Below are 50,374 nucleotides of genomic sequence, written 5' to 3'. Positions count from 1 at the left end.
GCCCCCTCCTTCGGGAAGGAGGGGGCCGGGGCCCGTCCGCGTGCGGCGGCGGCTCAGCCTCGCGGCGTCAGCGCCACCGCGAAGTACTCCAGCTCGGCGGCCAGCTCGGCCGGCACCTTGGCGTGCAGCAGGGTGCCCTCACCGGTGTGCTCGGCGGAGATCAGCTCGCCCTCGGCGTGCACCCGGGACACCAGGGCGCCCTGGGTGTACGGGACCAGCGCCTGCACCTCGACGGCCGGGCGCGGCAGCTCGTCGTCGATGAGCCTGAGCAGCTCCTCGATCCCCGCGCCGGTGCGGGCCGACACCACGATGGCGTGCGGCTCGCGGCGCAGCAGGCGCTGCAGCACGAGCGGGTCGGCGGCGTCGGCCTTGTTGATCACCACGATCTCCGGCACGTTCTGCGCGTCGACCGAGACGACCACCTCGCGGACGGCCGCCAGCTGCGTCTCCGGCTCGGGGTGCGAGCCGTCCACCACGTGCAGGATGAGGTCCGCGTCGGCGACCTCCTCCATGGTGGAGCGGAACGCCTCGACCAGGTGGTGCGGCAGGTGCCGGACGAATCCGACGGTGTCGGCCAGGGTGTACACCCGGCCGCTCGGGGTCTGCGCCCGGCGCACGGTCGGGTCGAGGGTGGCGAACAGCGCGTTCTCCACCAGCACGCCCGCGCCGGTGAGCCGGTTGAGCAGGGACGACTTGCCGGCGTTGGTGTAGCCGGCGATGGCCACCGACGGCACCTGGTGGCGCCTGCGCTCCTGGCGCTTGGTGTCGCGGCCCTTCTTCATGTCGGCGATCTCCTTGCGGAGCTTCGCCATCTTCTCGCGGATCCGGCGCCGGTCGGTCTCGATCTTGGTCTCACCCGGACCACGGGTGGCCATGCCGCCGCCGGACGAGCCGGAGCCGCCACCACCCATCTGCCGGGAGAGCGACTGACCCCAGCCGCGCAGGCGCGGCAGCATGTACTGCATCTGCGCGAGCGAGACCTGCGCCTTGCCCTCGCGGGACTTGGCGTGCTGGGCGAAGATGTCCAGGATCAGGGCCGTCCGGTCGACGACCTTGACCTTGACCACGTCCTCCAGGTGGATCAGCTGGCCCGGGGTGAGCTCACCGTCGCAGACCACGGTGTCGGCACCGCTGGAGGCGACGATGTCGCGCAGTTCCTGGGCCTTGCCGGAGCCGATGTAGGTGGCCGCGTCGGGCTTGTCGCGGCGCTGGATGACGCCGTCCAGCACCTCGGAGCCGGCCGTCTCGGCCAGCGCGGCGAGCTCGGCCATCGAGTTCTCCGCCTCCTCCAGCGTCCCGTCGGTCCAGACACCGACGAGCACCACGCGCTCCAGGCGGAGCTGGCGGTACTCGACCTCGGTGACGTCCTCAAGTTCGGTGGAGAGGCCGGCGATGCGGCGGAGCGCGGCACGCTCACTGCGGTCGTACTGGTCGCCGTCGTAGTGGTGGCCGAGGTCCTCGTCGATGGCCGCGAGGTCCTCGTCCATGAGGGCTTCCGCCCGCAGACCGTCGAGGCGGCGCGGGGCGTCGGCGTGGTCGCGGGTGTCGAACGTGGAGGTCATTCTGTCCTTTGGCTGCTGGATCGGGTGGCCTGTGCGCGACCGTGCGGACGGTCGTGCCGGGAGTCTGCCCAGCTGCCGCCCCGTCTACCACTCGGGCGAGGTGTGAGCTACCCCTCGGGGCCGCGGGACGGGCTGGGACTCCTCTGCCCGCTCAACGCCGCGGTCCGGCCGTGAATTCCCCACGATGTTCGCACGCCGGGTGCGCGCGGGTCATCCCCATTTCCCTCCGGCGGCGCCGTGGCCTCGGCCGACGCCCCCGCCGCCGGAGCCGGGGCGCGGCCCGGACCGCCGCCCGCCGGGGCGTGCGGCCGCTCCACGTCGTACACCCCGGAGACCCGCAGCATCGCCCGGAGCACGGCGGCCAGCGCGGCCGGGTCGGGCAGTTCGACGGTGTAGGTGTGCCGCACCCGCAGCTCCTGCGGCGGCTCGACGTCGGCCGCGACGATCCCGACGCCCTCCCCCGAGATCGCGGCGGTGAGGTCGGCGAGCAGCCGGGGCCGGTTCAGCGCCTCGGCCCGCAGGGTGGCCCGGTAGCCGGCCTGCGGGGCGCCGCCGGGCCGCCAGCTGACCTCCAGGGCGCCGCGCCCGTCGGCCAGCATCCGCTCCCCCGCCGGACAGCCGGCCCGGTGCACGGTGACCGCGCCGGCCCGGACCGGGTAGCCCGCGATCGCGTCCGGCGGCACGGGGGTGCAGCAGCGGGCCAGCCGCACCGGCGCCCCGGGCCTTCCGTCCACCGAGACCGGGGCCTCCGGGCGGTCGGCGGCGACGGGGCGGTCGGGCGGCGCGGGCTGGCCGGCGGACGGGCCGGTGCGGACCACCGGACGGCGCGGCGGGTGGTCCGCCAGCCAGCGCTCGATGGCGAGCCGGGCGGCCGGGGTGCGGGCGTGCGCCAGCCAGCCGGGGTCGGGTCCGGCGGCCTCCCCGGTGAGGACGGCCACCCGGTCGCCGTCGTGCAGGACGGTGGAGAGCACCACGAGCCGGCCGTTCACCCGGGCGCCGATGCACCGGTGCCCGGTCTCCTCGCCGAGCCGGTAGGCGGCGTCCACACAGGTGGCCCCGGCCCGGAGCTGAAGCGTTTCACCACGTTCGGTGACCACGGTGATCTCGCGGTCCCCGGCCAGGTCGGCGGTGAGCGCGGACCAGAAGGCGTCCGGGTCCGGGGTCTCCTGCTGCCACTCCAGCAGCCGGGAGAGCCAGCCCGGCCGGGCCGGGTCGGTGCGGTCCAGCTCGTCGCGGCCCTGGTCGCCGCCGCCCGTCCCGGGCTGTCCGGGGTCCCCCAGCGCGACCACCCCGGTCTCGGCGACCTCGTGCATCCGGCGGGTGCGCACCAGCACCTCGACCACCTCGCCGCCGGCCAGCGCCACCGCGGTGTGGAGCGACTGGTAGAGGTTGAACTTGGGCGCGGCCACGAAGTCCTTGAACTCGCCGGGCAGCGGCGTCCAGCAGGTGTGCAGTTCGCCGAGCACCGCGTAGCAGTCGGCGTTCTCCTCCACCACCACCAGCAGCCGCCCGAAGTCGGCCGGCTGCGGCTCCTGCGGCCTGCCGTCCGGCCCGGGGGCGGCGGCCCGCTTGAGCAGCACCCGGTGCAGCGAGACGCAGTGCCGGGGGCGGACGGTGACCTCGGCGGCGATCCCGGCCTCGGCCAGCTGGCGGCCGAGGTCCCGGGCGAACGGCATCAGCAGGGTGTCCGGTCCGGCCTCGTGCCGGCCGAGCAGCGCGCGGGTGCGGGTGTGCTCCTCGGGGTGCAGGGTGGCGAAGACGATGTCCTCCAGCTCCGCCTTGAGCACCTGGATGCCGAGCCGCTCGGCCAGCGGGATCAGCACGTCCCGGGTGACCTTGGCGATCCGCACCTGACTGGCCGGCTTCATGTGCCGGATGGTGCGCATGTTGTGCAGCCGGTCGGCCAGCTTGATGACCATCACCCGGACGTCGTCGCCGGTGGCGACCAGCATCTTGCGGAAGGTCTCCGCCTCGGCCGCGGCGCCGAAGTCGACCTTCTCCAGTTTGGTCACCCCGTCGACCAGGTAGGCGACTTCGGGCCCGAAGCCCTCGGCCACCTGGTCAAGCGTCAACTCGGTGTCCTCGACGGTGTCGTGGAGCAGCGAGGCGACCAGGGTGGTCGTCCCGGCGCCGAGTTGGGCCAGGATCACGGTGACGGCCAGCGGGTGGGTGATGTACGGCTCGCCGCTCTTGCGCTTCTGGCCGCGGTGGCTCTCCTCGGCCAGCCGGTAGGCGCGGCCGAGCAGTCCGAGGTCCGCCTGCGGATGGTGCCGGCGGTGCGCCTGGACCAGTGGTTCGAGGGCGTCGGGCACCGGCGGACGGCCGGTGGCCAGCAGCGCGGCACGGCCGGCCCGGCCGAGCGCGGCCCGGCCCAGCCCGCCGAGCGGGCGTCTGGGCCCGGCTTGCCGTGCGGACGTCGGCTGCCCCGCCAGGGGCTGCCCGGCTTCGATGGTCATCGGCACCTCCGGCAGCGGTACCGGGGGCGTGGGCCGACCCGGTGGTCCATGCTACCGAGCAGAGCACGTTCCGCGGTGCCCCGCTTCCCGTCCGTCATGGGTATCACCCGAACGGGGGGATTCGATCCCGTACGAATTGGGGAAACGCGGACCGGCCGCGCCCGGCCCGCGAAGGCCCCGGCGCGATGCCGGGGCCGGGGCCGGCGCCGGGTCAGGCCCCGCGGATCAGCTCCGACCAGGCCGGATCCAGCTCGCCACGGGCGACGACGACCGCCGGGCCGGTCTTCTCCACCCGGCCGTCCGGGTGCTCGGTGATCGTCAGCCGGCCGCCCAGCACGTCCACGGTGTACGTCACGGACTCGCCGGTGACCGCCGGGTCCACGCCGTCCCGGCGGGCCGCGGCCACCGCGACGGCGCAGGCGCCGGTGCCGCAGGACCGGGTCTCGCCCGAGCCCCGCTCGTGCACCCGCATCGCCACGTGCCGCGGCCCCCGGTCCACCACGAACTCGACGTTGACGCCCTCCGGGTAGACGCCGTCGGGGCCGACCTGCGGCGCGGTCAGCAGCTCACCGGCGTGGTCCAGGCTCTCCACGAAGGCGACCGCGTGCGGGTTGCCCATGTTGACGTTCAGGGCCGGCCAGCTGCGCCCGCCCACCGTCACCCCGATCCCGTCGGGGCCGGGCAGCAGGGCGCGCCCCATGTCGACGGTGATCTCGCCGGGCGTGCCGTCGGCGGCGTCCTCGGCGACCCGCACGGTCCGCAGGCCGGCCCGGGTGGCCACCGGCAGCGTGCCCGGCTTCGCCAGCCCGGCCTCGACCAGGTAGCGGGCGAAGACCCGGACGCCGTTGCCGCACATCTCGCCGATCGAGCCGTCGGAGTTGCGGTAGTCCATGAACCACTCGGCGCGGTCGGCCTGGTCGGCGGCCACCGGATCGGCGGCGGCCCGCACCACGCGCAGCAGTCCGTCGCCGCCGATACCGGCGCGGCGGTCGCAGAGCGCGGCGACGGCCTCGGGGCCGATGGTCAGCCGGCCGTCCGGGTCGGGGACGATGACGAAGTCGTTCTGGGTGCCGTGCCCCTTGAGGAAGGGGAGGCCGACGGGCTGCGCGGAGGTTGCGGTCACCCTCCCGATGGTACCGAGGAGGTCCGGACCCCGGCGCTCCGGTTCGGCGGCCGGACGGGCGGGCGGGCGGGCAAGCGGGTGGATGGGCAGGCAGAAAGGCGGGACGAGCCGGGACCTAGCGGCCGGAGAGCCGGACGACCCGCCAGAGCGCCAGCGCGCAGGCGGCCAGCACGATCAGGGTGTAGACGACGATCGCCTTCCACCCGGCCCGCTCGCCGGTGCCGCGGCGCGGCAGCCCGGGCCACTTGTACCCGGCGTGCCGGGCCGCCATCGCGCCCCAGCCGAGCGAGGCCGCGGTGAGCAGCAGGCCGAGCATCCCGACCATCGCCGAACCGGCCCCGGCCGAGCCGAAGGCCAGCGGGAAGGCGAACATCAGCGACCCGGTGGTCGCCAGCAGCGCGATCGGCAGGATCTGCCACCAGCGGAGCCGGCGGCGCGGGCGGATCTCCCGCTCCTGCACCGCGCCGACGGGGGCGCGGGTGTCGAGGGCGGGCAGCGCGACCGGGTACGAGGTGGGCGCGTCGAGACCGGGCAGCACCGGAAGGTCGGGCAGCGTCGAGGCGTCGAGGCCGCCGGCCTGCGCCGTGGCGCCACCCCGGCCGGAGCCGCCGTTCACGGACCTGCCGCTCTGGCCGGTTTCGGGGCCGGTACCCGTGGACACGCGGCCTCCCCTGACAGTTCGACACGAGTGCGGAACTCGCGGCCGGGCACGGTCGGCCCGCCTGGCCGACCCTTATGGCATCGATGATGGCATGTCCAGAGTGGCGTTCCGGGCCGCACCGGGGCCGACGGGTGATCCGTGGCCATCACGTGATCCGGTCGTGACCGCCAAGCCGTCCTGCACGCCCGTCTGCGCGCGCAACTGCACCGCCGGATGGCCGGAAACCGCTCATCGAACGGCGGGTTCCTGACGGTCGATCAGTTCGAGGGAACGGTCGAGCAGCTCCACCGGATCGGTGCCGGCGGGCCGGGCGAGCCAGTGGATCCGGTCGTCCCGGCGGAACCAGGACTCCTGCCGGCGGGCGAACCTCTTGGTGGCCCGGACCGTCTCGGCCCGTGCCTCGTCCTCGCCGCACAGCCCGGAGAAGTGGTCGAGCACCTGCTGGTAGCCGAGCGCCCGGGACGCCGTCCGCCCCTCCCGCAGCCCGAGTCCCTCCAGCGCCCGCACCTCGTCGAGCAGCCCGTCCCGCCACATCCGGTCCACCCGCAGGGTGATCCGCTCGTCCAGCTCGGGGCGCGGCACCGCGACGCCGATCTGCACCGCGTCGTACACGGCGGTGTTGGTCGGCAGGTTCGCGGTGAACGGCCGCCCGGTGATCTCGATGACCTCCAGGGCCCGGACGATCCGCCGGCCGTTGGAGGTCAGGATCGCCTCGGCCGCGGCCGGGTCCAGCCCCGCCAGCCGCCCGTGCAGCGCGTACGGGCCGACCCGCTCCAGCTCCTCCTCCAGCCGGGCGCGGACCGCCGGGTCGGTGCCCGGGAACTCCATCTCGTCGATCGCCGCCCGGACGTACAGCCCGGAGCCGCCGACCAGGACGGGGGTGCGGCCGGCCGCCAGCAGGCGGTCGATCTCCGCGCGGGCCAGGCGCTGGTACTCGGCGACGCTGGCGGCCTCGGTGACGTCCCAGACGTCCAGCAGGTGGTGCGGGATCCCGCCGCGCTCCCCGGTCGTGAGCTTGGCCGTGCCGATGTCCATGCCGCGGTAGAGCTGCATCGAGTCGGTGTTGACGACCTCGCCGCCGAGGGCGCGGGCCAGGGCGACGGCGAGGTCGGACTTGCCGGCGGCGGTCGCGCCGACGACCGAGACGACGCGGGGGCGGGCGGACTGGACGATGGTGGGGCTGCTCACCGGTCAAGTCTGCCAGGCGCCGGCGGTCCCCCGGAGGGCCGGACCGGTTGCGCCCGGTTCCGGCCACCTCGTGCCGTTGCGAACGGTTCGCCCCTGACGCACGTTGTGAGGAGGGAGAGCCGACGAAAGGTGGAACGTCATGGGTCTGATGGACAACCTCAAGGGCAAGGCCGGAGAGCTCAAGGAGAAGGCCAGCGAGTTCGCCGGCAAGCACAGCGACCAGATCGGCAGCGCGGTGGACAAGGCCGGCGGGGCGATCGACAAGGCCACCAAGGGCAAGTACACGGAGAAGATCGACCACGGCACCAGCAAGGCCCGCAACGCCGTGGACGACTTCGCGCACAAGCCCGGCGAGCCCGGGACCCCTGGTGGCCCCGGCGGCCCCGGCACTCCCGGGGGTCCGGGCCCGACCGGCTGACCGGCCGAACGGCCGGCCCGGCCGGACGGGTCAGCTCCAGGCGGCGACCAGGTACCCGACGCCGTAGGGCGCGTCCTGGTAGCCCAGCCGCGCGGTGAGGCCGGCGCCCTCCGCGGCGCCGGCCAGCACCTGCCAGGGCGCCCGGCCCTCGGCCTTCAGCTCGGCGGCCAGCCCCGCGTCCAGCGCGGCCAGCGCCGCGGTGTCCGCCGAACCCAGCGCCCGCGCGAGCTCCGCGTCGAAGCCCTCGGCGCGCTCGTCCAGGTAGCCGGGCGCCTTCAGCGAACGGCAGGCGCTGCCGTCGCCCATCACCAGCAGCCCGACCCGGTCGGCCAGCCCGGCCAGGCCCTGGCCCAGCCCGAGCATCCGGTCGGCGGGCGCGTCGGCGGGCACCGCGCAGGCGTGCGTCGGCAGGTTCGTCCCGGCCCGGCCGAGCAGCCAGGCTCCGACGGTCAGCGAGGGCGCCAGTTCCGGCCCCTCGGCCCGGCCGCCCGGCAGCGCGGCCACCAGCGGCACGCCGTACCGGTGGAACGAGCCGGCCCCGCCCTCGGTCCACACCTCGGCCCCCGGCCCGGTGCCGACCACCACGAGGAGCTCCGGTCCGGCCGCGAGCACCGCCCCGAGGGCCTCGTCGCAGGCCGCGCGCAGCGGCTCCAGCTCGGCCGCCGCCCCGGCGGCGACCTCGGGGACGAGCAGCGGCGGACAGGGGCAGACGGCGGCAGCGACCAGCATGTGGATCACTCTAACCAAGAACGCGGAACGGCCTGGCGGGACCGGAGGGTCCCGCCAGGCCGTTCCGGCGGCGGTCAGTCCCCGCAGCAGGCGCCGCCCGCCGGGGCCGCGAGCGGCAGCGCCGCCGGCGCGCCGATCGACGGCAGGCCCAGCATCACGCCGGCCGGCTTGGCCGCGGGCCGTGCCCGGCGCCTCTCCCAGGCGTCTCCGGCCGGGGTGCGCCGTACGGCGAGCGACGGGCCCTCGGCCAGCAGGTGGTGCGGGGCGGCGTAGGTGATCTCCACCGTGACCACGTCGCCCGGCCGGACCGTTTCGGCGGGGCGGGTGAAGTGCACCAGCCGGTTGTCCGGGGCGCGGCCGGAGAGCCGGTCGGTCCGGTCGTCCTTCTTGCCCTCGCCCTCGGCGACCAGGATCTCCAGGGTGCGGCCGACCTGCTTCTTGTTCTCCTCCCAGGAGATCTCCTCCTGGAGCGCGATCAGCCGGTCGTAGCGGGCCTGGACGACCGCCTTCGGGACCTGGCCCTCCATCTCGGCGGCCGGGGTGCCCGGGCGCTTGGAGTACTGGAAGGTGAAGGCGTTGGTGAAGCGCGCCTCGCGGACGGTCTTCATCGTCTCCTCGAAGTCCTCCTCGGTCTCGCCGGGGAAGCCCACGATGATGTCGGTGGAGATCGCCGCGTCCGGCATCGCCTCCCGCACCTTGCGGATGATGCCCAGGAAGCGCTCCTGCCGGTAGGAGCGGCGCATCGCCTTGAGCACGCGGTCCGAACCGGACTGCAGCGGCATGTGCAGCTGGTGCATCACGCTCGGGGTCTCGGCCATCGCGGCGATCACGTCGTCGGTGAAGTCGCGCGGGTGCGGCGAGGTGAAGCGGATCCGCTCCAGGCCCTCGATCCGCCCGGCGGCGCGCAGCAGCTTGGAGAAGGCCTCGCGGTCGCCCAGGTCGGACCCGTAGGCGTTGACGTTCTGGCCGAGCAGGGTGACCTCGATGACGCCCTCGTCGACCAGCGCCTCGATCTCGGCGAGGACGTCGCCGGGGCGGCGGTCCTCCTCCTTGCCGCGCAGCGCGGGGACGATGCAGAAGGTGCAGGTGTTGTTGCAGCCGACCGAGATCGCGACCCACGCGGCGTAGGCGGACTCCCGGCGGGTGGGCAGCGTCGAGGGGAAGGTCTCCAGCGACTCCAGGATCTCGACCTGGGCCCGGCGCTCGACCGCGGCCCGCTCCAGCAGGGCCGGCAGGTGGCCGATGTTGTGGGTGCCGAACACCACGTCGACCCAGGGGGCCCTGCGGACGATGGTGTCGCGGTCCTTCTGCGCCAGGCAGCCGCCGACGGCGATCTGCATGCCCTGGTGACGGCTCTTGACCGGGGCCAGCTGCCCGAGGTTGCCGTACAGCTTGTTGTCGGCGTTCTCCCGCACCGCGCAGGTGTTGAACACCACCAGGTCGGGGTCGCCGTCCCGGTCGGCCTTGACGTACCCCGCGTCCTCCAGCAGCCCGGAGAGCCGCTCGGAGTCGTGGACGTTCATCTGGCAGCCGTACGTGACGACCTTGTAGCTCTTCGATCCGCTGTCACCGCTCACCCGACCAGAGTACGGGCACCGGGGAAGGAGCTGTCCGCCCGCTCGCCTCCGGAGCGCTCCGGCCCGGCCCGGGCGCGGGGCTCCCGTTCGCCGCGCGGGCCTGGCACTATCCCTGCATGGCCCCCAGCATCCCCGACCGTCTGTGCGCCGCGGCCCGCCGGCCGCTGTGGCGGATCGTGCTGGTCCTGGTCCTGCTGGTGGCGGGGCTCGGCGGCTGGTGGCTGTCGGAGGCCCGCTCGCCCGGTGACCCGCGCGGCACGACCAGACTCGCCACCGGTGTCCGGGGCGGGGTGTACGACCGGTACGGACAACTGCTGGACACCCATCTCGCCGAGGCGATGCCGGGGGTGCGGCTGGAGCTGGACAATTCGGAGGGCTCGATCGACAACCTCGCCCGGGTCACCTCGGGGCGGGACGACTTCGCGATCGCCACCGCCGACGCGGTGGCCCAGTACACCGGCCCCGGCCGGGAGAAGCTGCGGGCGATCGCCCGGCTCTACGACGACTACCTGCAGCTGATCGTGCCCGCCGGCTCCCCGGTCGACCGGACCGCCGACCTCAGGGGCCTGCGGGTGGGCGTCGGCCAGCCGCTCTCCGGCGTCAACCTGGTCACCCGGCGGCTGCTGACCGCGGCCGGGCTGGACCCGGACCACGACATCACCCCGGTCCCGCTGGGCATCGGCGACGCGGCCGACGGGCTGCGGGCCGGCGAACTGGACGCGTTCTTCTGGTCCGGCGGCCTGCCGACCGGTGCGCTCACCGAGCTGTCCGAGCACGTCCGGATCCGGCTCGTGCCGCTGGCCGACCTCGCCGAGCGGCTGCACTCGGCCGAGGGCGGCGGGACGGACGCCTACCGGGCCGCCACCATGCCGAAGGGCACGTACCCGCGCGCCGACCCCAAGGACGCGGTGCCCACCGTCGCGGTGCCGAACCTGCTGATCACCCGGGCCGACGTCGACGAGGGCCTGGTGCAGGGCATGACCCGGGCGGTGATCGACAGCCGCGACCGGATCGGCGCCCAGGTGCACGCCGCCCAGCTGGTCGACCTGCGCACCGCCGTCTACACCGCCCCGCTCCCGCTGCACGAGGGCGCCGCCCGCTACTACCGCTCGGTCAAGCCCTGACCCGCTGAGCCCCGACCGCCCCCCGCCCGCTGGGCCCGCTTGCGCCCCGCCCGGGGCACCGCGAGGGTGACGGCGAGGCCGGACGGCGCCACCGGGCCGAAGGCCACCGAGCCCCCGGCCGCCTGGAGCAGGGTGCGGGCGATCGACAGCCCGAGACCCGAACCGTCCACGTTCTGGTGCCGCGGGCTGCGCCAGAAGCGGTCGCCGGCCCGGGCCAGCTCCTCCTCGGTGAGGCCGGGCCCCTGGTCCGAGACGGTCACCGCGACCTCCTCGCGCCGCACCGCGACCATCACCCGCACCCGGCTGCCGTCCGGCCCGAACTTCAGCGCGTTGTCCAGCACCGCGTCCAGCGCGCTGCCGAACCCGATCGGATCGGCCATCCCGAGCGCCAGCGCCGGGCCCTCCCAGGCCAGCTCGATCCCGCGCCGCCCGGCCAGCCGCCGCCAGGCGTCCACCCGCTCCAGGCTGAGCAGTGACAGGTCGGTGGGCTCCGGCTCGGGACGGGCGTGCTCGGCGGTGGCCAGCCCGAGCAGGTCGTCCAGCACCCGGGCCAGCCGGACGCCCTCCTCGCGGACCCCGCCGAGTTCCTCGTCGTGCCCCTCCGGCAGCTCCAGGCCCAGCACCTCGACCCGCAGCAGCAGGGCCGCCAGCGGGTTGCGCAGCTGGTGCGAGGCGTCCGCGACGAAGGCCTTCTGCTGGTCCAGGGCGAGCACCACGTGGTCGGCCATCTCGTTGAACGAGCGGGCCAGCCGCTGCAGCTCGGGCGGCCCGCCGCCGGGTGCCACCCGGGCGTTCATCCGGCCGGTGGCGATGTCGTGGGTGGCCCGGTCCAGGGTGCGGACCGGGCGCAGCACCCACTCGGTCAGCCGGGCCGCGAGCAGCACCGCGACCACCATCGCGGCGGCCTCGCCGGCCCCGATCACCAGCCAGCTGCGCAGCACCCGCGCCCGCAGCGCCCCGGTCGGGGACTCGCTGAGCACCACCGCGACCACGTCGCCGTCGCGGACCACCGGGGTCGCGACGGTGAGCGTGCGGTCCGGCGTCCACGGCCAGACCTGCGGCGGGTTGTGACTGCGCCGGCCGTCGAGCGCCTCCTGGAAGGCCTGGTCGGCCCAGCCGCCGGAGGGCGGCCGCCACTCGGGCGGGGCGACCGCGATCGGCAGGCCGTCGCGCTGGAAGATGCCGATCCGCACCCCGTAGAGCTCGTGGTAGCGCGCCACCTCGGCGTCCAGCGCGTGCCGGCGGCTGAGGTCGCCGGGGGCCCGCTGCGGATCGCCCTTGAGCGCCAGCTCCAGACCGGAGAAGCCCGAGGTCGGCAGGTCCTGGGCGAACCGGGCGGCGTCGTCCAGCCGGTCGACGACCACCCGGCTCTGCTCGGCGGCCGCGAACGCCGCGGCGAGCGGCATGCCGAGCGCGGCGAGCACGCAGAGCATCAGGGCGAGCAGGATCCCGAGCAGGCGGGTACGCACGTGCGGTCAGCGCTCCGCGCGGGCCGGGGGCGGGGTTTCGGCGGCGGGGGCCGGGCACTCGGGGATCAGCCGGTAGCCGACGCCCCGGACGGCCTCGACCAGGCCGGGCAGGGCGAGCTTGGTCCGCAGCGAGCCGATGTGCACCTCCAGGGTGCGGCCGTTGCCCTCCCAGCCGCTGCGCCAGACCTCGCTGAAGATCTGCTCCCGGCGGTAGACCACGCCGGGGCTCTGGGCGAGCAGCGCCAGCAGGTCGAACTCCTTGCGGGTGAGCGGCACGTCCCGGCCGTCGACGCTGACCCGGCGGCGTTCGCGGTCGATCACGATGCCGCGGGACTCCAACGGGCCGCGCTGCCGGGGGACGGCGTCCGGGGCGGGCACGGCGACGGCGGCGGGCGCCGTGCCGCGCCGCGAGACGGCGTGGATCCGGGCGAGCAGCTCGCCCATGTCGTACGGCTTGGTGACGTAGTCGTCGGCGCCGAGGTTGAGGCCGTGGATCCGGGAGCGTATGTCGGCGCGCGCGGTCACCATGATCACCGGCACGCCGCTGCCGGCGCGGATCCGGCTGCAGACCTCGAAACCGTCCCGGTCCGGCAGCCCGAGGTCGAGCAGGACCACCCGGTAGGGCTCGTTGCCGTCCGGCACCAGGGCGTCCAGCGCCTCGTGGCCGCTGCGGGCGTGCCGGACCTGGAAACCGTGCCGGCCCAGGACCGCGACCAGGGCGGCGGCCACGCGTTCGTCGTCCTCGACGAGCAGCAGTCGCATCTGTTTCCTCCTCTCCGGACGGCTCCCGGGGGTCGTTCCCGCAGCCGTCGCGCGATCGTCACGGCCCCCCTGCCGGGCAGGTCCCGGTTCTGCGCAGTATGGGCCAGGCAGGGCCCGGGCGCCAGGCTCGGCCGGCCGGGGCCCGCCCCTTCCCGGGCGCCGCCACCGCGCCGCCGGGGCCGTCGGACGCAGTCACTGTGCCCGCCCCGGGCCCACGTGAACAGGGCCCGCCCGGCGTGTGGCCGTTTCGTGATCCTCAAGTTCCGCTCAGATCGGCTGACGTGACACCGTCAGGGCTCCTAAGGTCGCCCCACCGAGGGCCGCGGCTCCGCCGGCCGTGGCCCTCGGATTCCTACCGCCATTGCCGCCCAAGGGAGTTAGAGCCCGAGGGCCGACCCGAGGGAGCCGGCGCGATGACCCCGAGCCTCGACAAGGACTCCCGCGCCGACGGCGAGCCCCTGGTGGTCCTGCGGAACGTGAACAAGCACTTCGGCGCACTGCACGTGCTCCAGGACATCGACCTGGAGATCCGTCGCGGCGAGGTGGTCGTGGTGATCGGCCCGTCCGGCTCGGGGAAGTCCACGCTGTGCCGGACGATCAACCGGCTGGAGACCATCGACTCCGGCGAGATCACCATCGACGGCCACCCGCTGCCCGCCGAGGGCTGGGCGCTGGCGCGGCTGCGCGCCGAGGTCGGCATGGTGTTCCAGAACTTCAACCTGTTCGCGCACAAGACCGTGCTGGAGAACGTGGTCCTCGGCCAGGTGAAGGTGCGCGGTACCGCGCGCCCCGAGGCCGTGCGCACCGCCGAACTGCTGCTCGACCGGGTCGGCGTCGGCGCGCAGGCGGACAAGTACCCGGCCCAGCTGTCCGGCGGCCAGCAGCAGCGCGTCGCGATCGCCCGGGCGCTCGCGATGAACCCCAAGGTGATGCTCTTCGACGAGCCCACCTCGGCGCTCGACCCCGAGATGATCAACGAGGTGCTGGAGGTCATGCGCCAGCTGGCCGCCGACGGCATGACCATGGTCGTCGTCACCCACGAGATGGGCTTCGCCCGCTCCGCCGCCAACCGGGTCCTGTTCATGGCCGACGGCCGGATCGTCGAGCAGAACACCCCGGAGGCCTTCTTCACCACGCCGCGCTCCGACCGTGCCAAGGACTTCCTCTCCAAGATCCTGCACCACTGACCCCCCGGGCCGGTTCCCGGCCGCCGGCGGCGAGGGTGCCCACCGCGCGCCCGGCCGCCCCGGCGTCCCTTCGCCAGAGCCCGGTTGACCCGTGACCCCAGACCGAGGAGAGCTACCCCCATGAGGACTCGTCGCACCTTCGCCGTCGCGCTCTGTGCCGTCGCGCTCACCGCCACCGCCGCCTGCGGCAAGGACGGCTCCCCCGGCGCCGCCACCACCGGGGCCGGCGGCAGCAGCGCCCCCGCGCTGCCCGCCTACACCGTGAAGACCGACGTGAAGGTGGACTCGCCGACGCTCGCCGCCGCCCGCCAGCGCGGCCAGCTGATCATCGGCGCCAAGGCCGACCAGCCGTTCCTCGGCTGGGAGGACCTCGCCACCGGCGACCGCAGCGGCTTCGACATCGAGATCGCCAAGATGGTCGCCGCCGACCTCGGCTTCGCCCCGCAGCAGATCAAGTGGCAGACCCTGGTCTCCTCGCAGCGCGAGCCGGCCATCTCCAAGGGCCAGATCGACCTCTACGTCGGCACCTACAGCATCAACGACGAGCGGAAGAAGTCCGTCTCGTTCGCCGGCCCCTACTACGTCGCCGGCCAGGACCTGCTGGTCAAGGCCGACAACGGCGCGATCACCGGCCCGGACTCGGTCAGCGGCAAGAACGTCTGCACCGCCACCGGCTCGACCTCGATCAAGAACATCGAGAAGTACTCGCCCAAGATCACCCAGTTCGACACCTACTCGGCCTGCGTCGAGAAGCTGTCCTCCGGCGAGGTCGACGCGGTCACCACGGACGACGCCATCCTCAAGGGCTACGCCTCCAAGTACGCGCCCAAACTCAAGGTCGTCGGCAAGCCCTTCACCAAGGAGAACTACGGCGTCGGCCTGAACAAGGACGACAAGGCGCTGCGCGACGCGATCAGCGACGCCCTCAAGGCCCACCAGGACAACGGCGACTGGAAGAAGGCCTACGACGCCACCCTCGGCCTCTCCGGCTCCGCCGCTCCGCAGCCGCCGGCCCTGGACCGCTACTGATCCCCCCGCTCCCCGAGTCTACGAACCCTGAGAGGAGGGCCGCCGGATGGGCTTCCTGTTCGAGGACGGCAACTTCGCGCTGTTCCGCGACGGCTTCCTGCAGACGATCGAGCTGAGCGCGCTCAGCGCACTGCTCGCCCTGCTGCTGGGCACCCTGCTGGCGGCCTTCCGGGTCTCCCCGGTCCCGGTGCTGCGGGCCTTCGGCACCGCCTGGGTCACGCTCTTCCGCAACACCCCGCTGACCCTGCTGTTCTTCGCCGTGACCTTCGGCCTCCCGCCGCTCGGCGTGCACTTCGGCCACCTCGCCTTCGCGGTGCTGGCACTCGGCGCCTACACCGCGTCGTTCGTCTGCGAGGTGCTGCGCTCCGGCATCAACACGGTGCCGCTCGGTCAGGCCGAGGCGGCCCGCAGCCTCGGCATGACCTTCGGCCAGACGCTCACCCAGATCGTCCTGCCGCAGGCCGCCCGCACCGTGCTGGCCCCGATGAGCAGCGTCTTCATCGCCCTGCCCAGGAACTCCGCGATCGCCGGCGCGTTCAGCGTCAGCGAGCTCTACAGCACCCAGCAGACGTTCTCCGAGCGCGGCTACTCGATCTTCGCGATCTTCTTCTGGGTGGCCTGCGCCTACCTGGTGATCAGCGCCGCCGTCGCCCTGCTGTTCCGCTACCTCGAAGACCGACTGGCGGTGGCCCGATGAGCACCCTGTTCGACCGCTCCGCCGCGCCGGGCGTCCTCTACGACGCCCCCGGCCCGCGGGCCCGCGCCCGCAACCGGGTCCTCGGGGTGCTGTCCCTGCTCGGCGTCGCCGGCCTGCTCTGGTACGTCTTCGCCGCGCTGGACCGGAACGGCCAGTTCGACCCCCGGCTGTGGGACGCCTTCCAGTACACGACCATCCAGCAGCGGATCGTCGACGGCCTGGTCTCCACCCTGAAGGCCTTCGGGCTGGCGGCGGTGTTCTCGCTCGTCCTGGGCGCGCTGCTCGGCGCCGGGCGGCTCTCCGACCACACGCCGATCCGTTGGGTGGCCACCGCCGTCGTCCAGTTCTTCCGGGCGATGCCGCTGCTGATCCTGATCGTCGCCCTCTACTACGCCTTCTTCGCCAAGCAGCCGATGTGGGCGCTGGTGCTGGGCCTCACCCTGTACAACGGCGCGGTGCAGGCGGAGATCATCCGCACCGGCGTGCGCGCCGTGCCGCGCGGCCAGGGCGAGGCCGCCTACGCGCTCGGCATGCTCAAGTACCAGGTGATGCTGACCGTCCTCGTCCCGCAGGCGGTCCGCTCGATGCTGCCCTCGATGATCGGCCAGCTGGTGGTGACCCTCAAGGACACCTCGCTGGGCTTCATCATCACCTACCACGAGCTGCTGTTCGTCGGTAAGGCCATCGCCAGCCAGCCGCTGAACGCCGCCGGCTTCCCGTACATCCCGGTCGTCCTGGTGATCGGGCCCGTCTACATCACGATGTGCCTGTTGCTCACCGCGCTCGCCCGGTGGATCGAGGCACGCGGCCGGGGCGGCGCGAACCGGCGCACTTCGGCTGCTGCTTGACGGACACGCAGGTGAACTGTTGCATTGCTGTTCGTGACACCATCCGGGAGCATCCACGCGGCATATGACGGCAGCCTCACGGCCGACCCATGCTCCGGGTTCCGCGGCGTCCGCCCGGAGCCGGAGGGCCCGGCATGGACCCGGTGATCGTGGTCGGGGCCGGGCCGGTAGGCCTCGCCCTGGCCCTCGCGCTCGCCCGGCACGAGGTGCCGACCGTCGTCCTCGACGAGGGCTCCGGGCTCTCCCCCGAGAGCCCGCGCAGCGTCGTCCTCGGCGCCGACACCGCCGCCTTCCTGACCCGGATCGGATACGCCCGGGCGGTCTCCGACGCCGCCCGCTGGGAGGCCTTCGCCGTCTGGCGCCGCCGCCAGGAGGTGCTCCGGCTCGACCTCGCCGACACCCCCGTCCTGCACCTGCCCCAGCACCGCCTGCAGCGCGGCCTGCGGGACGCCCTCACCGGCACCCCGCTGGTCCGGACGGTCCCGTTCAGCCGGGTCGTCCGGCTCGAACAGGACCGCGACGGTGTCAGCGTCCTCACCCGCAACCCGAAGGACGGCACCGAGACCTGGTGGCGCGGCAGCCACCTGGTCGGCTGCGACGGCGCCCGCTCGGCCGTCCGCAAACTGCTGAAGGTCCGTTTCCCCGGCCGGCCCGCCGTCGACCGCAGCGCCATCGCCACCGTCCGGGTCGACCTGCCGTTCACCGAGCCCCGGCTGCACCGCGAGCCGCCGTGGCGCGGCGACCGCGAGGCCACCGCCCGCCCGCTGCCGGACGGCGTCTGGCGGCTCGACTGGCGGCTGCCCCCCGGCCGGCCGGCGCCCACCGAGCCGGTCGACCCGCACGCCACCTGGCCCGGCATCGTCACCGGCGACACCCTGCTCACCCGGGTCACCTCCACCCTCACCGGCTGGTGCGGCGAACTCCCGAAGTTCGACCTGCTCGCCGCCGCCGACCACACCAACCAGCAGCGGCTGGCCGCCCGGTTCCGGGTCGGCCGCTGCTTCCTGGCCGGCGACGCCGCCCACCTGCACGGCGCGCTCGGCATGCAGAACCTCGCCGACGGCCTGCGCGACGCCGACAACCTGGCCTGGCGGCTCGCCCTCGCCTGGCACCTCCACTCCGGCGGCCCGCAGCCCGGCGGCTCCCTGCTCGACGGCTACGAGGCCGAGCGGCGCGGCGCGGTCGGCGCCCGGCTGCGCGCCGTCGACCAGGCCATGCCGCTGCTGCGCCCGCTGCGCGGCTGGGCGCAGACCAGGCGCTCGCTGATCACCGGCTCGTTCCGCAAGCACGCGCCGATGCTCGCCGACGGCCACCTCGGCACCGGCCACTTCGGCGGCGCCCCCGCCTACCCGGCCGCCCCCTCCGGCGTGCCCGGGCGGGTCCCGGTGCAGCGCGGCACCCGCGGCACCACCTCGCTCAGCGAACTGCTGCCGGCCACCGCGCCCGGTGTGCTCGTCCCGGACCTGCCGGTGCTGGCCACCGACGGCACCCCGGACCGGCTGCACGCCCGGCTCGGCGCGGACTTCCTGCTGCTGCTGGTCGCGCCCGGCACCGCCGTCTGGTCGGCGGAGCACTGGCTGGGCGCCGGGCTGATGCCCCGGCTGGCCGAGGTCGCGGCCGCGCTGCCGGTCCCGGCCGAGGTCCTGGTGACCGAGGCCTATCCCGGCGCCGGCCCGCACACCGTGCTGCTGATCCGGCCCGACGGCCACCTCGTCGGGGTCACCCAGGGCGCGGCCGCCGAGGACCTCCAGGCGCTGGCCGACCGGGCCCGGGGCGGCCCGGCCTCGCTCGCGGGCGGCTCCGGGGCGGAGCAGGACGGGGAGCCGGCGCCGCCGGCCGCCCAGCCGGCCGGCGTCCCGGGCTCCGAGGGCGGCTGAGCCCGACGGCGGCGGGGCCGGCGGTCCAGCGGGCGGCGGGGACCGGAGGGCCCTACCGGGCGACCTCGGTGACCCGGCTCTCCCGGACCACCGTGACCCGGATCTGCCCCGGGTAGGTCAGCTCCTCGGCGACCTGCTTGGCGACCTCCCGGGCGATCACCTGCGCCCCGAGGTCGTCCACCTGCTCCGGCCGGACCATCACCCGGACCTCACGGCCGGCCTGCATCGCGTAGACGTTGGCCACCCCGTCGTGCGACCGGGCGATCTCCTCCAGGCGCTCCAGCCGCCGCACGTACGCCTCCAGCGACTCCTTGCGGGCCCCCGGCCGCCCGCCCGAGCAGGCGTCGGCGGCCTGGGTCAGCACCGCCTCCACCGTCTGCGGCTCCACCTCGCCGTGGTGCGCGGCGATCGCGTGCACGATGTCCGCCGACTCCCCGTGCCGCCGGGCGAAGTCCGCGCCGATCGCCGCGTGACTGCCCTCGACCTCGTGGGTCAGCGCCTTGCCGATGTCGTGCAGCAGCGCCGCCCGCCGCACCGGCTCCGGGTCCACCCCGAGCTCGGCGGCCATCATCCCGGCCAGGTGCGCCGACTCCACCAGGTGACCGAGCACGTTCTGCCCGTAGGAGGCCCGGTAGCGCAGGGTGCCGAGGGTGCGGACCAGTTCCGGGTGCACACCGCCGACCCGGACGGCGAGCAGCGCGTCCTCACCGGCCCGGACGCAGCGGCGCTCGACCTCCGCGCGGCTGCGCTCGTGGACGTGCTCGATCCGCAGCGGGTGGATCCGGCCGTCCTCGACCAGCTGCTCCAGGGTGAGCCGGGCGGTCTCCCGGCGGACCGGGTCGAAGCAGGAGAGCTGGACCACCGCCGGGGTCTCGTCGATGATCAGATTGACGCCGGTGACGGCCTCGAAGCTCCGGATGTTGCGGCCCTCGCGGCCGATCACCCGGCCCTTCATCTCCTCGTTGGGCAGCCGGAACACCGACACCGCGGTCTCGGCGGTCTGCTCGGCGGCCAGCCGCTGGATCGCCCCGGCCACGATGCCCCGGGCCCGCTGCTCGCCCTCCTCGCGGGCGGCCCGCTCGATCTCCCGGACCGTGACCGCCGCCTCCCGCCGGGCCTGCGACTCGGCCGCCCGGACCAGTTCGGCGCGGGCCTGTTCCGCGGAGAGCCCCGCGGTCCGCTCCAGTTCGGCCGCCCGGCGCCGGACCAGATCCTCCGCCTCGCCCCTGGCACGCGTCACCTCGGCCGTCCGCTCGGCCAGTTCGCCCTCGCGGCTGCGCAGCCGGTCGAGCTCCCCGGTCAACCACTCCTCGCGCCGGTCGAGTTCGGCGCGCAGCCGGTCGGCCTGCCGCTCGCCCTGCCGGCGGGCCCGCTCGGCCTCGGCGGCGGCCCGGCGCTGTGCGCTCCGGAACCGCCGGGCGGCCAGCCAGGCCGCCGCCAGGGCCGCCAACAGCACCACCGCCACCAGGGAGGCGGCCGATCCGGCGCTCACCGCGATCCTCATGCTGCCCACTCCCCGTCCCGCCGCGGCACCCCGCCCGGAACCGTCGTGCGGCCGGCCCGGAACCGCCCGGTCACGGGCATGCCGGGAGTGCGGCCGGGGGCGGCCGAGGGATGATCGACGTGCTCCCGCACTGAGTGCGAGGCTAAGCGCGGGTTACGAAACGGTCAAGACTGGCCAGGTAGTTGACCAACCTTCGGGTAACTGTTCGGCGCGGGAACGGCATGTCGGGCCGACCGCCCGGCCGGGGCCGCGACCGCGGACGGACGGCGGTCCGCGGCGGCCTCAGTCCTCGAAACCGTCGTCCCCGAACCCGGGGTCCCCGTCGTCGCCGGAGCACTCCTCCTCGTCGAGCGCCTCCCGCACCACCCGGAAGGCCAGCCCTTCGGAGTAGCCGCGGCGGGCGAGCATCCCGACCAGCCGGCGGGTCCGGGTCTGCCGTTCCAGGCCCCGGGTGGTCCGGAGCCTGCGCTCGACCAGGGCCCTGGCCGCCTCGGTCTCGTCGTCCGGGTCGAGCTGGGCGAGGGCCTGCTCGGCGAGCTCTCCGGTGACCCCCTTCGTCCGCAGCTCCTGGGCGAGCGCCCGCCGGGACAGGCCCCGCACGCTGTGCCGGGACTCCACCCAGGCCCGGGCGAAGGCGGCGTCGTCGATCAGCCCGACCTCCTCCAGCCGGGTCAGCACCTCCTCGGCGACCTCGTCCGGGATCTCCCGCTTGCGCAGGGCGTCGGCGAGCTGCTTGCGGGTCTTGGCCGCGCCGGTGAGCAGACGCAGGCAGATGTCCCGCGCCCGGGTCTCCGGGTCGCTCTGCTCCTCGGCCCCGGAGCGCCGGGACGCCCGGCCCGAGGCCTGCCCGGTGGCGTCCTCCGGCCCGTCGCCGTCGTGCTCCGCGCCCGCGGGGGCGCCTCCCCGCCGGGAGCGGCCGGACGGTCCGGTGCGACCGGACCGGCGCCGGGACCCCTCGCCCGGGAACGCCGGGGCGAGGGCGGCCGCACCCCCGTGACCGGCCGCCCCCGCCCCGGTGCCCGGTTCCTCCCCGCCGTCCGGCCGGGAGGGGTGACGCTCCTCGGCCAGCGCCGAGCGACGGCGCCGCCGCCCCGCGGGCAGCTCGGAGGCGGAGACGAGCCCCAGCTCGCCCACCTCGGCCGGCTCCACCGCTGACCGCCGCGTGCTCCGGGCGCGCGCCGACCCGGCGGCCCTCCCGGACCGGCGCGCCCGGCCGGGCCCCGGTTCCGAACCGGGATCCGGCTCCGGCTGCGGCTCGGCCACGGCCGCGAACCAGTCCGGCGGCCCGTACTCGTCGTCCTCCGGGCCGACCGGCCCGCTGTGCTGCGTCAACGGCTCAGGCCTTGGCGGCCGCCGCCGTCTTCTTCGCCGCGGCCGTCTTGGCGGCGGTCGCGGTGATCGGCTTGGCGGCACCCTCGGCGGCGCCGGCGGCACCGGCCGCCGCCGCGTCGACCGCGGCCGGCTCCTCCACCTTCGGGCCGATGCCCAGCTTGCTCTTGATCTTCCGCTCGATCTCGTCGGCCAGCTGCGGGTTGTCCCGCAGGAAGTTGCGGGCGTTCTCCTTGCCCTGGCCGAGCTGGTCGCCCTCGTAGGTGTACCAGGCACCCGACTTGCGGATGAAGCCGTGCTCCACGCCCATGTCGATCAGGCCGCCCTCGCGGCTGATGCCCACGCCGTAGAGGATGTCGAACTCGGCCTGCTTGAACGGAGCGGCGACCTTGTTCTTGACGACCTTCACGCGGGTGCGGTTGCCGACCGCCTCGGTGCCGTCCTTCAGGGTCTCGATCCGGCGGATGTCCAGCCGGACCGAGGCGTAGAACTTCAGCGCCCGGCCACCGGTGGTGGTCTCCGGCGAGCCGAACATCACGCCGATCTTCTCGCGGAGCTGGTTGATGAAGATCGCGGTGGTGTTCGACTGGTTCAGCGCACCGGCGATCTTCCGCAGCGCCTGGCTCATCAGACGGGCCTGCAGACCGACGTGCGAGTCGCCCATCTCGCCCTCGATCTCCGCGCGCGGGACCAGCGCCGCCACGGAGTCGATGATCACCAGGTCGATCGCGCCGGAGCGGATCAGCATGTCGGTGATCTCCAGGGCCTGCTCACCGGTGTCCGGCTGGCTGACCAGCAGGGCGTCGGTGTCCACGCCGAGCTTCTTGGCGTACTCCGGGTCGAGCGCGTGCTCCGCGTCGACGAAGGCGACCGTGCCGCCGGCCCGCTGGGCGTTGGCCGCCAGGTGCAGGGTCAGCGTGGTCTTGCCGGAGGACTCGGGGCCGTAGATCTCGATCACCCGGCCGCGCGGGATGCCGCCGACCCCGAGGGCGACGTCGAGCGCGGTGGACCCGGTGGAGATCACCTCGATCGGCTCGTTGGCCTTCTCGCCGAGGCGCATCACCGAGCCCTTGCCGAACTGCCGCTCGATCTGGGCGAGCGCCGTTTCCAGGGCCTTCTCGCGGTCCGTACCTGCCATGGCTTCCACCCTCGGGTTCTGTGCTGTGCGCTTCATCGTTCTCGACGCTAGCGCGTCCCACCGACAATCGGCCCCGACCGGGCTCTGCCTGGGGAAAACTCTGCGCCGGACAGTACAGAGAACAAGTGTTCGAATCAAGCCCGCCCGTTCGGCCTACTTGTCGTCCGGCCCCCCGCCGACCATCCGCCGCAGCCGCCGCGCCGCCTCCCTGCGCAGCGCCCGCCGCCGCCGGCGCTGCTCGCCGCGGTCCACCCGCGGGTCGGTGACCTCGTAGCGGCGCACGTAGGTGCCGACGAAGCCCTGCAGGGTGGCCGCCGCCGGGATCGCGATCAGCGCGCCGACCGCGCCGAGCAGCGCCGCGCCCGCGATCACCGAGCCGAACGCCACCGCCGGGTGCACGTCCACCGTCTTCGCGGTGATCCGCGGGTGCAGCAGGTAGTTCTCGATCTGCTGGTAGACCACCACGAACACCAGCACCCAGAGCGCGTCCACCGGCTCGGCGGTGGTGAGCGCCACCAGCACCGGCAGCGCACCCGCCAGATAGGTCCCGATGGTCGGCACGAACTGCGACATGACGCCGACCCAGACCGCCAGCGCGGCCGCGTAGGGGATGTCCAGCAGCGCGAACATCACCCAGTGCGCGAGCGAGGAGGCCACCGCGAGCAGCGCCCGGGAGTAGAGGTAGCCGCCGGTCTTGGCCAGCGCGATCTCCCAGGCCCGCAGCACCTCGGCCTGCTTGGCGGGCGGCAGCATCGAACAGACGGTCCGCCGCACCCGCGGCCCGTCGGCGGTGAAGTAGAAGGTGAAGAGGCCGACGGTGAACGCCTGGAACAGCCCGCCGATCAGGGTCGAGGAGACCCCCCACACGTTGTCCGCGGCCTGCTGGGCGTAGTTCTCGATCGCGCCGGAGTCCTTGAGCAGCTTCTTCTGCAGCTCGTCCAGCGAGAGGTCCTGGTGGAAGGTGCGGTTGATCCAGTCGATCAGGTTGTCGAGCAGGTGCGGGAGGTCGCCCGCGATCTTCCCCACCTGGTCGACCAGCAGGGTGCCGAGGGCCGTCAGGAACCCGCCGACCGCGATCGCCACCGCGACGAAGACCAGGAAGGTGCCGACGCCGCGGCGCAGCCCCCGGGCGGCCATCCGGTCCACCGCGGGCTCCAGCGCCAGCGACAGGAAGAAGGAGACGAGCAGCATCACGAAGAGGTCGATCAGCTGGTGGAAGGCCCAGTCGGCGAGCTGGAACAGCCCGACCATGACCAGCGCGAGCACCATCGCCCGGGGCAGCCAGCGCGGCATCCCGGAACCCCACAGGCCGTCACCCGCGGTGCGGGGCTGCGCGGGCCCCGAGGGCGGGGCGGGCGGGGAGGCGGGCTTAGGGCCCGCGGCCTCGTCGGCGACCTGCGCCGACCTGTCCGAATTCTGCTGTTCTGCACTGCTTGCCACCCGCACAGTCTTACCCATGCCCCACGCGCGTTCGAGCATCGGGCGGAGCCCGTCGGGCGGCGGCCGGGGCCGGGCCGGGCCCGGCGGCCGGCCGGTGGCGGGTCCCGCCGCGCGGCCGGCGCCACGGGTCAGCGGAGCAGCGCGGGGACGCCCTGGGTCTCGCAGACCACCCGCCAGACGTCCTTGGCCTCCCAGCCCGCGTCCAGCACCTGGCGGACCGTCCGTCCGCCCAGCTCGCTCATCACGTGGTCGCTCGCGAAGGACTCCGCGTACGCCTCGCCGAAGTGCTCGTACATCCGCCGCCAGAACTCCGTCAGCCTCATGCCCCCAGTATCCCGGACCGCCGGCCTACCGCGGCGGCCGCGGCCGGCCGGGGGCGGTCAGCGCGTACTCGACCTCACCGTGCTCGCTGCCCGGGATCGGCTCCGGCCAGTCCTCGTGGACGGTCCGCACGTACGACAGCCCGGCCTTCTCCATCACCCGCCGGGAGCCGTGGTTGACCGCCATCGTCCAGGCCACCACCCGCTCGACGCCGAGCCGGGTGAAGCCCCGGTGGATCAGCGCCCGGGCGCCCTCGGTGGCGTAGCCGCGCCCCCAGGCCGCGCGGCGCAGCCGGTAGCCCAGCTCGGCCTCGGCCCGGTCGCCGTCCGGGGGCCGGAACTCGAACCACCCGAGGAAGGCCCCGCCCGCCCGCTCCTCGGCGGCCCACCAGCCCAGCTCGCCGCCGTACCGGCGGTAGTGGTCGAAGTAGAGCGGCAGCAGGGTGTCCTCGACGACGGCGCGCGGGGTGGCGCGTCCGCCGGTGAGGTAGCGCGTCACCTCCGGGTCGGAGTCCAGCTCGACCAGCGCGTCCACGTCGTCGGGGGTGAAGCGGCGCAGCACCAGCCGCTCGGTGGTGAGGTGGACGTCCATCCCCCGATCCTCGCCCGGCCGCCCCGGCCCGTCACCCGGTTTTCCCGGCCGCCCCCGCCCGGGTGCGCGCGGCCCGCCCCCCGGGCCGCTCCCGTCCCGGACCGCCCTCGCCCGCCCGGTCAGCGCGGCAGGGCGAGCGCGCCCGCGCCGTAGTACTCGCGGTCCCCGCAGACGTGCGGACCGGGCCGGCACCCGGCGGACGCGGTGGTGGCCAGCAGCGCGGCGAGCCGGTCGGAGTCCCAGTCCGGGTGCAGCGCGGCGGCCACCGCGACCGCCCCGGTGACGTGCGCGGCGGCCATCGAGGTGCCGGCCAGCGCGGCGTACCGGCCGTCGGGCCAGTCGGAGACCACCGCCCCCTCGGCCCCGCCGTCCGGGTCCCCGCCGGGAGCGGCCAGCGAGACCCGGCCGCGCCCGTGGTTGGTGTAGGCGGACGGGCGGCCGTCGCGGTCGACGGCGGTCACCGTGACCACCCCGGGCAGCTCGCCGGGCAGCCGGAGGCACCCGGGGTCGAGGTGGCGGGACTGCGGCGGGCCGGCGGTGCGGTCGTTGGGGCTGCGTTCGTCGGGACGGGCCGCACCGAGGTCCTGCGCGTCGTTGCCCGCCGAGGCGACCACCACCGCACCGCGCCCGCGGGCGTACCCGACGGCCCGGCCGACGGCGGCGGCCAGCGCGGCCTGGTCGGGGTCGTCGGGGCAGTTGTACTTCCAGGGGTCGGCGAAGTAGCTGTTGTTGATCGCCCGGGCGCCGTGGTCGGCGGCCCAGAGCATGCCGCAGACGATGTTCTCGGCGTAGTACTGGCCGAGCGGGCCGAGCAGCCGTACGGCGGCGATCCGCACGCCGGGCGCGACCCCGCTGACGCCGCGGCCGTCCCGGGCGGCACCGACGATCCCGGCGACGTGGGTGCCGTGGCCGCTCTCGCCGACCCCGGCGTCGGGGCGCCAGGAGCCGGTGCGGGCGTCGGGGCGGCCGTCGGCGCAGGAGGCGGAGCTCTTCGGGTCGACGGCGGCCCGCAGGTCGGGGTGGGTGTCGTCGACCCCGGAGTCGAGGACGGCGACCAGCACCCGGTGCAGGGCGTCGGCGCCCGGGAGCGCCGGGCCCGCCCCGGTGGGACCGGCGTCGGCGGCGCCCCCGGAGCCGGCGACGGAACCGCCCCCGGAGCCGAGCAGGGCGAGGTTCCAGGCGTCGCGTTCACCGGGGTCGGGGACGGTGGCGTCGCTCGCGCCGTCCGCACCCGCGGCGCCGTCGCCGCCCGCCCGGTCCGCACCCCCCGGTGCGGCCCGGAAGTCGCCCGCGCCGTCCACCGCCCGGGGCGGGCCGGGCACCGGCGCGGTGCGGGTGGCACCGACCGCGGCCACCCCGGGGCGGCCGCGGACCTTCTCCGCGAAGCCTCCGGCGGCGTAGGCGAGCACCACCCCGATCTGCGGGTACTCCTGGACGACCTGCCCGCCGGCCGCCCGGGCCACGGCCGCCGCCAGGCCGGCCCCGTCGGCGTCGGCCCGGTCGGCGAGCACCAGGTAGCTGAGGTAGGCGCGCCCCGGCCCGGCGACGTACGGCACGGCGCCGCCGACGACCAGCGCGGTGAGCAGCATCGCGAGCAGCGCCCGGAACGGGCCCCGGCCACCGCGGCGCCGGGCCGGACCGGCCACCCGGACGGGGACCGGGGCGGGACCGCGGCCGGACGGGTCCGCCTGCGCCATGGCACGGTCTCCGCTCGTCGGTCCCGGCGGCCGCGCCGGGGCGGCCCGCCGCGGGAGGGCTGGTCCTCACAGAGGCATCACAATGTCCGAATCATCACCATATGATCCGCTTGTTCGGCCCGCCTTCCCGGTTGCCCCGAACGGCCGCCGACCCGCCCCGCGCCCGCCGCACCCGCCGTGTTGTCGGTGCCACCCGGCACCATGGGAGGCATGGCGACCGAGCACCCGACCCCGACCCCGGCCGACCCGCTGGCCGGCTTCGCCCCCGCCACCCGGGCCTGGTTCACGGGCGCCTTCTCCGCGCCCACCACCGCCCAGGCCGAGGCCTGGCGCGCCATCGCCCGGGACACCGACGTCCTCGTGGTCGCCCCCACCGGCTCCGGCAAGACCCTCGCGGCCTTCCTGTCCGCCCTGGACCGGCTCAGCAGCACCCCGCCCCCCGCCGAACCCGGGCGCCGCTGCCGGGTGCTCTACATCTCCCCGCTCAAGGCCCTCGCGGTCGACGTCGAACGCAACCTCCGCGCCCCGCTGGCCGGCCTGCGGCAGGCCTCCGTCCGGCTCGGCCTGCCCGAGCCGGACGTCCGGGTCGGCATCCGCTCCGGCGACACCCCGGCCGCCGACCGCCGCCGCTTCGCCACCCACCCGCCGGACATCCTGATCACCACCCCCGAGTCGCTCTTCCTACTGCTCACCTCCGCCTCCCGCGAGGCGCTGCGCGGCGTCGACACGGTGATCCTCGACGAGGTGCACGCCGTCGCCGGCACCAAGCGCGGCGCCCACCTCGCGCTCTCCCTGGAGCGGCTGGACGAGCTGCTCGACCGCCCGGCCCGCCGGATCGGCCTGTCCGCCACCGTCCGCCCGGTCGAGGAGGTGGCCCGCTTCCTCAGCCCCGGACGCGGCGCCGAGGTGGTCCAGCCGCCCGCCGCCAAGGAGTTCGACCTCTCCGTGGTGGTCCCCGTCCCGGACCTCGACGACCTGCCCGCCGCCCCCGCCGCGGACGGCGCCGCCGAGAACGACCCGCAGCGCCGGAACTCCGTCTGGCCGCACGTCGAGGAACGCATCGTCGACCTCGTCCAGGCCCACCGCTCGACCATCGTCTTCGCCAACTCCCGCCGTCTCGCCGAGCGGCTCTGCAACCGGCTGAACGAGATCGCCCTCGAACGCGCCGCCGGCGCCCCGCTGCCCGAGGCGCACGGCCCCGCCCTGCTGATGGGCGGATCCGGCGCCGCCCTCGGCGCCCCGCCGGTGATCGCCCGCGCCCACCACGGCTCGGTCTCCAAGGAGCAGCGGGCCCTGGTCGAGGAGGAGCTCAAGGCCGGCCGGCTGCCCGCCGTGGTCGCCACCTCCAGCCTGGAGCTCGGCATCGACATGGGCGCCGTCGAACTCGTGGTCCAGGTCGAGTCCCCGCCCTCGGTCGCCTCCGGCCTCCAGCGGGTCGGCCGGGCCGGCCACCAGGTCGGCGCGGTCTCCACCGGCGTCGTCTTCCCCAAGTACCGGGGCGACCTCGTGCAGTCCGCCGTGGTCACCGAGCGGATGCGGGCCGGCCGGATCGAGGCGCTGCGCGTCCCGCGCAACCCGCTGGACGTCCTCGCCCAGCAGCTGGTCGCGATGACCGCCCTGGACACCTGGCAGGTCGACGACCTGCTCGCCGTGGTCCGCCGGGCCGCGCCGTTCGCCACCCTCCCGCAGTCCGCCTTCGACGCCGTGCTCGACATGCTGGCCGGCCGCTACCCCTCGGACGCCTTCGCCGAGCTGCGCCCCCGCCTCGTCTGGGACCGGGTGGCGGGCACCGTCACCGGCCGCCCCGGCGCGCAGCGGCTCGCCGTCACCTCCGGCGGCACCATCCCCGACCGCGGCCTGTTCGGCGTCTTCATCGCCGGCACCGCCGAGTCCGGCCCGAAGCCCGACCGGAAGGGCTCCGGCGGCCGGCGCGTGGGGGAGCTCGACGAGGAGATGGTCTACGAGTCCCGGGTCGGCGACGTCTTCACCCTGGGCACCACCTCCTGGCGGATCGAGGACATCACCCACGACAAGGTGATGGTCACCCCCGCCCCCGGCGTCCCCGGCCGGCTCCCGTTCTGGAAGGGCGACTCCCTCGGCCGCCCCCTCGAACTCGGCCGCGCTCTGGGCGCCTTCACCCGCGAACTCGGCGCCCTCGACCCGGAGGCCGCCACCGCCCGGCTCAAACGGGCCGGCCTGGACGACTGGGCCGCCGGCAACCTGCTCGACTACCTCGCCGAGCAGCGCGCCGCCTGCGGCCACCTCCCCGACGACCGCACCATCGTGGTCGAACGCTTCCGCGACGAACTGGGCGACTGGCGGATCGTCGTGCACTCCCCCTTCGGCGCCCAGGTGCACGCCCCCTGGGCCCTCGCCCTCGCCGCCCGGCTGCGCGAGAAGCACGGCCTCGACCCGCAGGTCATGCACGCCGACGACGGCATCGTGCTCCGCCTGCCCGACGCGGACCTCCTCTCCCCCGACTTCGACTTCGGCGCGCCCGTCGGCCGGCCCTCCGACGGACCCGCCCCCGGCGGACCGGCCCCGGACGACGCCCCGGTCGGCGCCGACGCCGCCCTGTTCGACCCGCAGGAGATCGAACAGCTGGTCACCGACCAGGTCGGCGGCTCCGCCCTGTTCGCCTCCCGCTTCCGCGAGTGCGCCGGCCGCGCCCTGCTGCTCCCCCGCCGCAGCCCCGGCAAGCGCACCCCGCTCTGGCAGCAGCGCCGGCGCGCCGCCCAACTGCTGGAGGTCGCCGCCGAGTACGGCTCCTTCCCGATCGTGCTGGAGGCCGTCCGCGAGTGCCTCCAGGACGTCTTCGACGTGCCCGGCCTGGTCGAACTGATGGGGGACCTGGAGTCCCGCGCCGTCCGCCTGGTCGAGGTCACCACCCCTGAGCCCTCCCCGTTCGCCCGCTCCCTGCTCTTCGGCTACGTCGCCCAGTTCCTCTACGAGGGCGACACCCCCCTCGCCGAACGCCGCGCCGCCGCCCTCTCGCTCGACTCCCGGCTGCTCTCCGAACTCCTCGGCCAGGCCGAACTGCGCGAACTGCTCGACCCGCAGGTCCTCGCCGAGCTGGAGGCCGAACTCCAGCGGCTCACCCCCGAACGCCGGATCAGGGACGCCGAGGGCGTCGCCGACGCCCTGCGCCTGCTCGGGCCGCTCGGCGAGGCCGAGCTCACCGCCCGCGGCGCCGAACCGCTCTGGGCGCTCGAACTGGAGGCCGCCCGCCGGGTGATCCGGGTCCGGATCGCCGGCGAACCGCGCTGGGCCGCCGTCGAGGACGCGGGCCGGCTGCGCGATGCCCTCGGCACCCCGCTCCCGGTCGGTGTCCCCGAGGCCTTCACCGAACCGGTCAGGGACCCGCTCGGCGACCTGCTGGCCCGGCACGCCCGCACCCACGGCCCGTTCACCGCCGCCGAGGCCGCCGCCCGCTTCGGCCTCGGCACCGCCGTGGTCGCCGGCACCCTGCACCGCCTCACCGCCGGCGGCCGCCTGGTCCAGGGCGAGTTCCGGCCCGCCGACGGCCACACCGCCGCCGTCGAGTGGTGCGACGCCGACGTCCTGCGCCGTCTGCGCCGCCGCTCGCTGGCCGCCCTGCGCCAGGAGGTCGAACCGGTCCCGCCCCGCGCGCTGGCCGCCTTCCTCCCGCAGTGGCAGCACCTGGCCGGCCACCGGCTGCGCGGCCCCGAGGGCCTGCTCCGGGTCGTCGAACAGCTCCAGGGCACCGCCCTGCCCGCCTCCGCCCTCGAAAGGCTGATCCTCCCGGCCCGGCTCGCCGACTACTCCCCCGGCCTGCTGGACGAACTGACCGCGGCCGGCGAGATCGGCTGGGCCGGCGCCGGCGCGCTGCCCGGCAAGGACGGCTGGATCAGCCTGCACCTGGCCGAGAACGCCCACCTGCTGCGCCCCGAGCCGGTCCCGCCCGCCCTCACCCCGGTGCACACCGCACTGCTGGAGGCGCTGAACGGCGGCTACGGGCTGTTCTTCCGCCAGTTGACCGCCCACCTCCCCGAGACCCCCGAGGCGGAGCTCGTCGAGGCCCTGTGGGACCTCGTCTGGGCCGGGTACGTCAGCAACGACACCCTGGCCCCGCTGCGGGCCGTGCTCGGCTCCGGCCGGACGGCCGGAGCCACCGCGCACCGGGCGCCCCGGACCACCCCGCGCGGCCGCTACGGCGGCGCTGGCCGCCCCTTCGGCCGGGCCGGCGGCGCGCTGCGCAGCGGCCCGCCGACGGTCGGCGGGCGCTGGTCGCTGCTGCCGCCGTTCGCCGCCGACCCGACCGTCCGGGCCACCGCCCGGGCCCAGAGCCTGCTGGACCGGCACGGCCTACTCACCCGGGGCACGGTGGCGGCCGAACGGGTGCCCGGCGGCTTCGCCGGCGTCTACCGGGTGCTGGCCGCCATGGAGGAGCGCGGCCGGGCCCGCCGGGGCTACTTCGTCGAGGGGCTGGGCGGCGCCCAGTTCGCCATGGAGGGCGCCGCCGACCGGCTGCGGTCGGTCAGCGGCCGGCTGGAGCGGGCCCGGGGCACCGAGTGGCCGGCCGCGCCGTCCGCCGAACCGCCGCAGGCGCTGGTGCTGGCGGCGGCCGACCCGGCCAACGCCTACGGCGCCGCGCTGCCCTGGCCCGAGCCGCCCGCCGGGGCCGCCGAGGCCGCGGCCCGGACGCACCGGCCGGGCCGCAAGGCAGGCGCCCTGGTGGTCCTGGTCGACGGCGAGCTGTGCCTGTACGTCGAGCGCGGCGGCAAGTCGCTGCTGGCCTGGGCGCAGGACGGCGCCACGTCGGCCGCGGCGGCCGCCGCGCTGGCCGGGGCCGCCCGGGCCGGGGCGCTCGGCAGCGTCACCGTGGAACGGGCCAACGGCGAGCCGGCCCTCGGGTCGGCGCTCGGCGCGGCCCTGGAGGAGGCCGGCTTCCACCCCACGCCCCGCGGGCTGCGGCTGCGCCCCTGAACGGCGGGCGGGCCCGCGGACACGGCGAGGGCGGCGGGACCGTCCGGTCCCGCCGCCCTCGTTCGTCCTCCACGGCCGCTCACCCCTCCGGGGGACCGGTTCCGCGGTGTGCCGCCGGTTCGGCCGTCCGGCGCCGGGACGGGCCGGTGGCCCGCCAGTCGGCGTGGACCGGGATCAGCCCGAGCCCCCAGCCGCCGGCCGCCAGCAGTGCCGGCACCGCGCCGCCGGAGAGTTCTCCGCGACCGGTCAGCACCCACCAGCCGAATGCGCCGGCGAGCACCGCCGGCACCGTCAGCAGGGCCAGGATCCGCCGGGACCGTATTCGGGCCCCGGCACGCGTCGCCGCCGCACTCCGCACGACCGCCTCCTTCGCTCGACCCGGGCCGCAGCGGACCCGTACCGAGGCCGGGTCAGGCGGCGACCACGTCCATCGCGGCGGCCTTGGGCGACAGGTTCGCCCGGTCGGTGCCGGGAGCCGGCAGCGGAACCGGTTCGAGTACCGGCCTCAGCAGTTCACCTTCGGAGAGGGTGGCCATCGCCGCAAGTTCGGCGAGCGACAGTTCGTCGCTGACCTCGCGCATGACCTCGGACATCCGGACGTCGAGCGCGTCGCAGATGGCGGAGAGCAGCTCCGAGGAGGCCTCCTTCTGTCCCCGCTCGACCTCGGAGAGGTATCCGAGCGAAACCCTGGCGGCCGCCGACACCTCGCGGAGTGTGCGGCCCTGGCGCTGGCGCTGCCGACGCAGTACATCGCCCAGTAGGCGACGGAGCAGGATCATCGGTGCCTCCCTCCTCGGACTGCGGATCGAGATGTCACGCCCCCACCGTACCGCCTTGCCCGCTTCGCGTGCGGGGACCATGGTCGTGTTCACTCTGGGCTGCAAGGCTGTCCCCTCCCCTGTTTCGGTGTCGCACCCGGGTCGGCGGGCACCCCGTCGTGCCCTCCGGGCGGCACTCGGCCACCGTCACGCCACTCGCTCGCCACCTGGTTTCTGCCCAACCAGGCCCTCCGATGTAACACGATCCTCCAGGTGCGCGATGCCCGCACGCCAGTTCGGCAGATCTCGGTTCGGTGGAGATCTTGACGGGCGGCTCCCGGCGGGTGCCGGGGACCGGGGTGGTGCGGGAGCGGTGGGGCGGGTGGTGACAGCCGTGCGGACGGCGGCTCAGCCCGCGGACGTACCGAACGGGAGCCGCCCGACGAGCAGCTCCAGAGCGGCGGTCACCGCCCCGTGACGGATTGTGGCACGCCCTCCCGACAACCGGGGCGAACTGACCAGACTTCCCTCCGGACCGGCGACCGCCAGGTGTACCGTGCCCACCGGCCGCCCGTCCTGCGGGTCCGGACCGGCCACCCCGGTCGTCGCGACGCCGTAGGTCGCGCCGAGCAGCTTGCGCACGCCCTCGGCCATCTGCCGGGCCACCACCGGGTGGACGGCGCCGTGGACGTCCAGCAGCCCCTCGTCGACACCGAGCACCGAGGCCTTCAGCTCGGTCGCGTACGCGGTCACCGAGCCCCGGAAGGTCGCGGACGCCCCGGGGACGTCCACCAGCGCGGCCGCCAGCAGTCCCCCGGTCAGCGACTCCGCGACGGCCACCGTGGCGCCCCCGGCCCGCAGCCCGGCGTGCGCCCGCTCGGCCAGCAGGCGGGCGGCGGCCGCCCCGTCGACCGGCGCGCGGCCGGCCGGCCCGCTCCCGGTCCCGTCCGCCGGTCCGCTCCCCGCCACGCCCCCGGACCTTCCGCTCATCCGACGTCCCTCCCTCGCGCTCCCCGGGCCCGCCCCGGAGTACCCGCCATTGTGGGCGGCCCGCAGACGGCCCCGGGGCCGGACCGCCCGGGTTTCACCCGCGCGGGCGCTGCGCCGCCAGGCCCTCCCGGCGCAGGCGCAGCGCCTGCCCCACGTAGTCCAGCGCGGTGCCCACGGTCAGCAGCACGGCGACGCCCATCAGCACGGCCCGCGCGGTGGCCAGCCAGTCGGTCAGCGCCAGGACGTACATGCCGACCGCGATGCCCTGGGTGAGCGTCTTGATCTTGCCGCCCCGGCTGGCCGGGATGACGCCGAAGCGGATCACCCAGAACCGCATCAGCGTGATGCCGAGCTCGCGGGCCAGGATCACCACGGTGATCCACCACGGCAGGTCGCCCAGCACCGAGAGGCCGATCAGCGCCGCGCCCATGATCGCCTTGTCGGCGATCGGGTCGGCGATCTTGCCGAAGTCGGTGACCAGACCCTTGCGCCGGGCCAGCTCGCCGTCGAACAGGTCGGTGATCATCGCGATGGCGAAGGAGGCCCAGGCCACCGAGCGCCACTTGGGGTCGTGGCCGCCGTCGGCGAAGAGCAGGGTCACGAAGACCGGGACCAGCAGCAGCCGGACCATGGTCAGCACGTTCGCGATGTTCCAGATCCCCGGCGAGGCGGTCACCGCGGCCGCCGGTCTGCCCGGGTGGGCCGCGGCCGGGGCGCCGGGCCCCTGGGTCATGCCCCGGCTCCGGGCGCCCGGCGGACCCGCACCTGCTCCAGCGCCTCGGCGACCAGGTCGACGCCCTCGGAGGCGACGACCCGTGCCCGGTAGAACCGGCCGACCTCGGCGTCCCCGGCACCGGTGAGCGTGGTGAGGCCGTCCGTCTCGGGCGCCTGGTGGGCGGCACGGCCCTCGACCAGGTCGCCGTCGACCGACTCGACCAGCACCTCGACCTCGGTGCCGATCCGCTGCTCGGCACGCTGGGCGGTCATCTCCTCGGCGAGCCGGGTGAGCCGGGCCAGCCGGTCGGCGACCACGTCCTCGGGCAGCTTGTCGCCGTAGGTGGCGGCCTCGGTGCCCTCCTCGTCGGAATAGCCGAAGACGCCGATCGCGTCCAGCCCGGCGTGGGTGACGAAGCGCTCCAGCTCGGCGAAGTCCGCCTCGGTCTCGCCGGGGAAGCCGACGATGAAGTTGGACCGGGCACCGGCCTGCGGGGCCTTGCCGCGGATGGTGCCGAGCAGCTCCAGGAACTGGTCGGTGGAGCCGAAGCGGCGCATCCGGCGCAGCACCGCGGGCGCGGAGTGCTGGAAGGACAGGTCGAAGTAGGGCACCACGCCGGCGGTGCCGGTCATCGCGTCGATCAGCCCGGGGCGCATCTCGGCGGGCTGCAGGTAGGAGACCCGGACCCGCTCCACGCCGTCCAGCCCGGCGATCTCGCCGAGCAGCGTCTCCAGCAGCCGGATGTCGCCGAGGTCCTTGCCGTACGAGGTGTTGTTCTCGCTGACCAGGACGACCTCGCGGACGCCCTGCTCGGCCAGCCACTGGGCCTCGTGCAGCACGTCGGAGGGGCGGCGGGAGATGAACGAGCCGCGGAACGCCGGGATGGCGCAGAACGAGCACCGCCGGTCGCAGCCGGAGGCGAGCTTGACCGAGGCGACCGGGCTGTCGTCCAGGCGCTTGCGCAGGGTGCGCGGCCCGGAGGCGGGCGCGAGGCCCTCCGGGAGGTCCTCGGGGGCCCCGTGGCCGGGCAGGGCCACCTCGGCGGCGGCGGCCTGGCGCTCGACCGGGCTCAGCGGGAGCAGCTTGCGGCGGTCGCGCGGGATGTGCGGGGCGTGGTGGCCGCCGGACAGGACGGTCTGGAGCCGGTCGGAGATGTCGGTGTAGTCGTCGAAGCCCAGCACGCCGTCGGCCTCGGGCAGGGCGTCGGCGAGCTCCTTGCCGTACCGCTCGGCCATGCAGCCGACGGCCACGACGGCCTGGGTCCGGCCGTGACCCTTGAGGTCGTTGGCCTCCAGCAGGGCGTCCACGGAGTCCTTCTTGGCGGCCTCGACGAAGCCGCAGGTGTTGACGACGGCGACGTCGGCGTCGGCGGCGTCGTCGACCAGCAACCAGCCGTCGGCCTCCAGTCGCCCGGCGAGTTCCTCGGAGTCCACCTCGTTGCGGGCGCATCCGAGCGTGACAAGGGCGACAGTACGGCGTTCAGGCATAGGGCCAAGATTAACGCGCGGCCGGCGGAGCCGTTCGCCCCGGAGGCCGCATGCACCGGCCGGCCGGGCCCGCCGCGGTGCGGCGGGCCCCTGCGATCAGCCCGCCTGCGGGTCGCCGGGGGTGTACGTGACGTGCACCACCTGGCCGTTCCTGCCCGCCGGACCGAGGTCCTTGCCGTTGACGTACACGTGCACGGCGCCGGCGTTGCCGATCACCAGCTTGATCTGCTTGGGATCGGTGAAGGTCTGGTCCTGACCTTCCTCGATGTTGTTCTGGAAGAGCGACTTCCCGTTGCCGTCCACCGCGGAGACCCAGCTGGTGTCCTTCTCGGCGACCAGCTTCACGGTGACCTTGTCGGCCGGGGCGGCCGCGATCGCGGGGGCGCTGGGCGCCGGGGCGGGCGGCTGCACGGTCGGGGTGGGCGCGGCGGCCGCCGGGGCGACCGAACCGGTGCCGGCGCCGGCGGGCAGCGGGGCGCTGGCCGAGCCGGTGGTGCCGGGGCCGGTCTTCCCGCTCACCAGGTTGAAGCCGATCACACCGACCACCACGACGATCGCGGTGACCATCGCGATCGTCCAGTTCGGCCGGCCCCGGCCGGGGACCTTGATCGGGCCGCTCTCGATCAGCTCGGTGGGCCGCTTGGAAGCCGGGGAGCCGCCGTGCGCGGCGTCGTAGCGGGCCACCAGCTCCTCGCCGTCGACGCCGACCAGCTGGGCGATCGCGCGGATGTGGCCGCGGGCGTAGAAGTCACCGCCGCACCGGCCGAAGTCGTCCTCCTCGATGGCGTGCACGATCGGCACCCGCACCCGGGTGGCACTGCTCACCTGATCCACCGTGAGCGCGGCCGCGATCCGGGCGGCGGACAGCACCCGTCCGATGCTCGGGGCATCGGCGGTCTGTTCCGCGGCGCCGGGGGGCGGGCCGGCGGGCGTGGCGTTCTCGCGGTCGGGAGACTTGCCGATGGTCACGGTGCACGCCTTTCGAGCGGTGGGCCACCTGCTGGAGAACAGTCTAGGGGCGCGGGCGGATCGTTTCTCAAGCGGAACAGGACCGAATGCGCTCGGCCGCCCCGCTGCCGGGCCGGGCGTGCACTGACCGCCCGTCAACGCGGGCCCCCGGGCTCCGGGGACCGCGCGCCGCGACCGCGCTTGCGGTGTTGCCCGTGGGACGCGGTACGCACCCGATCGGTTCCGCACCGGCCGCCTACCCCCGTCCGAACGGGTGAACACCTGTCAGCGGGCCGGCCGGTCTCAGCCACGGATCGAGACGATCACCCCGTCGATCTCGTCCGGCTTCACCAGGACGTCGCGGGCCTTGGAGCCCTCGCTCGGCCCGACGATGCCGCGCGACTCCATGAGGTCCATCAGCCGTCCGGCCTTGGCGAAGCCGACCCGCAGCTTGCGCTGGAGCATCGAGGTGGAGCCGAACTGGGTGGAGACGACCAGCTCGGCCGCCTGGATCAGCAGCTCCAGGTCGTCGCCGATCTCCTCGTCGATCTCCTTCTTCGGGCCGCCGCCGACCGTCACGTCGTCCCGGTAGACGGCGCCGAGCTGCTCCTTGCAGTGCTTCACCACGGCGGCGATCTCGGCCTCGGTGACGAAGGCGCCCTGCATGCGGATCGGCTTGCTCGCGCCCATCGGCAGGAACAGCGCGTCGCCCTTGCCGATCAGCTTCTCCGCGCCGGGCTGGTCCAGGATGACCCGGGAGTCGGCCATCGCCGAGGTGGCGAAGGCCAGCCGGGACGGCACGTTGGCCTTGATCAGACCGGTGACCACGTCCACCGAGGGCCGCTGGGTGGCCAGCACCAGGTGGATGCCGGCCGCGCGGGCGAGCTGGGTGATCCGGACCACCGAGTCCTCGACGTCGCGGGGGGCGACCATCATCAGGTCGGCCAGCTCGTCGACGATCACCAGCAGGTACGGGTACGGCGTCAGCTCGCGCTCGCTGCCGGGCGGCGGGGTGACGGTGCCGGCCCGGACCGCCGCGTTGAAGTCGTCGACGTGCCGGAAGCCGAACGCCGCGAGGTCGTCGTAGCGCAGGTCCATCTCGCGGACCACCCACTGGAGGGCCTCGGCGGCCTTCTTCGGGTTGGTGATGATCGGCGTGATGAGGTGCGGGATGCCCTCGTAGGCGGTCAGCTCGACCCGCTTGGGGTCGACCAGCACCATCCGCACCTCGTCCGGGGTGGCCCGGGCGAGGATCGAGGTGATCAGGCAGTTGATGCAGGACGACTTGCCCGCGCCGGTCGCGCCGGCCACCAGGATGTGCGGCATCTTGGCGAGGTTGGCCATCACGGTGTGGCCCTCGACGTCCTTGCCCATGCCGACGACCATCGGGTGGGTGTCCTCGGCGGCGGTGCGCGAGCGCAGCAGGTCGCCCAGGTTGACCATCTCGCGGTCCCGGTTCGGGATCTCGATGCCGACCGCGGACTTGCCGGGGATCGGGCTGATGATCCGCACGTCCGCACTGGCCACCGCGTAGGCGATGTTCTTGGCGAGCGCGGTGATCCGCTCCACCTTGACCGCCGGGCCCAGCTCGACCTCGTAGCGGGTGACCGTCGGGCCGCGGGTGAAGCCCGTCACCCGGGCGTCCACCTTGAACTCGGAGAAGGTGCCCGTGAGCTGCGCCACCACCTCGTCGTTGAGGGCGCTGCGGGCCTTGGCCGGGCCGCCGCGCTCCAGCAGGTCGAGCGGGGGCAGCGCGTAGGTGAGTCCGGCCGAGAGCTGGAGCTGCTCCATCCGGACCGGTGCCGGGCCGTGCTCCTCGGGGGCTCCGGGGCCCTCGCTGCGGGCGGCCGGGACGGCCGGCTCCTCCGGCGGGGCGGTGCGGTCCTGAACCTGGTGCATCATGTCCGCCACCGCCGAGGAGGCGGGCACGCCGTAGACCAGCGCGCCGTCCAGGTCGGCGGCGGCGCCGGCGGCGAGGTTCCGGGTGGCGTACGGGTCCAGCGCCTCCTTGGCGAACATGTCCGGCTCGGCGGAGGCCTCCTCGGGTTCCGGCTTGCGCTTGCGGCGGCGCCGGCGGGCGGCCACCTCGTCCGAGGGGTCGTCACTGTCGGTGGCCACCGTGAACGGCAGCGCGGAGGGGTCCGCATCCTCGGGGGGCTCGCTGGAGAGCTCGCGCTCCGGCGCACGCCCCCCGTCGGCGTCCTGCGGCCCGGGCTCGACCACGCCCAGCCGGACGCCCGCCGCGCGGATCCGCTCGGGGATCCGGTTGATCGGGGTGGCGGTGGTGACCAGCAGGCCGAAGAAGGCGAGCAGCAGGAGCAGCGGGACCGCGAGGGCCGGCCCGGCGGCGGCCATCATCGGGGTGGAGGCGGCCCACCCGACGATCCCGCCGGCCGTCCTTATCCGGGTCGCGCCGCTGCCCATCATGGGCGCGCCGCAGCCGATGTGGACCAGGCCCAGCACACCGACCAGCAGGGTGGTCAGCCCGATCATGATCCGGCCGTTGGCCTCCGGCAGCTCCGGGTGGCGCAGCAGCCGGACCGCCACCGCGGCCAGCAGGAAGGGCACCAGCACGTCGAGCCGGCCGAACAGACCGGAGACCACGTTGGTGGCCGCCTCGCCCAGCCAGCCCTGCGGGCTGAACCAGGTGCCCGCGGCGGTGACCAGGGCCAGCGCGAACAGCAGCAGGCCGATGCCGTCCTTGCGGTGCGCCGGGTCGAGGTTCTTCGCGCCGTCGCCGAAGCCGCGGAAGACCGCGCCGATGCCGTGCGCCGTGCCGAGCCAGACGGCGCGCACGGCGCGGAAGAGTATCGGCCGGGACGCGGGCGGTGGCGGCGCGGCGGGTTTGGCGGCCGTCTTCTTCGCCGGGGCGGCCTTCTTGGCGGCCGCCTTCCTGGCGGGCGGCTTGGCCGGAGCCTTCGCCGCGGCCTTCTTGGACGTTCCCGGACTCGGGTTGCGTGCCGCGCTTCCGGGCGTACGTGTGGCCATGGGTCAGCAGCCTACCGGGGCACGCGACCCGTGCCCACGTCGTCGGCCCGGGGGCCGGAACGTGTCTCCGACACACCGTCACACCGCCCGGAGTCACCCGGACGGGGGAACCTCGCCGGCCCCGCTCCCCCGGCGCACGGGGCGCACCCGCCCGGCGGCCGGACCGCGCTCAGTCCGTGCCGGGGCGCAACGCGTCCAGGGCCCGCCTCAGCCCGGCCAGCTTGCGCTCCAAGTGCGCCGCCGTGGCCGCCACCCCGCCGTCCTCGGTGCCGTCCAGCTGCTTGGTCAGCGACTCCGCCTGCTCCTCGACCGCGGCCAGCCGGGCCGACAGCTCACCGAGCAGCGCGCCGCCGAGGGCCGGCTCGGCACCGCTCGCCTCCAGCTGCAGCCGCAGCAGCGCGGCCTGCTCCTTCAGCTGGCAGTTCTTCATGTAGAGATCGACGAAGACCGAGACCTTGGCGCGCAGCACCCAGGGGTCGAACGGCTTGGAGATGTAGTCGACCGCACCGGCCGCGTAGCCGCGGAAGGTGTGGTGCGGACCGTGGTTGATCGCGGTCAGGAAGATGATCGGGATGTCCCGGGTGCGCTCCCGGCGCTTGATGTGGGCGGCGGTCTCGAAGCCGTCCATCCCGGGCATCTGCACGTCCAGCAGGATCACCGCGAAGTCGTCCGTGAGCAGCGCCTTGAGCGCCTCCTCGCCGGACGCCGCCCGGACCAGGGTCTGGTCCAGCGCCGAGAGGATCGCCTCCAGCGCCAGCAGGTTCTCCGGCCGGTCGTCGACCAGGAGGATCTTCGCCTTCTGCATCACGACGCGCCCTCCTGTCGCTTGCCTACCTGGGGAAGGCACCCGCGTACTGCCCACCACTACCCCGGTCATGCTAGCCGCACCCCCTCGCCCGGCACATCGCCCCGTCGCGTCCGGATACGGAGCGGCGCACAGTCAGTGCACCGGCGTACGCTCACCAGCGAGTCGCCACTCGGTCACTGTTCGCAACGATCGGTGACCCTACCCGGTTCCCGGCCCTCCCCGCCAGCAAACCGCGCGCCCCACCGGCGTGAACCCCGGAGCGTACTCCGAGATTCACGCCCCCGTCATCCGATCGGCCCGAACTCGGGCGTGTCCAGGGCCTCCTGGGCCGGGTCCGGTCCCACCGGGACAGGGCACCGCGGGCCGGACCCCGGACCGCCGGGACCCGTCAGGACCGGCGGACGGTGAGCCACTCGTGCATCACCGACAGCAGGTGGTCGGTCTCCACCGGCTTGGTGATGTGGTCGGTGGCACCGGCCGCCAGCGACTTCTCCTTGTCGCCCTTCATCGCCTTGGCGGTCAGCGCGATGATCGGCAGCCCGGCGAACTGGGGCATCCGGCGGATCGCCTCGGTGGTCGCGTAGCCGTCCATCTCCGGCATCATGATGTCCATCAGGACCAGCGCGACGTTCTCGTGCTGCTCCAGCATCTCGATGCCCTCGCGGCCGTTCTCCGCATACAGCACGGTCAGGCCGTGCTGCTCCAGCACGCTGGTGAGGGCGAACACGTTGCGGACGTCGTCGTCCACGATCAGCACCTGCTCGCCGTCGAAACGGGTGTCCGGACGGCCGGCCGGACGGATCGCCGGAACGGCCTCGGGCAGCCGCCCCTCGGCCCCGCGCCCGCCCGCGCCCGCCCGGCCTCCGGTGCCCCGGCCCTCCGCCCGCGGCGCCTCCAGGGCCGCGGCCCGCCGGCGCTCGACGGCGCCCCGGCGGCGGACCTCGACCAGGTCGCGCACCTCCTGCGCCCAGTGCTCGGCGGGGCTCTCGCCCACCGGCACCGGCGTCCCGACCGGTGTCACCCCGACCGAGGCGCGCAGCCCGGACACGTTCGCCCCCGGCTGCCCGGCCCCCTCCGGCGCGCCCTCGCGCAGCGGCAGGTAGAGCGTGAAGGTGGAGCCCTTGCCCAGCTCGCTCTCGGCGTGGATCTCGCCGCCGAGCAGCCGGGCGATCTCCCGGCTGATCGACAGGCCGAGACCGGTGCCGCCGTACTTGCGGCTGGTGGTGCCGTCCGCCTGCCGGAACGGCTCGAAGATCTCCCGCAGCTTGTTGCCCGGGATGCCGATCCCGGTGTCGGAGACCGTGAAGGCGATCAGCGGGTCGTCCGGGCCCTCGATCGCGCCCGCCTCCAGCAGCTGCTCGCGCACGTGCTGCGGGACGCCCGGACCCGCCTGGCCGATCGAGAAGTCGACGGCCCCGGCATCGGTGAACTTGACCGCGTTGGAGATGAGGTTGCGCAGCACCTGCTGGAGCCGCTGCTCGTCGGTGTGCAGGGTGACCGGCAGGGCCGGCGAGACCCGCACGCCGAACTCCAGGTTCTTGTCCAGCGCGACCGGCTGGAAGGTCGCCTCGACGTAGTCGACCAGCTGGACGAGCGCGATCCGGGCCGGCCGGACGTCCATCTTGCCCGCCTCGACCTTGGACAGGTCGAGGATGTCGTTGATCAGCTGGAGCAGGTCGGACCCGGCGCCGTGGATGGTGTCGGCGAACTCGACCTGCTTGGGCGACAGGTTGCCCTCGTTGTTGTCCGAGAGCAGCTTGGCCAGGATCAGCAGCGAGTTCAGCGGGGTGCGCAGCTCGTGCGACATGTTGGCCAGGAACTCGCTCTTGTACCGGGAGGCCAGCGCCAGCTGTTCGGCGCGCTCCTCCAGGACCTGCCGGGCCTCCTCGATCTCGCTGTTCTTGATCTCGATGTCCCGGTTCTGCTGGGCGAGTTGCTCGGCCTTCTCCTGCAACTCCTCGTTGGTGCGCTCCAGCTCCTCCTGGCGCGCCTCCAACTCGGCGGACCGCATCGAGAGTTCGGCGGTCAGCCGCTGCGACTCCAGCAGCAGGCCCTCGGTCTTGGTGTTGACGCTGATGGTGTTCACGGTCACGCCGATGAGGTCGGCGATCTGGTTGAGGAAGTCCAGCGCGACGGTGGTGAACGAGCTGAAGGTGGCCAGCTCGATCACGCCCAGCAGCCGGCCCTCGAACAACACCGGCAGCACCACGATGTGGGCCGGCGAGGCCTCGCCCAGGCCCGAGGCGATCTTCAGGTACCCGGGCGGCGCCTCCTTGAGGATGATCGCCCGCTTCTCCACCGCCGCCTGCCCGATCAGCGACTCGCCGGGCCGGAACGTGGTCGGCATCGCCCGCCGCTGGTAGCCGTAGCTGCCGATCAGCCGCAGCACGGTGTCGTTCTCGTCGTCGTCCTCGGTGATCAGCTCGGCGGTGCGGCCGGCCGGCTGGGCGAGGAAGAACGCGCCGTGCTGCGCCGAGACCACCGGGGTGAGCTCGGTCATGATCAACGAGGCCACCGCCTCCAGGTCGCGGCGGCCCTGCAGCAGACCGGACACCCGCGCCAGGTTGGTCTTGAGCCAGTCCTGCTCCTGGTTGGTGCGGGTGGTCTCGCGCAGGTTGGCGATCATCTGGTTGATGTTGTCCTTGAGCTCGTCGAGCTCGCCGGCGGCGTCCACGTCGATCCGCAGCGACAGGTCGCCCCTGGTGACGGCGGTGGCGACCTGCGCGATCGCCCGCACCTGCCGGGTGAGGTTGTTGGCCAGCTCGTTGACGGACTCGGTCAGGTCCTGCCAGGTGCCGTCCACGCCCGGCACCCGGGCCTGGCCGCCCAGACGCCCGTCGGTGCCCACCTCGCGGGCGACCCGGGTGACCTCGTCGGCGAACGCGGAGAGCTGGTCCACCATGGTGTTGATGCTGGTCTTGAGCTCCAGGAACTCGCCCCGCGCGTCGACGTCGATCTTCTGCGACAGGTCACCGCGGGCCACGGCCGTGATCACCAGCGCGATGTTGCGGACCTGACCGGTCAGGTTGTTGGCCATCAGGTTGACGTTGTCGGTCAGGTCCTTCCAGATCCCGGCCACACCCGGCACGCTCGCCTGACCGCCCAGGGTGCCGTCGGTGCCGACCTCGCGGGCCACCCTGGTCACCTCGACGGCGAAGGCCGAGAGCTGGTCGACCATGGTGTTGAGCGTCCCGGCGAGTCCGGCGACCTCGCCCTGCGCCTCGATGGTGATCTTCTTGGAGAGGTCGCCCGAGGCCACGGCCGCCGCCACCTCGGCGATGTTCCGCACCTGACTGGTGAGGTTCGAGGCCATGAAGTTGACGTTGTCGGTCAGGTCCTTCCAGATGCCCGACACCCCGCGCACCCGGGCCTGGCCGCCCAGGTTCCCCTCGGTGCCCACCTCGCGCGCCACCCGGGTGACCTCGTCGGCGAAGGCCGACAGCTGGTCCACCATGGTGTTCACGGTGGTGACCAGCTCCAGGATCTCGCCCCGGGCGTCGACGGTGATCTTCTTCGAGACGTCCCCGCGGGCCACCGCCGTGGTCACCTCGGCGATGTTGCGGACCTGGCTGGTCAGGTTGTTGGCCATCAGGTTGACGCTGTTGGTCAGGTCCTTCCAGGTGCCGGACACGCCCGGCACGCTCGCCTGACCACCGAGGATGCCCTCGGTACCGACGTCCCGGGCCACCCGGGTCACCTCGTCCGCGAACGCGGACAGCTGGTCGACCATCGTGTTGATGGTGTTCTTCAGCTCCAGGATCTCCCCGCGCGCGTCCACCTGGATCTTCTGCGAGAGGTCGCCCCGCGCGACGGCGGTGGTCACCTGGGCGATGTTGCGCACCTGGTCGGTCAGGTTGTTCGCCATGAAGTTGACGTTGTCGGTGAGGTCCCGCCAGACGCCGGCCGCCCAGGGCACCTGCGCCTGGCCGCCGAGGCGCCCCTCGGTTCCCACCTGACGCGCCACCCGGGTCACCTGCTCGGCGAACCCGGAGAGCTGGTCGACCATCGTGTTGATGGTGTTCTTCAGCTCCAGGATCTCCCCGCGCGCGTCGACCTCGATCTTCTGCGAGAGGTCCCCGCGCGCCACCGCCGTCGTCACCTGGGCGATGCTGCGGACCTGACCCGTGAGGTTGTCCGCCATGAAGTTCACCGAATCGGTGAGGTCCCGCCAGACGCCCGCGACGCCCGGCACCTGCGCCTGGCCCCCCAGACGGCCCTCGGTGCCCACGTCCCGGGCCACCCTGGTCACCTGCGCCGCGAAGCCGTTCAGCTGGTCCACCATCGTGTTGACGGTGTTCTTGAGCTCCAGCATCTCGCCGGCCACCTCGACCGTCACCTTGCGGGACAGGTCGCCCTTGGCCACCGCGGTGGTCACCTGCGCGATGTTGCGCACCTGGGCGGTCAGCCGCCCGGCCATGGTGTTGACCGAGTCCGCGAGATCCTTCCAGCTCCCGGAGACGCTGCGGACCTTGGCCTGGCCACCCAGCTTGCCCTCGGTGCCGACCTCCCTGGCCACCCGGGTCACCTCGTCGGTGAACTCCGACAGCTGGTCCACCAGCCCGTTGACGGTCCGGCCGATCTTCAGGTACTCGCCGCGCAGCGGGTGGCTCACCCCGTTGCTGTGCAGCGAGCGCAGCTCCATCTTCTGGTCCAGGTCGCCCTCGGCGATCGACGTCAGCACCCGGCCGACCTCGGACATCGGCCGCGCCAGGTCGTCGATCAGCGCGTTGCAGTTGTCGACCGCCGCCATCCAGGCGCCCTCGCCGGCCCCGGTCTCCAGGCGCTCGTTCAGCCGGCCCTCCCGGCCCACCGCCCGCCGCACCCGGGCCAGCTCGCCCGTCAGGTGCTGGTTGCGCTCCGCCACCTCGTTGAAGACCGCGGCGATCTCCGCCAGCGGACCGTCCCCCGGCACCGTCAGCCGGCGCCGGAAGTTGCCGTCCCGCATCGCCGTCAGCGCGGACAGCAGCTTGCGCAGCTCCGCCGGCTCGGCGCCGCGGCTGTGGTTGGCACGCCGGCCGGCCGCGCTCCGCGGCGCGGCCCCGGAGCGGCCACCACGCTGGGCGGGCGGCGTCGTACCGGTTGCGTCCTTGGTGGCCGAACTCAACGGGCCCCTCCCAGATCGTGGACTGTCCGGCAGCCGGGCAGGCCTGCCGGAACCCGTGACGACCGTACTGCTCGCACCGGACATCGCGGACCCCCCAGTCTGGCAGCACTCGCGCCCGGTACAAGGGCGGTTGCGCTCGGTTGGTGCCGCCCCGCCCGAATCGGGTGGGCAGAATCACCCTCCGGTGCCTGTTTCGACGCCCCGCCCCCACGGGGAACCAAGCGGAAAGTAGGGTGGAGCGCTGCACCGGGCCACGGCCGCCCCGGAGCCGCCGCCCATGCCGCCGGCGCGCACCGGGCGCCGGCGCCGCACCCGGGACAGCCAGGGCCAGAGCAGAGGAGACGTGGCAACGTGGTCACCGCGCGCGCAGCCGCCACCTTCGAACCCGTGGGCCGGTCTGCCGGTGCCGCCCGTTCCTTCGTACGGGACGCCCTGCTGGGCTGGGGCCTGCCCGAGGTCGTCGACGACGCCGTCGTCCTGGTCAGCGAACTCGTCACCAACGCGGTCGTGCACGCCGGGACCGCCGCCGAGGTCTGCTGCCTCCGCGAGGACGGCACCGTCCGGATCGAGGTCACCGACCACCACCCCGAACGCGGTCTGCCGACCGTCCCCGACCTGCCCACCACCGCGTCCGACCACTACGCCGACGCCGACGGCGAGGGCGGCCGCGGCCTGCTGATGTGCGCCGCGCTCGCCGAACGCTGGGGCGTCGAGTACGGCTCCGGCCGCAAGACCGTCTGGTTCCGGCTCGCCCTGCCCGTGCACACCGCCGGCACCCGCTACGCCCTGCCCGCCGCACCCGGCGGCGAACTGCCCAGCAGCCACGGCCCGGTCCGCGTCGCCGTCGTCCAGCTCGACGACGACGGCCGGGTGCTCGCCTGGAACCCCGACGCCGAAGCCCTCTTCCAGCACCCCGCCGACACCGTGCTCGGCCGCCCCTGGGCCGACCTCGCCGTCTGGCCGCAGCCCGGCGACTCCGGCCTCGCGCTCTCCGCCGTCCTGCGGCTCGCCCGCTGGGAGGGCGGCTACGCGCTGCGGCGCGCCGACGGCACCACCGCCGACGTCTACGGCGTCCAGGTCCGGCTGCGCGACACCGACGGCACCCCGAGCACCCTCTGTCTGCTCGTCCTCGACGACGACCGCGCCGTCCTGCGCTCCCCCGCCCGCGCCCTGCCCGGCGACCGCGGCGAGCCCGCCACCCGGCTCGACCTGCTGGCCGGCCTCGGCCCCGGCGAGGACCTCGACACCCTGCTCCAGCACACCGTCGACCGGGCCCGCGACCTGCTCGACGCCGACGCCGCCTACCTGCTGCTCACCACCGAGGACGAGGCCGAGTTCGAACTGCGCGCCAGCGCCGGACTGCCCGCCGCGCCGCGGCCGCACAGCCGCTTCCCGGTCGACACCGGCAACCGCTACGACTCGCCCCGCCTCCCCTCCGTCCACGAGGACCTCGCGACCCGGCCCACCGGCCTGTCCGTCCTCGACGACAGCGGACTGCGCTCCCTGCTCACCGTCCCCCTCAAGGTCGAGGGCCGGCTGATCGGCTCGCTCGGCATCGCCACCACCACCCCGGGCCGCTACGACAACGAGGACGCGCTGCGCCTGCAGTTCGCCGCCGACCGGCTCGCCCTGGCCGTCGAGTCCACCCGGCTCACCGAGCTCGAACAGCTGCGCCGCGGCTCGCTCTCCTTCCTCGTCGAGGCCTCCGACCTGCTGGCCGGCACCCTGGAGCACGAGCAGACGCTCGCCCTGATGGCGCAGATGGCCGTCCCCACCCTCGCCTCCTGGTGCGCCGTCTACACCAACGGCGACCACGGCGCCCCGGCCTCGCTCGCCTTCGTCCTGCACGAGGACGAGGACCGCATCGACCCGCTGCGCGCCCTGCTCGACAAGACCCCCGCCCCGGCCACCGGCCCCACCCACGGCGCCCGCTTCTGGAGCTCGCCCGCCGAGACCGCCGACGGCGCCGGCTTCGCCGGTGAACCCGGCCTCACCAGCTTGCTCGGCGAGACCGTCGTGCTGCCGCTCACCGCCCGCAACCGGGTGATCGGCCTGCTCGCCCTCGGCACCCACGCCGGCGTCAGATTCCGCCAGGAGGTCCTCGAACTCGCCGAGGACCTCTCCCGCCGGGCCGCCCTGGCGCTCGACAACTCCCGCCTCTACTCCGAGCGCACCGCCACCAGCCAGGCCCTGCAGCGCAGTCTGCTGCCCCCGGAGCTGCCCGACATCCCGGGCGTCGAGGTGGACGTCTACTACCAGGCCGCCGGCGAGGGCAACGAGGTCGGCGGGGACTTCTACGACCTCTTCCCGATCCGCGAGGGCACCTACGGCTTCGCCATCGGCGACGTCTGCGGCACCGGCCCGGAGGCCGCCTCGGTCACCGGCCTCGCCCGGCACTCACTGCGGCTGCTCGCCCGCGAGGGCCTGGACGCCCCGCAGGTCCTCAGCCGGCTCAACGCCGCCATCCTGGACGAGGGTTCGCGCAGCCGCTTCCTCACCCTGCTCTACGGCGAACTGACCCCCCGCCCGGACGGCAGCACCGAACTCTCCCTGGTCTGCGCGGGCCACCCGCTGCCGCTGCGGCTGCGCACCGACGGCCGGGTCGACCGGGCCGCCACCCCGCAGCCGCTGCTCGGCGTCATGGACGACCTCGACCTGACCGCCGAACGCCTGGTGCTCCACCCCGGCGAGGTCCTGCTCTGCGTCACCGACGGCGTGACCGAACGCCGCGAGGGCCTGCGGATGCTGGGCGACGACGGCCTCGCCGAGGTGCTCACCGGCTGCACCGGACTCACCGCCGGAGCCGTCGCGCTGCGCGTCCAGCGCGCCGTCGAGCGCTTCGCCCCCGAGCCGCCGTCGGACGACATGGCGATCCTCACCCTGCGGGTACCGACCCAGCGCAGCGCCTGACCGGAACCGTTCGCCGACTGTCGCACCCCGGGTCGGAGCCTGCACGAACCGGTGCGGGCGGCGTCGCAAATTGTGCGATTCACAAGGGTACAAGGCCGCTCACCGTGGGTACACCGATCTCACCGGGGAATCCCCCGGCGGGGACGTGACCAGCGGCTCTCCCGCTGGCCCAGCATTCGGACCGCAGCCGTCGCACGCTCCAGCCGTGCGCGCCCGGAGCGGTCACGCGCCTTCACCTCATCGAAACCCACCCGCGTTCACTGCGCCCTGCGCGCGCCCATGAGTGAAAGGAGCCTCCGGTGAGCAACGAAGCTACCGGGGCACTGAACGCCCGCTCCTCCGGTGCCGACGCGGGTAACCTCGGTTACCTCGCGCTCGGCCTGACCCTCCTCGCCTACGGCCTCCTCTCCACCGGCCTGTTCAGCGGCACCACCGTCGGGAACTCGGCCCACCTCGCGCACGTCCTCGGTGGCCTCACCCTGTTCGTCGCGGGCCTCTGGCAGTTCCGCGGCGGGGAGGGATTCACCGGCACCGCCTTCACCAGCCTCGGTGCCTTCTGGGCCACCTGGTCCACGGCCTCCGGCGCCGGCAAGAACGCGGCCGGCCTGTTCCTGCTGCTGTGGGCCCTGCTCGCCCTCACCCTGACCGCCGCGAGCTGGAACGCGGGCCTGTTCAGCCGGGCCGTCTACGGCCTGCTGACGCTCTCCCTGCTGCTCTCCGCGATCGCCGTGTTCAACACGGCCGGCGGCCTCGCCAAGGCGGCCGGCTGGATCGCCGCCGCCTCCGGGCTCGCGGCCTGGTACTGGGCCACCGCGTCGCTGACCAACAGCGCGTGGGGCCGGGAGGCCCTGCCGGTCAGGTAACGGCGGGTGCTCCGGTGGGCCGGACCCTCCCCCCACGGGGCCCGGCCCACCGGCATGTCCGCCGGGCCCGCGCCCGGCACGGGCCCGGCCACCCGCCCTCAGCCGCGGCCGGCGGGCTGCACCGCGCGCTCGTCACGGTCGTCCGCCGGCCCGACGTCCGCCGCCCGCCCGGCCCGCCGCCGGGCGACCCGGCGCTGGACCTCGTAGGCCAGCAGCAGGATCACCACCGCGACCAGCCCGTCCGCCCAGAAGTGGTTGGCCGTCACCACGACGACCGCGATCGTCAGCACCGGGTGCAGCACCATCAGCCACCGCAGCGGGCTCCGCGAGACACGCACCACCGCGACCGCCGCCAGTACGCACCAGGCCACGTGCACCGACGGCATCGCGGACAGCTGCGCGGCCTTCACCACCCCGCCGACCGTGGCCCCGTACACCGACTGCCCGTACTCCGCCGCGACGTCGACGAACCCGTTCTCCGGCAGCATCCGGGGCGGCGCCACCGGAACGAACTGGACGGCCAGACAGACCGCCGTGGTGATCACCACCGTGGTCCGCACCCACGGGTACCGGTCCCGGTGTCTCAGGAAGACCCAGAGCAGCACTCCGATCATCACCGTGAAGTGCATGGACGCGTAGTAGTAGTTCGCCAGCTTCACCAGCACCGGGTAGGGGGTCACCGCGGCCTGCCAGGACGCCTCGTCGGGCAGTCCGAACGCCGGCTCCGTCCGGTGGATCCAACGCGCCCGGTCCAGGGCGTGCTCGGCGCTCATCAAGGAGAGGCTCCCGACCAGTTGCCAGAGCGCGAACAGCGCGAGCAGGGTGCCGGCCTCGCGCAGGATCGCCGAGAGACCCGACCGCCGGGCCCGGGAGGCCGCGTAGGCGCCCCCGTAGAGAGCGACCGCAGCGCCCCCGGCGGACTGCCAGGTAAGGGTCAGGTTCTGCAACGGTTCGTGCCTCTCCACCGAGCTCGGACATGGTGGAGAGACGTTAACGCAAAAAGACCCCCTCCTGAACCGGAGGGGGTCTTTTTGGAATGATTGTTCGGCGGCGTCCTACTCTCCCACAGGGTCCCCCCTGCAGTACCATCGGCGCTGTGAGGCTTAGCTTCCGGGTTCGGAATGTAACC

General features: G+C 74.5%; 36 protein-coding genes and 1 rRNA gene. 10 read left to right on the top strand and 27 right to left on the bottom strand.

Going from position 1 to position 50,374, the window contains the following annotated elements:
* Positions 1-53: 53 nt before the first annotated feature.
* The 5 genes from hflX to miaA form a co-directional block, all read right to left on the bottom strand.
* Entirely contained in the window at positions 54-1,562 is a 1,509-nt protein-coding gene (gene hflX / locus ACFCX4_RS05780; protein WP_376139192.1) for a GTPase HflX, read from the bottom strand.
* A gap of 107 nt (positions 1,563-1,669) precedes the next feature.
* Positions 1,670-4,018 carry a RelA/SpoT family protein gene (locus ACFCX4_RS05775; RefSeq protein ID WP_376139190.1) on the bottom strand — a complete coding sequence of 783 codons (2,349 nt, stop codon included), beginning with the start codon at positions 4,016-4,018 and terminating at the stop codon, positions 1,670-1,672.
* A gap of 211 nt (positions 4,019-4,229) precedes the next feature.
* Positions 4,230-5,150 (bottom strand): diaminopimelate epimerase, encoded by a 921-nt coding sequence (dapF, locus tag ACFCX4_RS05770; protein ID WP_376139195.1) that lies wholly within the window; start codon positions 5,148-5,150, stop codon positions 4,230-4,232.
* A gap of 106 nt (positions 5,151-5,256) precedes the next feature.
* A complete protein-coding gene (locus tag ACFCX4_RS05765; RefSeq protein ID WP_376139188.1) occupies positions 5,257-5,802 on the bottom strand; it encodes a hypothetical protein in 546 nt (181 codons plus the stop codon).
* A 228-nt stretch (positions 5,803-6,030) separates the two neighbouring features.
* Entirely contained in the window at positions 6,031-6,990 is a 960-nt protein-coding gene (gene miaA / locus ACFCX4_RS05760) for a tRNA (adenosine(37)-N6)-dimethylallyltransferase MiaA (protein WP_376139187.1), read from the bottom strand.
* Between the two features lie 139 nt (positions 6,991-7,129).
* Between miaA and ACFCX4_RS05755 the strand changes: the two genes are divergently transcribed.
* On the top strand, positions 7,130-7,408 hold the full coding sequence (locus tag ACFCX4_RS05755; protein WP_376139185.1) for an antitoxin: 279 nt from the start codon (positions 7,130-7,132) through the stop codon (positions 7,406-7,408).
* A gap of 30 nt (positions 7,409-7,438) precedes the next feature.
* Here ACFCX4_RS05755 and ACFCX4_RS05750 read toward each other — a convergent pair whose 3' ends face one another.
* On the bottom strand, positions 7,439-8,137 hold the full coding sequence (locus ACFCX4_RS05750; RefSeq protein ID WP_376139183.1) for a class III extradiol dioxygenase subunit B-like domain-containing protein: 699 nt from the start codon (positions 8,135-8,137) through the stop codon (positions 7,439-7,441).
* Between the two features lie 74 nt (positions 8,138-8,211).
* A complete protein-coding gene (miaB, locus tag ACFCX4_RS05745; RefSeq protein ID WP_376139182.1) occupies positions 8,212-9,714 on the bottom strand; it encodes a tRNA (N6-isopentenyl adenosine(37)-C2)-methylthiotransferase MiaB in 1,503 nt (500 codons plus the stop codon).
* Between the two features lie 116 nt (positions 9,715-9,830).
* On the opposite strand from miaB, the gene ACFCX4_RS05740 reads away from it, so the two are divergent.
* Complete coding sequence (locus tag ACFCX4_RS05740) at positions 9,831-10,838, top strand: TAXI family TRAP transporter solute-binding subunit (RefSeq protein ID WP_376139181.1); 1,008 nt, start codon at positions 9,831-9,833, stop codon at positions 10,836-10,838.
* Here the strand turns inward: ACFCX4_RS05740 and ACFCX4_RS05735 are convergent.
* Together ACFCX4_RS05735 and ACFCX4_RS05730 are read right to left on the bottom strand one after the other, a co-directional pair.
* Positions 10,817-12,307, bottom strand: coding sequence for a sensor histidine kinase (locus tag ACFCX4_RS05735; protein WP_376139180.1), 1,491 nt, complete (start codon positions 12,305-12,307; stop codon positions 10,817-10,819). The two genes, ACFCX4_RS05740 and ACFCX4_RS05735, sit on opposite strands and share 22 nt — an antisense overlap.
* Before the next feature lie 6 nt (positions 12,308-12,313).
* Positions 12,314-13,069 carry a response regulator transcription factor gene (locus tag ACFCX4_RS05730; RefSeq protein ID WP_376139178.1) on the bottom strand — a complete coding sequence of 252 codons (756 nt, stop codon included), beginning with the start codon at positions 13,067-13,069 and terminating at the stop codon, positions 12,314-12,316.
* A gap of 413 nt (positions 13,070-13,482) precedes the next feature.
* On the opposite strand from ACFCX4_RS05730, the gene ACFCX4_RS05725 reads away from it, so the two are divergent.
* The 5 genes from ACFCX4_RS05725 to ACFCX4_RS05705 all read left to right on the top strand — a co-directional run bounded on the left by ACFCX4_RS05725 (position 13,483) and on the right by ACFCX4_RS05705 (position 18,707).
* On the top strand, positions 13,483-14,256 hold the full coding sequence (locus ACFCX4_RS05725; protein ID WP_376139177.1) for an amino acid ABC transporter ATP-binding protein: 774 nt from the start codon (positions 13,483-13,485) through the stop codon (positions 14,254-14,256).
* A 120-nt stretch (positions 14,257-14,376) separates the two neighbouring features.
* Complete coding sequence (locus ACFCX4_RS05720) at positions 14,377-15,285, top strand: transporter substrate-binding domain-containing protein (RefSeq protein WP_376139176.1); 909 nt, start codon at positions 14,377-14,379, stop codon at positions 15,283-15,285.
* A 46-nt stretch (positions 15,286-15,331) separates the two neighbouring features.
* A complete protein-coding gene (locus tag ACFCX4_RS05715; RefSeq protein WP_376139174.1) occupies positions 15,332-15,982 on the top strand; it encodes an amino acid ABC transporter permease in 651 nt (216 codons plus the stop codon).
* Positions 15,979-16,830, top strand: coding sequence for an amino acid ABC transporter permease (locus tag ACFCX4_RS05710; protein WP_376139172.1), 852 nt, complete (start codon positions 15,979-15,981; stop codon positions 16,828-16,830). Before ACFCX4_RS05715 ends, ACFCX4_RS05710 begins: the two co-directional genes overlap by 4 nt.
* A 134-nt stretch (positions 16,831-16,964) precedes the next feature.
* Positions 16,965-18,707 (top strand): FAD-dependent monooxygenase, encoded by a 1,743-nt coding sequence (locus ACFCX4_RS05705; RefSeq protein ID WP_376139171.1) that lies wholly within the window; start codon positions 16,965-16,967, stop codon positions 18,705-18,707.
* Positions 18,708-18,759: 52 nt separating this feature from the next.
* Here ACFCX4_RS05705 and rny read toward each other — a convergent pair whose 3' ends face one another.
* The 7 genes from rny to ACFCX4_RS05670 all read right to left on the bottom strand — a co-directional run bounded on the left by rny (position 18,760) and on the right by ACFCX4_RS05670 (position 26,727).
* Positions 18,760-20,211: a ribonuclease Y gene (rny, locus tag ACFCX4_RS05700; protein ID WP_376139170.1), complete on the bottom strand. Its 1,452-nt coding sequence runs from the start codon at positions 20,209-20,211 to the stop codon at positions 18,760-18,762.
* Between the two features lie 282 nt (positions 20,212-20,493).
* Positions 20,494-21,345, bottom strand: coding sequence for a recombination regulator RecX (gene recX / locus ACFCX4_RS05695; protein ID WP_376139169.1), 852 nt, complete (start codon positions 21,343-21,345; stop codon positions 20,494-20,496).
* A 202-nt stretch (positions 21,346-21,547) separates the two neighbouring features.
* Entirely contained in the window at positions 21,548-22,678 is a 1,131-nt protein-coding gene (recA, locus tag ACFCX4_RS05690) for a recombinase RecA (protein WP_376139168.1), read from the bottom strand.
* Positions 22,679-22,831: 153 nt separating this feature from the next.
* A complete protein-coding gene (locus ACFCX4_RS05685; protein ID WP_376139167.1) occupies positions 22,832-24,118 on the bottom strand; it encodes an AI-2E family transporter in 1,287 nt (428 codons plus the stop codon).
* A 128-nt stretch (positions 24,119-24,246) separates the two neighbouring features.
* Positions 24,247-24,441 (bottom strand): DUF3046 domain-containing protein, encoded by a 195-nt coding sequence (locus ACFCX4_RS05680; protein ID WP_376139166.1) that lies wholly within the window; start codon positions 24,439-24,441, stop codon positions 24,247-24,249.
* Positions 24,442-24,466: 25 nt separating this feature from the next.
* A complete protein-coding gene (locus ACFCX4_RS05675; RefSeq protein ID WP_376139165.1) occupies positions 24,467-25,030 on the bottom strand; it encodes a GNAT family N-acetyltransferase in 564 nt (187 codons plus the stop codon).
* A 119-nt stretch (positions 25,031-25,149) separates the two neighbouring features.
* Complete coding sequence (locus ACFCX4_RS05670; protein WP_376139164.1) at positions 25,150-26,727, bottom strand: S8 family serine peptidase; 1,578 nt, start codon at positions 26,725-26,727, stop codon at positions 25,150-25,152.
* Positions 26,728-26,937: 210 nt separating this feature from the next.
* Between ACFCX4_RS05670 and ACFCX4_RS05665 the strand changes: the two genes are divergently transcribed.
* Positions 26,938-31,674: a DEAD/DEAH box helicase gene (locus ACFCX4_RS05665; RefSeq protein WP_376139163.1), complete on the top strand. Its 4,737-nt coding sequence runs from the start codon at positions 26,938-26,940 to the stop codon at positions 31,672-31,674.
* Between the two features lie 79 nt (positions 31,675-31,753).
* Here ACFCX4_RS05665 and ACFCX4_RS05660 read toward each other — a convergent pair whose 3' ends face one another.
* The 9 genes from ACFCX4_RS05660 to ACFCX4_RS05620 form a co-directional block, all read right to left on the bottom strand.
* On the bottom strand, positions 31,754-32,032 hold the full coding sequence (locus tag ACFCX4_RS05660; protein WP_376139162.1) for a hypothetical protein: 279 nt from the start codon (positions 32,030-32,032) through the stop codon (positions 31,754-31,756).
* Positions 32,033-32,084: 52 nt separating this feature from the next.
* Positions 32,085-32,453, bottom strand: coding sequence for a helix-turn-helix domain-containing protein (locus ACFCX4_RS05655; protein WP_148642736.1), 369 nt, complete (start codon positions 32,451-32,453; stop codon positions 32,085-32,087).
* A gap of 387 nt (positions 32,454-32,840) precedes the next feature.
* A complete protein-coding gene (locus tag ACFCX4_RS05650; protein ID WP_376139193.1) occupies positions 32,841-33,320 on the bottom strand; it encodes a CinA family protein in 480 nt (159 codons plus the stop codon).
* 196 nt (positions 33,321-33,516) lie between these two features.
* Positions 33,517-34,155 (bottom strand): CDP-diacylglycerol--glycerol-3-phosphate 3-phosphatidyltransferase, encoded by a 639-nt coding sequence (gene pgsA, locus ACFCX4_RS05645; RefSeq protein WP_376139161.1) that lies wholly within the window; start codon positions 34,153-34,155, stop codon positions 33,517-33,519.
* On the bottom strand, positions 34,152-35,624 hold the full coding sequence (gene rimO, locus ACFCX4_RS05640) for a 30S ribosomal protein S12 methylthiotransferase RimO (protein ID WP_376139160.1): 1,473 nt from the start codon (positions 35,622-35,624) through the stop codon (positions 34,152-34,154). Before rimO ends, pgsA begins: the two co-directional genes overlap by 4 nt.
* A 96-nt stretch (positions 35,625-35,720) precedes the next feature.
* The gene (locus ACFCX4_RS05635) at positions 35,721-36,593 is read right to left on the bottom strand and encodes a helix-turn-helix domain-containing protein (protein WP_376139159.1); all 873 of its coding nucleotides are present in this window, start codon (positions 36,591-36,593) and stop codon (positions 35,721-35,723) included.
* Between the two features lie 282 nt (positions 36,594-36,875).
* Positions 36,876-39,560, bottom strand: a complete 2,685-nt coding sequence (locus ACFCX4_RS05630) for a DNA translocase FtsK (RefSeq protein ID WP_376139158.1) — start codon at positions 39,558-39,560, stop codon at positions 36,876-36,878.
* Between the two features lie 169 nt (positions 39,561-39,729).
* Positions 39,730-40,368, bottom strand: a complete 639-nt coding sequence (locus ACFCX4_RS05625; protein ID WP_376139157.1) for a response regulator — start codon at positions 40,366-40,368, stop codon at positions 39,730-39,732.
* Positions 40,369-40,756: 388 nt separating this feature from the next.
* The gene (locus ACFCX4_RS05620; RefSeq protein ID WP_376139156.1) at positions 40,757-45,472 is read right to left on the bottom strand and encodes a HAMP domain-containing protein; all 4,716 of its coding nucleotides are present in this window, start codon (positions 45,470-45,472) and stop codon (positions 40,757-40,759) included.
* Between the two features lie 351 nt (positions 45,473-45,823).
* Between ACFCX4_RS05620 and ACFCX4_RS05615 the strand changes: the two genes are divergently transcribed.
* Together ACFCX4_RS05615 and ACFCX4_RS05610 are read left to right on the top strand one after the other, a co-directional pair.
* The gene (locus ACFCX4_RS05615) at positions 45,824-48,382 is read left to right on the top strand and encodes a SpoIIE family protein phosphatase (RefSeq protein ID WP_376139155.1); all 2,559 of its coding nucleotides are present in this window, start codon (positions 45,824-45,826) and stop codon (positions 48,380-48,382) included.
* Between the two features lie 299 nt (positions 48,383-48,681).
* On the top strand, positions 48,682-49,245 hold the full coding sequence (locus ACFCX4_RS05610) for an acetate uptake transporter (RefSeq protein ID WP_376139154.1): 564 nt from the start codon (positions 48,682-48,684) through the stop codon (positions 49,243-49,245).
* A gap of 98 nt (positions 49,246-49,343) precedes the next feature.
* Here the strand turns inward: ACFCX4_RS05610 and ACFCX4_RS05605 are convergent, their stop codons facing one another.
* Together ACFCX4_RS05605 and rrf are read right to left on the bottom strand one after the other, a co-directional pair.
* Positions 49,344-50,192, bottom strand: coding sequence for a phosphatase PAP2 family protein (locus tag ACFCX4_RS05605; protein WP_376139153.1), 849 nt, complete (start codon positions 50,190-50,192; stop codon positions 49,344-49,346).
* 95 nt (positions 50,193-50,287) lie between these two features.
* A 5S ribosomal RNA gene (gene rrf / locus ACFCX4_RS05600) occupies positions 50,288-50,374 on the bottom strand; the annotation flags it as partial.

Source organism: Kitasatospora sp. NPDC056327 (genome assembly GCF_042261735.1).
Lineage (GTDB): Bacteria > Actinomycetota > Actinomycetes > Streptomycetales > Streptomycetaceae > Kitasatospora.
This window is presented reverse-complemented; position numbering and strand designations above follow the sequence as displayed.

Bases quoted from the DNA above. Each gene is read 5' to 3' on its own strand.
- hflX (WP_376139192.1), bottom strand. From the start codon at position 1,562: ATGACCTCCACGTTCGACACCCGCGACCACGCCGACGCCCCGCGCCGC.
- ACFCX4_RS05775 (WP_376139190.1), bottom strand. From the start codon at position 4,018: ATGACCATCGAAGCCGGGCAGCCCCTGGCGGGGCAGCCGACGTCCGCA.
- ACFCX4_RS05755 (WP_376139185.1), top strand. From the start codon at position 7,130: ATGGGTCTGATGGACAACCTCAAGGGCAAGGCCGGAGAGCTCAAGGAG.
- ACFCX4_RS05750 (WP_376139183.1), bottom strand. From the start codon at position 8,137: ATGCTGGTCGCTGCCGCCGTCTGCCCCTGTCCGCCGCTGCTCGTCCCC.
- ACFCX4_RS05740 (WP_376139181.1), top strand. From the start codon at position 9,831: ATGGCCCCCAGCATCCCCGACCGTCTGTGCGCCGCGGCCCGCCGGCCG.
- ACFCX4_RS05730 (WP_376139178.1), bottom strand. From the start codon at position 13,069: ATGCGACTGCTGCTCGTCGAGGACGACGAACGCGTGGCCGCCGCCCTG.
- ACFCX4_RS05725 (WP_376139177.1), top strand. From the start codon at position 13,483: ATGACCCCGAGCCTCGACAAGGACTCCCGCGCCGACGGCGAGCCCCTG.
- ACFCX4_RS05720 (WP_376139176.1), top strand. From the start codon at position 14,377: ATGAGGACTCGTCGCACCTTCGCCGTCGCGCTCTGTGCCGTCGCGCTC.
- ACFCX4_RS05715 (WP_376139174.1), top strand. From the start codon at position 15,332: ATGGGCTTCCTGTTCGAGGACGGCAACTTCGCGCTGTTCCGCGACGGC.
- ACFCX4_RS05710 (WP_376139172.1), top strand. From the start codon at position 15,979: ATGAGCACCCTGTTCGACCGCTCCGCCGCGCCGGGCGTCCTCTACGAC.
- ACFCX4_RS05705 (WP_376139171.1), top strand. From the start codon at position 16,965: ATGGACCCGGTGATCGTGGTCGGGGCCGGGCCGGTAGGCCTCGCCCTG.
- rny (WP_376139170.1), bottom strand. From the start codon at position 20,211: ATGAGGATCGCGGTGAGCGCCGGATCGGCCGCCTCCCTGGTGGCGGTG.
- recA (WP_376139168.1), bottom strand. From the start codon at position 22,678: ATGGCAGGTACGGACCGCGAGAAGGCCCTGGAAACGGCGCTCGCCCAG.
- ACFCX4_RS05680 (WP_376139166.1), bottom strand. From the start codon at position 24,441: ATGAGGCTGACGGAGTTCTGGCGGCGGATGTACGAGCACTTCGGCGAG.
- ACFCX4_RS05675 (WP_376139165.1), bottom strand. From the start codon at position 25,030: ATGGACGTCCACCTCACCACCGAGCGGCTGGTGCTGCGCCGCTTCACC.
- ACFCX4_RS05670 (WP_376139164.1), bottom strand. From the start codon at position 26,727: ATGGCGCAGGCGGACCCGTCCGGCCGCGGTCCCGCCCCGGTCCCCGTC.
- ACFCX4_RS05665 (WP_376139163.1), top strand. From the start codon at position 26,938: ATGGCGACCGAGCACCCGACCCCGACCCCGGCCGACCCGCTGGCCGGC.
- ACFCX4_RS05655 (WP_148642736.1), bottom strand. From the start codon at position 32,453: ATGATCCTGCTCCGTCGCCTACTGGGCGATGTACTGCGTCGGCAGCGC.
- pgsA (WP_376139161.1), bottom strand. From the start codon at position 34,155: ATGACCCAGGGGCCCGGCGCCCCGGCCGCGGCCCACCCGGGCAGACCG.
- rimO (WP_376139160.1), bottom strand. From the start codon at position 35,624: ATGCCTGAACGCCGTACTGTCGCCCTTGTCACGCTCGGATGCGCCCGC.
- ACFCX4_RS05630 (WP_376139158.1), bottom strand. From the start codon at position 39,560: ATGGCCACACGTACGCCCGGAAGCGCGGCACGCAACCCGAGTCCGGGA.